The organism is Devosia sp. Root105, assembly GCF_001424865.1.
Classification (GTDB): Bacteria; Pseudomonadota; Alphaproteobacteria; order Rhizobiales; family Devosiaceae; genus Devosia_A.
Genome location: NZ_LMCR01000016.1, coordinates 386,574 through 429,378, shown reverse-complemented (window position 1 = coordinate 429,378; position 42,805 = coordinate 386,574). Strand labels below are relative to the sequence as shown.

The window sequence follows — 42,805 nt, the reverse complement described above, 5'->3', positions numbered from 1 at the left end:
AACCCGAGCTGCGATCAGCCGGGTGAAGAATCGGAGCGGCACGCCCGTGACGCTTGGCAGGTCAGCCGGCACGGCGACGTCGGCGGGCACAAACCTGGTCTGGATGCGCATTTCCAGCGGCGGCGCCGGCGGAACGATGCGGTCGCGATAGACCGGGGTCCAGTGCAGCACGGACGGGAGCCGCGCCAGCATGGCCGAGTTGCAGCAGCTGGCGACCATGCGGCTGGTGGTCGAGTCCGATTTCGACCTGTAGCCCTCGAGCAGTTCGGTGCCCTTGGTGCAGTGCACCCGATCATTGCGATAGAGCAGGTAAGGCGTGCCGGCGCCGGCATCCAGAATTGCTGGTGCGCCGGGCAGGGCTTCGATCAGGCGGGAGCCGGCCTGGCAGTCATCGCAATGGCAGACGAGGCTGATTACCGGCGCGCCAGTCAGCTCGAGTTCGACATTGCCGCAGGCACAGCGTGCCACATACCGCGCCGTCATCGCTTCGTTCTGCCATAGGCGGCGAGGAAGACTCGTACACCGGCCTCGGCGTTGCGACGCAGTTCGGCCTGCGAGGGAATGGCATCGTCGCCGAGCAGCATGGCCTGGTTCAGCGGAGCCGACATGATCAGCCAGTTGAAGTGTTCCGCCGCGGTTGCCGGGTCGTCGACAGCAAGCAGGCCGCGTTTGGCGAGGCCCTCGAACACAGCGGCCAGCATCTTCATGGCGCGTGCCGGGCCGCGCTCGTAAAGCACACGGGCCAGTTCGGGGAAGCGTGTCACCTCGCCGATCACCAGACGCCGCAACTGCATGATGCGGGGCGTCAGAACGACGGTCAGCTGCCGTAACGCATATTCGACGAGGTAGTCAGCGAGGTCCTCGTCCGGCCCGAGCTGCGCCACGTCGTTATGCACGGTGTCGCCGGCGCCAGTGGTCATGCCGCCGACGATCTCGACGAACAGCGCCTCCTTCGAAGAGAAGTGCTTGTAGACGGTCTGCTTTGACACGGCAGAGAGGGCGGCGATCTCATCCATGTTGGTGCCGAGATAGCCGCTTTTCAGGAACACCTCGGTGGCGGCGTCGAGAATGGCCCGGCGTTTGCGGGCAGAGCGGCCATCGCCTTCCGCATCCGCGTGTTCGTTCACTTCCGAGCCCATCGACCTGCCACTTTCCAAAAACCTTCACAGCCCTGATTGACATCACAGTACTGGACAGTCTAGTTTCTGACAACGGCACAGAACTGGACGGTCCAGTTCTGAATGAGTCGACGGCAGCAGCCGTCATACGAGAAGCAGGGAGAGCTTGAATGTCGAACCGAAGCTTCGTGCTGGTTGCCACTTTGGTGGGAGCGCTTGCCCTGCCGATCCCTGGCGCGCTGGCAGAGACCGCAATGCAATCGCCTGAAAATCACACCGCAGGAGACGTTTCGATGACCAACGACACCAGATCGGCCACCCTCAAGGTCCCGGGCGCGACGCTTTACTACGAGGTGCAGGGCAGTGGCCCGACGCTGCTGATCATCCCCGGCGGTCCACAGGATGCGGGCGTGTTCGCCGAGCTGTCGCAGCGCCTCGCCGACCGCTACACCGTGATCGCCTACGATCCGCGCGGCAATTCGCGCTCGACGTTTGACGGCGAGATCAAGCCGCTGCTGATGGACCAGCAGGCGGATGACGCCGCGGCGTTGATCGAGGCGCTGGGCAAGGGCCCGGCCTATGTGTTCGGCACCAGCGGTGGTGCACAGATCGGGCTCAACCTCGCGGCACGGCACCCCAAGCTGGTGCAGGCGCTGGTAGCGCATGAGCCACCGTCGATGATGCTGATGGACGATCCGAGCGAGGCCGTGGCGGCCGACAAGGCGCTCTACGACACCTACGTCAAAGACGGCGTCGATGCGGCGATGGGGATGTTCTTCTCGATGAACGGTCTCGCGGAGGAGGGCGGCGACGCAGCAGAAGCGTCGCCGGAATTCGAGATGCCGCCGGAAGAGGCGGAAACCTTCGCCCGGGTCAGCGGCAATTTCGAGTACTGGCTGGCGCACGGCATGCTGCCGCTGTCGCTCTATACGCCGGACGTGGCGACGCTGAAGGCAGGCAGCCCGAATATCGTCGTCGCCATCGGCGAGGCGTCGGCCGGCCAGCCGATCGAGGAAATGAGCCTGGCGCTGACCAACACGCTCGGCATCGCGCCGACGAAATTCCCCGGCGATCACATGGGCTTTGGACCCCAGGCTGCCGCGTTTGCGGACGCGCTGCACAGCTCGTTCGCCAACTGACGGAGGCAAGCATGCACATCCAGTTCGCCGAACTGCCGGTGTTCGACCAGGACCGGGCCATCGCCTTCTATGCCGACAAGCTCGGCTGCGAGGTGGTTGCCGATGCGCCGATGGGCGCCGATGGCTGGCGGTGGATCGAAGTGAAGTTCCCCGGCGCCCGCACGGCGCTGCACTTCCTCCGCCGCCCCGACGACAAGCCATCGGCCGAGCCGGTGCTGGTGCTGGTCGAGGCCGACGTGGCGGGAACGATCGAGCGGCTCCGCGCCAAGGGCGTCGAGATCATCACCGAGCCGGGCGAGGCGCCGTGGCAGCCGGGCCGGGTGGTGGCGGAGTTCCGCGACAGCGAGGGCAACCGGATGGTGATCGGCAGCTACTGAATCTGGAGGTTCCGGCCTGAGTCGGGACCTCCGGTTTTCAGTCAGCGGAAAGTGCGGAACGACGAGATGTTGCCGTCCAGCCACCAGGGCAGGGTGGCGACATCGCGGTTGAAGTCCTCGCAGCGGCGGAAGTTGCGATCCTCGCAGACCTCAACCGTCATTGAGCCGCTGATGCTGATCGAGGCGATGCGATTGTTCCAGGAACCGAGGTCCCGGTTGCTGTCGCCGACGCCGACGCAGAAGCTGCGGCCACGGAAACGGATGTCGTCGTAAAAGCAGGCCCGCCGCCGGACGTTCGAGTCGCCGCCGCCACCGCCGGTCCGTGACAGGAAGTTCTGCGACACCCAACCGCTAGGGCCGCCGTGGTTGACCCAGCACCAGCCGCCGTTGCAATTGCTGATGCGCACGCTCTGGCCGGCGCGCAGCACGTCGACAACGGCATAACTGGTGCCCGGACCACGACGGACGTTGACGTTGGAGGTCGCCACGGCGTTGCCCACGCCACTGCCGCCCCCGGGGTTGTCGGGAACGATGACAAACGTCTCTTGCGCCAGCACCTGGGGCACCGCTCCCAGGCCAGCAGCCAGCATCGCCGCAATGAATAGTGCTCTTATCATAACGATCTCCTCAACCCGGCTGGAAACAGACGCGCGCACTGTGCGGTTTCGTACAGAACGCGAGAAGTGTTGGCCGTCCGTTGCGCAAGTACTACCATTCAAAGCGGCGAATTGATGCGCATGGCGCGCTGTTCAGTTCAAAATCGTTGAACCGGTCGCGTAAATAGTTGCATCTTATTTGATGTCACATGGCCATCCGGCGCAAGCGGAAGCTTAGGCAATAGCTGCGATGGCTGCTGGTGTTCGTTGGACGCGGAGAGCCGACATGGCCCGCAACAAGCCGCTTGGCCGGCCAAAGGCGAGGAGGCGACGTTGAGCACCGCTCCGCGGCATATCCGCGAACCGTCCTATTTCGACGCGGTGGCGCCACTGGTGGTGCTTGCCGTGCTGATCGCCGGTGCGGTGACGCTGTTCGGGCTCAAGGCGACGGATGGACCGCTGCAGGTGGCGATTATTCTCGCGGCAATGTTCACCTCGTTCATTGTGCTGAAGAATGGGCACAGCTGGGAGGAAGTGGCCGAGGCCGGGCGTAAGGGCGTCTCCTCGGTGGTCGGCGCCATCTTCATCCTGTTCGCGGTAGGGGCGCTGATCGGCACCTGGAATATGGCCGGGACCATCCCGACGCTGGTCTACTATGGCATCCAGGTGATCAATCCGGACTGGTTCTACCTCGCCTCTCTGCTGGTCTGCGCCGCCATCGCCATGGGCATCGGCAGCTCGTGGACCACGGCGGGCACAATCGGGGTCGGGCTGGTGGGGCTGTCGTTCCTCGCCGGCGTCTCGCCCGCGATCACCGCAGGAGCCGTGATTTCCGGCGCCTATGTCGGCGAGAAGCTGTCACCCCTATCCGAGACGGCCATCCTTGCCGCGCAGCTCACCGGCACCACCATCTACGCGCATTTGCGGGCGCAGGTCTGGAGCTCGGTGCCGGCGCTGCTCGTCGCCGCCATCGGCTTCGGCATCTTCGGCTGGGCCGACAGTTCGAGCGGCGCGAGCGACAGCGTGATCGCCTCGGAGCTTTCGGCGCTGTCGACGCTGTTCAACATCACACCGCTGACCCTGCTGCCGCTGGTGCTGCTGATCGTCTTGTCGATCTTCAAGGTGCCGCCATCGCTGGCGATCATCGGCTCGGCGCTCGCTGCGGCGGTGCTGGCGCCGTTGCTGCAATCCGAGGCGGTGCTGCGCTTCGTCAACGACCCCGAGCTGGCGCCGGCCGCCGCCTACCTCAAGGCCGGGTGGCAGGCGATGGGCACCGGGTTCGAAGCCAACTCGGGCATCGAGGTGGTCGACAGTCTGCTGTCGCGTGGCGGCATGGCGAGCATGCTGCTCACCATCTGGCTGATCCTCGGCGCCCTGGTCTACGGCACGCTGCTCGATGAGTTCGGGCTGCTGCTGAAGCTGGTGACGCCGGTGCTGATGCGGGCCCGCAGCACCGGCTCGCTGATCGCCACCGTGGTTGGCACGGCGTTCGGACTCAATATCGTCGCCGGCGACCAATATGTGGCGGTGGTGCTGCCGGCGCGGATTTTCCGCGCCGAGTTCAACAAACGCGGTCTCGCCGCCACCAACCTGTCGCGGGCAGTGGCGGATGGCGGCAGCGTCACCTCGCCGCTGATCCCGTGGAATTCCTGCGGCGCCTATATGGCGGCGGTGCTCGGCGTGCCGACACTGGTCTACCTGCCGTTCTGCCTGTTCAACATCGCGAGCCCATTGGTCACGTTGCTGCTGGGGTTCAGCGGGTTTCGGATCGAGCCGGTGGAGCCGAAGGTGGAAGAGGCGGATTCAGTTTCGCCTTAGGGTGTTCCACCGATGGACGCCCCACCTCCGATGTCATCCCAGCGAAAGCTGGGATCCATTTCTCAGCCCGCGCAGGTGGTGAGTTGGGTCCCAGCTTTCGCCGGGATGACAGCCGGTGGGTGAGGCGACCATCGAGCCTAACCGCGGCGCGGCTGCAGCCAAATGGCGCAATATCCTATGCCACCGCCTCGCGACTATCGTCCAACGCGCCCACCATGTACTGCACCAGTTCGGACGCGTTGGTCTCGCCGGTGCGTTTCTCGGTGACCTTGCGGCCGCGATGCATCACCACGATGCGGTCGGCGACGGCGAAGACGTCGGGCATGGTGTGGGTAATGAGGATCACCGGCACGCCCTGGTCGCGGAGGCGGCGGATCAGCTCCAGTACCTTCTGCTGCTCGGGCACGCCGAGATTATTGGTCGGCTCGTCCATGATCATCAGCCGCGCCTTCCAGTAGATGGCGCGGGCGATGGCGACGGCCTGCCGCTGGCCGCCCGAGAGACTCTCGATCGGCTGGGTGAGGCTGGGGAACTGGATATCGAGGGTTGCGAGGCTCTGCTCGGCCTCGGCCAGCATCAGCTTGTCGTTGAGCGTGTTGATCAGCCCGCCGAGATAGCGGTGTTTCACCTCGCGGCCGAGGAAGATGTTGGCGGGCACGTCGAGATTGTTGGCCAGCGCCAGGTCCTGGTAGATCGTCTCGATGCCGGCGCTGCGCGCGTCGATGGGCTTGGGGAAGCTGACCGGCTTGCCCTCGAAGCGGATCTCGCCCTCATCGGGCAGGTGAACGCCGGAAACGCACTTGATCAGCGTCGACTTGCCGGCGCCGTTGTCGCCGAGCAGCGCCACCACCTCGCCGGGGTTGATGTCGAGGCTGACATCGTTGACCGCGGTGAGGCCGCCGAAGCGCTTCACCAGGTTGCGGATCGACAGAACCGGTTCGCTCATGACCCTCTCCCGCGGCGGCCGAGGATCAGGTCGCGCGACTGGTCGATCAGCACGGCGATGATCACCACCGCGCCGACTACAATGAATTGCCAGAAGGCCTGGACGTTCATCATCACCAGCCCGGTGGTCAGCACCGCGATGATGAGCGCGCCGATCACCGTGCCGATGATCGAGCCGGCGCCGCCGAACAGGCTGACGCCGCCGATGATCACCGCGGCGATGGAGCTCAAAAGCAGCGGATCGCCGATCACCGCCGAGCCAGCAGTGAAGCGCAGCGTCGAGAGGAACCCGGCAATGCCGGCGGTGACCGAACTCAGCATGTAGAGCTTGACGATGTGGCGATCGACCGGGATGCCGGTGCGCAGCGCCGCCTGCATGTTGCCGCCGATGGCATAGGTATGCCGGCCGAACTGGGTGCGGTTGAGGATGAACATGCAGATGATCACGACGATGGCCGTGATCACCACGGGCCAGGTGAAGATGCGATCCATCTGGCGCAGCATGGCGCCGGTGACGTCGGGGCGGAAGAACGCATAGAAGCCGCCACCTTCGCCGTTGACGACGTAGAACAGCGATTCATTGCCATAGTCGCGGATATCGGCAGGCAGGCCGATGACGGTGGTGTTCTCGGAGAACAGCAGCGCCATGCCGCGCACGATGAAGGATGAGCCGAGCGTCACGATGAAGGCCGGGACCTTGAGCTTGGCGATGATCAGGCCATTGACGAGGCCGACGCCGGCCGAGGCGCCGACCGCGGCGAGGAAGCCCAATGTTGCGGCGAGAAACAGCGGTGCGCCGGCATTGAACGAGGCGCGGATGGCGTGGGCCGAGACCACCGAGGCGAGGCTCATTACCCAGCCGACGCTGAGGTCGATCCCCGCCGAGATGATGACGAAGGTCTGCCCCAGTCCGAGCAGCAGCACCGGAGTGATGGCGACGAGGATGTTCATCGCGTTGCGCAGCGTCAGGAAGGTGGCGCCGCCGGAGAGCGGCACGACGATGATGAAAAAGGCGATCATCAGGCCGAGGAACGCCCAGGCCCAGAGCCGGCTGGCGAGGAGGATGAAACGCTTGTCGGGCGAGAGCCGGGGCTCCGCTGGAATTGTCTTGCTGTCGGTCACGGCTGCCCCGGCTTGGTGAGAGACGGCGGTGGCCGGAGACCTGAGGCCTCCGGCTGCTCGTGCGGGATGGTCAGTTCACCTTGTAGATGAAGCGTGCGTATTCGGGATCGGCGACATTGTCTTTGTCGATGATGGCAAAGCCGGTCTCGACGCGGCGCGGCAGGCTGGTGACGCCGGCGGCATCGGCGACGGCGAATTGCACCGCCATATAGCCCATGTCGAAGGGCTTCTGCGCCAGGACCAGCGACACCACGCCCTTGCCCATCAGCTCGATGGCTTCGGCCGTCGCGTCATAGGCCACGACCTGCACATGCCCGCCGAGGCCGGCATTGACCACCGCGTTACCGGCGCCGCCGGCGCTGAACACGTTGGTGCCGAACACGCCGGCGAGGTCGGGGTTCTGCTCGATCACCGCGGCGGTCTGCTGCGCGGCCTTGTTCTGGTCATCGAGGTTGTAGTCGGGGCCGAGCACCTTGATGTCGGGGAACTCGTTCTTCATCACCTCGGCAAAGCCTTGCTCGCGGCCTTCGACCGACGAGACGTTGGGGTTGGTGGAGTTGATGTAGACCGTGCCCTTGCCGCCGATCGCCTTGGCGAGGCCGCGGGCCGAGATACGGCCACCTTCGACGTTGTCGGAGCCGATATAGCTGATCGGGAACTTCACCGGACCGTTGGCATAGTCGCCATCGCCGAGGAAGGTGTCGACGGTGATCACCTTGATGCCGGCATCGAGTGCTGCCTGCAGCGGCGCCACCATCTGATCCTTATCGGTGGGGGCGGTGATGATGTAGTTGAGGTCGCCTCGCGCCACCAGCGCATCGAGGATCGGGGTCTGCGCTTCGACACCCCAGGTCGGCGGGACCTGGGTCACCACTTCGACGCCGAGGTCCTTGGCCGCGGCTTCGACGCCCAGTTGCATGACCTGGTAGAACGGATCGACCACGCCCGGCAGGAAGCCGATCTTGATGTCGGCGGCGGAAACGGTGGCCGTAGAGAGTAATAGCGTGCCCAGCAGGGCAGCAGTCATCGTCGACGCGTTACGCATCGAAACCTCCCCTTATTGTTGTGATCCGGCGGCTCCTTTGAACTCCTCCGCCAGATCACCAACGATAGGCCCGCGCGCTCACATTTGTAAACTGGCCGGATATATTCAAACCGCGCTAGGGCAACACGATTTCGCGCTCGATGCCGATTGCCTCGAGGAAGTCGCGGTCGTGGCTGACCACCAGCAGCGCGCCGTCATAGGCGGCGAGGCCAGCCTCCACCGCCTCGATGGCGTGGATGTCGAGGTGGTTGGTCGGCTCGTCGAGGATCAGCAGTTCGGGCGGCCGGCCGCTGCCGATGGTGCAGGCAAGGCCGGCGCGCAGCATTTCGCCACCGCTGAGCTGACCGACCGGTTTCAGCGCGGCGTCGGCACGGAACATGAAGCGGGCGAGGGCGGAGCGCGCCGTGGTCTCGCCATCCTCGGGGTTGAGCCGCAGGTAGTTCTCGCGAATGGTCTCAAGCGGATCGAGGAGGCTGACTTCCTGGTCGAGCAACGCATGCCGCCGCGCGATGCGAACCGCACCGGTCACTGGGGCAAGGGTGCCGGTGATCAGCCGGAGCAGGGTGGTCTTGCCAGAGCCGTTGGGGCCGGTGATCGCCACCCGCTCAGGCCCCGTGATGGCAAAGCTCAGGTTGCTGATCACCGGCTGCTGTGGCAGCGGACCGCCGGTGAGCCGATCGAGCTGCAGCACCGTGGTGCCATTGGCGAGGCCACTCGGCTCGAGCTTCACTGCCATCGGCTGCAGCACCTCGATCTCGGCCTTGGCGGCGGCGAGCGCCGTGCTGGCCGAGGCGCGGCGCCGTTCACTGAGCTTCATCTGCTCGCCGCTGGTGTTCTCCGCGTTCATCTTCATGCCGCCCAGCATGATGCGCGGGATATCGCCCTTGGCGGCTTTCCGCGCCCCGGCGCCATCCTTCTTGGCTTTGCGCTCGCGCATCAGCTGCGTCTTGCGGTTGAGCTCGCCGAGGGTGCGCTCGGCAGAAGCGAGGCCCTGTTCGGCGGCGGCCAGCTCGATTGCCTTGCGTTCCTGGTAGAGATCCCAGTTGCCGCCATAGGTGCGGGCGCCGATCGTGGTGAGCTCGACAATGGCGTCCATCTCACGCAGCAGCGCGCGGTCGTGGCTGACCACGATGGCGGCGCCGCGCCAGCGTTTCAGCAGTTCCGTGACAGCCGCCCGGCCATCGCGGTCGAGGTTGTTGGTGGGCTCGTCGAGCAGCAGCATATCCGGCTGTTCGATCAAGAGCGCTGCCAGCGACAGGCGGGTGCGCTGGCCACCGCTCAGCGTGGCGGTGGGTCGATCGAGGGCGAGCGACGGCAGGCCGACATCGGCGAGGGCCGTCTCGATCTTTGCTGGCAACAGCCAGTCGGCCCCTTCGGCATCCTCGAGCGAGCCGGTGCCAGCCTCGAGCCGGTCGAGCCGGGCCAGCTGCTCGGCGCAGCCCAGCGCGTCGGCGACGCTCGCATCGGAGCGTTGCACCGTCTGCCGCAACACGCCGAGCGTGCCGGAGACGACGATCTCGCCGCTGGAGGGCGCGAGTTCGCCGAGGAGCAGTTTCAGCAGCGTGGTCTTGCCAGTGCCGTTGCGGCCGATCAGGCCGGTGCGAACCGGGCCGAAGGAAAGATCGAGATCTGAGAAGAGGGTGACGCCATCAGGCGTCTTGTAGCTCACCGCTTTGAGCGAAATAGAACCGGGCATGGTTGGACTCCGGGTGACGGATCAGGGTGGTTTGATCGGTCATGCGGATATCCATGGGGACCTGCCGGTTAGTGCTGCGGATGGGCGGAAAATAGGGAGGTTCGCCGAGATGTCAACCTTGGTGCCGGCTTACCCCGACTGATAGAGACGGCCCCCTCCCGGCCTCCCCCGCAAGCGCAGGGCTATCGCATATGGAGCACTGACAGTAGTTGGATGGCCTTCCCCCCTTGTGGGAGAAGGTGGCCGAAGGCCGGATGAGGGGTTCTCTTCGTTGCGCGGACCCCTCATCCGCCCTTCGGGCACCTTCTCCCACAAGGGGAGAAGGCTAGAGGTGCCCATCGCCGCCATATGCGATAGCCCTGCCTCAAGGGGGAGGTGCCGCATCCAGTCCCAGGCACGATCGAAGACAGAACCTCGACTCTTCAGCTCCCCCATTATGGGGGAGGATGGGAGGGGGCCGTCTGCTGCAGTCAGTCGCTCTTCCTTGCGCCCTCTCCAGAGACGCGGTGGCGCTCTCGAGCATCACGGCGGATCGATCGTCCGGTTGGCGGCAATCGCTGCGAACCAGTTGGGCGGACGCTCGATCATCCGGCGCACCACCGGGCGTTCCGGGCCCTGGTGCAGGTTGCGCAGTTTTTCGCCGATCACCTCGTCGGCATGGGTGAGACGCTGGTTGTGCCGGGCGTATTCGGTCCAGGTTGGGCTCTTGTAGCTTTCGACCCAGACGTCGGTCTCCGAGAGGTCGCGGCGCAGCACCCATTCGCGCGCTCCGTCGCGCATCCGCACCCGTTTGCGATCGGCCATGACGCGCAGGAACTCGCGCACATCCTGCGGGCGGATCTTGTACTCGATGCTGATGACGATCGGCCCGGAGCGCGGCTCGATCGGCAGCGCGATCTGCGGCTCCTGCCAGCGGTTGGCGGGGTCGAGGTCGAGCATCACCCGCGGCGGGATCGACAGCAGCAGCCCGACTCCGGCGCCGACGACAAGGGCGATGGCCGAGGCGACCAGCGCATTGCTGACGCCGAACTCTTCGCCGGCAACGCCCCAGAGCCAGCTGCCGGCGGCGAGGCCGGCAAAGGTGGCAGTCTGGTAGAGTGACAGCGAGCGGCCGACCACCCAGCGCGGGGTCGAGAGCTGCACGGTGACGTTGAACAGGGTCAGCGCCAGCACCCAGCAGGCGCCGCCGAGCATGAGGGCGACTCCGGTCAGCCAGGGCGAGGGGCTGAGCCCGGTGACCGCGGCGCAGATGGCGAAGCCGACAAAGGCCAGGCGGACGATGGCTTCGCTGGAGAACTGCTCGGCCAGCCGGGCGCTGATCAGCGCCCCGCCGACCGCGCCGAGGCCGAAGGCGCCGAGCAAGAGGCCATAGACCAGCGGTCCGCCGCCGGGGATCTGGCTCGCCACCACCGGCAGCAGCGCCAGCACCGAGCTGGCGGTGAGGCCGAAGATGAAGCTCCGCACCAGCACCTTGCCCAGTTGCGGCGACAACGCCATGTAGCGGACGCCGGCGAACATCGCCGCGCCCACCGCCTCGCGCGGCAGGCCGGCGGGGGCAGGGGCGGGCTTCCAGCGCAGCAGCACGAACAGCAGCCCGAGATAGCTGACAAGGTTGACTGCGAACGCCGCCGCGGCGCCGGCGACGGCGACGATGATGCCGCCCACCGCCGGGCCAAGGCTACGCGACAGGTTAAAGCCGATGGAGTTGAGCGCCACGGCCGAGCCGACGCTGGAGCGCGGCACCAAGTCGCCGACCGAGGCCTGCCAGGACGGGTTATTGAGCGCCGTGCCGCAGCCGATCAGGAAGGTGAAGGTCAGCAGCAGCCAGGGGGTGATCAGCCCAAGCAGCGCGCTGAGGGTCAAGAGCGCCGAGACTGCCAGCATGAAGAACTGCGCCACCAGCATCACCCGGCGGCGCGGGAAATTGTCGGCAATGGCGCCGCCGAGCAGCGAGAACAGCATGATCGGCAGCGAGGTGGAGGCCTGGACCAGCGCCACCAGATCGACGGAGTTGGTCAGCGCCGTCATCATCCAGGCGGCGCCGACGCCCTGGATCAGGGCGCCGAAGCTCGAGACGAGGTTCGCCACCCAGATGTTGCGAAAAGTTCCGTGCTGCAGCGGCTGCAGGACCGATGGTCGATCCTTGGCCATGGCTTACCCCCGATCAGCCCAGGTAGCGGCGCGTCAGGTGCTCCTGGAAGTGTTTGGAGTTCAGCTTCTCGCCGGTGGCGCGCTGCAGCAGCTCGGGCGTCGAGTACTTGCTCGCCTGGCTCCAGATCTTCTCACGCCGCCAGTCGTTGATGCCGACGAAGCGGCCATTGCGCATGTCCTCGCGCGCCTTGGGCTGGTCGCGCTCGATGGCGCTCCAGAGCTGCGCCGCGATGATGGCGCCCAGCGTGTAGCTGGGGAAGTAGCCGATGGCGCCCGACGGCCAATGCACGTCCTGCATCGGGCCATCCTTCATGTTGTCGATGGTCGAGAGCCCCAGATACTCGCGCATCTTGGCGTCCCAGGCCTCCGGCACATCTTTGGGCGCCAGCTTGCCGCTGATCAGGTCTTGCTCCAGCTCGAAGCGGAGGATGACATGCAGCGGGTAGGTGGCCTCGTCGGCATCGACGCGGATCAGGCCGCGCTCGATGAGATGGACATGCGCCAGCACGTCCTCGAGGTCCCAGCCGGCAATGGCGTCTTCGCCAAGTTTTTCACGCACATGCGGCATGGCCCATTCCCAGAACTCGGGCGAGCGGGCGATCTGCTTTTCGACGAACAGGCTCTGGCTCTCGTGCATGGCCATGCCACGGGCGCGACCGACCGGCCAGTGCGTCCATTCCTTGGGTAGGCCCTGCTCGTAGAGGCCGTGCCCGGTCTCATGCAGGATGCCCATCAGCGAGGTGAGGAACTCGCCCTCGGTGTAGCGGGTGGTCATCCGGATATCGGTGGGCACGCCACCACAGAACGGGTGGTGTGAGACGTCGAGACGGCCGTGCGCGAAATCGAAGCCGACAGCCTCCATCATGACGAGGCCCAGCGCCTTCTGCTTGTCGATGGCGAACGGGGCGTTGAGCGGCTTCAGCGGGCGCCTGGCCAGCTTTTCTTCCTGGTGCGCGAGGGCCGCCGGGACGAAATCCTTGAGGAAGGTCTTGAGGTCGTTGAGCACCGGCGCCACCTCGGCGACCCGGTTGCCGGGGTCGTACTGCTCCATCAGCGCGTCATAGGGCGAAAGGCCGAGCACGTCGGCGCGCAGTTGCGCTTCTTCGCGAGCGGTGGCGACGAGACCTTCGAAGGCCGGCAGGAAGCCGGCCCAGTCGCCGCTGGGCCTGAGTTCGCGCCACAGCTGTTCGGCCCGGATGCGGGCGTTCACCTGCTTCCGAACGAAATCGGCCGAGAGGCAGGTCATATTGGTATGGACGCGGCGGAACTCGCGGATGGCGAGGCCCTGCATCTCGTCGAGCGGCTCGGCCTCGGCATCGCCGAGCCAGTCGCCGACTTCCGGCGCGGTGGCCATCTCGTGGTACATGCCGGCCAGCATCGACATGGTCTCGGCGCGCTTTTCGCCACCGCCGACCGGCATCATCACCGCCTCGTCGACACCCAGCATCGACTGCGCATGCTCGATGGCTTCGAGCTTGCGGCTCAGCGCGTCGAGTTTGGAGAAGGCGGAATTGGGAGAGGGCATCAGGAACTCCAACAAGCGAGTGGCGAATAGTGAGTAGCGAATAGGGAAGGACGGCGAAACCCCATTCGCTACTCGCTATTCCCCATTGGCTAACGAATGGGGAAAGGGCGCAACCGGGGAGACTGCGCCCTCTGGGGCGGGTTCTGTTCTGGAACCGGCCGAGGCTGACGGCACCAATGGGGGATTGTGCCGTCAGCGATGGGGAAGCTGATCAGGAGGGGGCGCCAGGCGCCTCCCTTGGGGGATCAGAAGGGGAGGATCGCGTCGGCGATCTGCTGGCCGTAGCGGGGTTGCTGAACCTGGGTGATCTGGCCGCGGCCGCCGTAGGAGATGCGGGCTTCGGCGATCTTGGACGAAGGGATGGTGTTGTCGGCGTGAATGTCCTCAGGGCGGACGATGCCGGCGACGATCAGTTCGCGCACTTCGAAGTTGACGCGCACTTCCTGTCGGCCCTCGATCACCAGGTTGCCGTTGGGCAGTACCTGCACCACGACGGCGGCGACCTGGGTGGCGAGGCTTTCCTTGCGGTTCACCGAGCCCGAGCCGCCATCGGCCATGTCGCCCGAGGTGGTGATCTTGCCCGAGGCCTGCACGTCGGCCAGCGGCACCTTGCCGCCGAAGATCGAACCGAGCACGCCGCCGACGCTGCCTTCCGACGACGAGGTGCGCTCGCGATCGGTGGAATTCGAGATCTTGGCGCTGTCGTCGATGGTGACCATCACCGTCAGGATGTCGCCGATCTTGTGGGCGCGCTGATCCTTGAAGAAGCCGCGGGCCTCGTTGGAGAACAGTGAGTTGGGCTGATACGAGGCCACCACCGGTTCCGGCATCGGCATCTGCACCGGGCGATAGCCGGCCTGTGCGGTCGGGTCGGAGATGGCCGTCAGGCGCGGCTGCTGGCCGACAGAAGCCAACTGGTCCATGGTCGAGCACCCGGCGAGGAGGGCGGTGAGCGCGAGGGCGGCGAAGAGTTTAATCGGGTGCATTTTCATTGTCCTTTCGCCCATCACAGCCCGGCGACCTGAAGCTTGGTGGCGGCGGTGGTGATTTCCACCGCGCCGCCGGCGGTCGCGACGCCGTTGAGGATTTTGCGCGTTACGCTGTTCATCACCTGCACCGGCTGGCCGGTGACGGCGTCGCCGAGCGACTGGCCGACCACCGTCAGGGTCATCGGGCCGGTGCGCAGCAGCACGGTGACCTCGGTATTGCGGCGCACGGCCAGCGGCTCGGTAACGTCGGTGGCCTTCAGCATGACCCCGGCGCGCGAGTTGCGGCGCAATTGCTTGCCGACGAGATCGTCGAAGTTCTCGACGCCGGACTGGTCGGCGAAGGCCAGCGAGACGCGTTTCATCTCGATATCGGCGGGGGTCAGCACGGCGCCGGCCTTCAGCGAGGCGGCGAGGTGCGGGACTTCGACCAAGAGGTCGATGCTGCCGGCGACATCGACCGGCAGTTCCATGCCGGCGACCTGGAAGCGGGCAGAAAAGCTCGCCGCACCCGGCTGGTAGCGCAGCGCCAGCAGCGTGACCGGGGTCTCGACCGCCTCGGCATTGTAGCTGAGCGCCGGGTCGTCGAAGCGGGTATGAAGCTCGGCGCCAGCCGGGAGCAGGCCGCGGACGGCGAGATCGGCAGAGATGAGGCCGGAGAGGACGGTCGTGTCCACGACAGTCGCACGGCGTTCGACGCGGACGCTGAGCAGGCCATCCTGGGTGTAGTCGGTAAGCCCGGCTTTGGCGGCGGCGGAGCGCACGGCGTCGAGGCCGACGATGCCGGTGGTGCCGGGCTCGGGGGCGCGGAACAGGGCGCGCTCGGCGAGGAGGCCGGCATCCTCGAACATGTCGCCGACAGTGATGACAGGGTGGTTGACCGAGACTTCCGCCTTGAGCACCGGCGCCGCGAAGGCGGTGGAGCCGGTGAAGGCCAGGAACAGGGCAGGGAGGATGAACTTCTGCATCTAGCTTCTCCCGATCAGCGCAGCTGGCTGGCCGACTGCATCATCTCGTCGGCACCGGAGATGACGCGGGCGTTCATCTCGTAGGCGCGCTGAGCGGCAATCAGGTCGGCGATTTCGGTGACGGAGTTGACGTTACTGGCTTCGAGATATTCCTGCAGCAGGTCGCCCATGCCGTCCTGGTTCGGCGTGCCGATCTGCGCCGGGCCGCTCGAGGCGGTCTCGACGAACAGGTTGTTACCGGCTGAGGAGAGGCCCGCCTTGTTGACGAAGCGCGCCAGTTGCAGCTGCCCGACCGTGGTCGGGGTGGTGTCGTTGTCGAGGAACACCTCGACCGTACCATCGGGGCTGATCGACACCGAGTTGGCATTGCCGGGAATGGTGATGCCGGGCTGGATCTCGTAGCCGTCGACATTGACCAGTTGCCCCTCGGGGCTGCGCTCGAAAGAGCCGTCGCGGGTGTAGCCGGTACGGCCGTCGGGCATCTGCACGACGAAGAAGCCTTCGCCGCGAATGGCGACGTCGAGTTCCTTCTCGGTCGGGGCGACGCTGCCCTGGCTCATGACGCGCGGCGTCGCCGCGGTGCGTACGCCGGAGCCGACCTCGATGCCGACCGGCGCCATGGTGCCCGCCTCGGAGGTGGTGCTGCCGGCCTGGCGCTGGACCTGGTAGAGCAGATCCTGGAACTCGGCACGCGCCCGCTTGTAGCCGGTGGTGCGCATGTTCGCGATGTTGTTGGAAATGACTTCGACGTTGCGTTCCTGGGCGGCCATGCCGGTCGAAGCGATGTAGAGGGCTTTCATCTTATCTGCTCCGATCAGCCGTTGAGGTTGCCGAGTTTCTGGATCGCCGTGCGGCGCTGGTCGTCCTGCTTGGAGATCAGCGAGGCGGCGCTCTCGTAGGCGCGCTGCACGCGGATCATCTCGGTCATCTCACCGACGCCGTTGACGTTGGATTTCTCGATCGAGCCCTGCAGCACCTGGGTCGCTGTCGCTTCGATCGGGTCGGTACCGGCCCACAGGTTGCTGCCTTCGCGGGTGGTCGACTGCGGGTCGGCGAACTCGACGATGCGCAGGCGCCCCTTCTGGCCGGCACTCGATGAGACCGAACCGTCCTCGCCGATCATGATGTCGGTCTCGCCGGCGGTGAACTGGATCGGGCCGCCAATGCCGAGCACCGGGTTGCCGTTGAGATCGACCAGCGTGCCGGTGGTATCGATGGCGAGTGAGCCGGATCGGGTGTAGCGCTCGCCGGCGGTGGTCTCGACGGCGAGGAAGCCGTCGCCCCGCAGGGCCACATCCAGCGGGTTGCCGGTCTCTACCAGCGCGCCGCCGGACATATCGTGGATGGTGGTCCAGTCGTCGGTGTAGCTGAGGGACTGATCGAGCGTCGGGAAGTCGCGATCCCGGGCAACCGGCATCAGGTACTCCTCGAACAGCAGCTGTTCGGATTTGAATCCGGTCGTGTTGATGTTGGCGATGTTATTCGCCACCACATCCATCTGCCGCTGCAAGGCGATCTGCCGCGACAATCCGATGAGCTGCGCATTTTCCATGGCGCCGAAGTCCCCGTTACGTCCCCGAACCGTCCGACCTCCCCAGGCCGTCAGGCTCGCCATTAACACTGCAGCAACCATGCCAAGTCGCGATATCAAGCAAAATCAATCAGTTAGATCAGGGTGTGGCCCGGCAGGACGTGCCATCCGGCAGGGCGCGTGGCAAAAACTGCCCGGCAATTTGTGCCGGGTTGATGCAGTTCGTAACCAATCGTTAACCCTCGGGCGATTAGCTCGATCCTGACTGGAATCGTCCGGTGGGGCAGGGGTTTGGGGCATGGCGGCTGAAGCCGATATCGAGGGTGGCGAAGGCGCCGCACCCGCGAAGAAGAAGCTGCCCATCATGCTGATCGCCATGGTCGCTGCAGTCGTGGTGCTGCTCGGCGGCGGCGCCGCGGTATATTTCCTGTTCTTTTCGGGGCCCAAGCCGGACGAGACGCATCTCGCGGCGGTGCCCGAGACCTTCATCTTCAACCTGCCGACCATGACGGTGAACCTGCGCGGTGATGGCGAACGCGAGCAGTTCATGAAGCTCACCGTGGCGCTGGAAGTCGCCAATGAAGAGGTGATGACCGAGATCCAGCCGCGCATGGCCAAGGTGGTCGACGCGTTCCAGGTCTACCTGCGCGAGCTGCGCAAGACCGACCTCGAAGGCTCGGCCGGTATCTACCGCCTCAAGGAAGAGCTGCGCCGGCGCGTCAACATCGCGATCTTCCCGGCGCAGGTGGATTCGATCCTGTTCAAGGAAATCCTGGTGCAGTGATGGCTGGTCCCGGCGAACAGGACAAACTGAGCGACGAATGGGGGCTGGATCCGGCCAGCAGTGGCGCATCCGCGCCCGCCAAGGCGGCCGAGGACGACATGGGCGCCGAGTGGGCCGCCATGCTCGAGGCCGACAGCGTTGAGGCCGGGGCCGCCGACCGGGTGCTGAACCAGGATGAGATCGACAGCCTGCTCGGCTTCGATCCCAATGCCGGCGGCGGCGCCGAGCTCACCGGAGTGCAGGCGCTGATCAACTCGGCGCTGGTCTCCTACGAGCGCCTGCCGATGCTCGAAATCGTCTTCGACCGGCTGGTCCGGCTGGCGACGACCTCGCTGCGCAATTTTACCTCCGACAATGTCGAAGTGGCGCTCGACTCGATCTCCTCGGTGCGCTTCGGCGACTACCTCAATTCCATTCCGCTGCCGGCCATCCTCTCGGTGATCAAGGCCGAGGAATGGGAGAACTACGGTCTCCTCACCGTCGACTCCTCGCTGATTTACTCGATGATCGACGTGCTGCTCGGCGGTCGCCGCGTCGGCGGGCAGATCCGGGTCGAGGGCCGGCCCTACACCACCATCGAGATGGCGCTGGCGCGGCGGATGATCGAGGTGATCCTCGAGGACACGCATCGCGCCTTCGAGCCGGTGACCGAGGTCAACTTCCGCGTCGAGCGGCTGGAAACCAACCCGCGCTTTGCCGCCATCTCGCGCCCGGCCAATGCGGCGATCCTGATCGAACTCAGGATCGAGATGGACGATCGCGGCGGCAAGATAGAAATCCTGCTGCCCTACGCGACGATCGAGCCGATCCGCGAGCAGTTGTTGCAGATGTATATGGGCGAGAAGTTCGGCCGCGACCCGATCTGGGAAGGCCATCTCGCCACCGAAATATTTGCCGCCGATGTCGAAGTCGACGCGATCCTGCATGAGATGGATCTGCCGCTCAGCCGGGTGCTGTCGATGCAGCCGGGCGACACGGTGATGTTCGACCGCACCCCGAGCGACCCGATTGGGCTGAGGTGCGGCAATGTCGATCTCACCGAAGCGATCATGGGGCATATCGGCAACCATGTGTCGGTGCGCGTGTCGCGCCCGCTGAACGCGCCGAAGGTAACGATGGCGGCCTTCGAAGCCATCGATGAAAACAAGCAGGAGGGCCGCTGATGTTCGGTTTGCCGTTGGGAATCGTGATCGAAACGCTGGTTACGATTTTGCTCGCCACGACAATCGGCTATTGCGTGATCCTCAACCAGCGCCTGAAGCGGCTGCACGCCGATCGTGGTGAGCTGAAGCAGATGGTGGCCGACCTGGTGCAGGCCACGGGCCTCGCCAATGCGGCGATCCAGGAGCTCAAGCACACGGCGCAGGAAGCCGAGACGGTGCTCGAGACGCGGTTGGGCGAGGCCGAGCGTTTCGGCGTCGAGCTCGCCAATCACGTTAATGCCGGCCAGCAGATCATGGATCGGCTGGCGCGGATCACCAGCGCGGCGCGCGGCACGCAACCGTTCGATGATCGGCTGGATGAGCCCAACAAGGTGCAGTCGGCGCTGCAGCAGCTCTCCATGCGTCCGCGCATCAGGGGTAACGCCGCCTGATGAAAACGCCGCGCCTGCTCCCGGTCGTCATAGCTGCCGCTACCGCGCTCCTGCTCTTCAAGGGCATCGGGCTGGTGACGACTGGCGGCTATGTGCTGACCGGCGCGGGCAGCGCGGTGGCGGCAGGCGGTAGCGGCGGCGAGCACGCGGGGGCGGCCGCGGCTGGTGGGGCCGGGGTCGACCCGACCATGGCGCTGCCGCCCGATACCACGATGGCCGATACCAGCCCGACGCTGAGTGATGGCGCTCCGGTGCTGCCGCTGGAACCCGAGGGGGTGGCTGAGGCCGGTGGGCATGGGGCCGAGCCGGCGGCGGAAGCGCCCGCCGAAGCAGCGCCGGCGGAAGAGCAGGCGCCTGCACCGATCGAAGTGGCGTGCGCCGCCGATGCGGCTGCTGAGCCAGCGGCCGGGCATGGCGCGGCTTCGGCTGATGCAGCCGCGGCGCCGCCGCTGGTCGATTGTCCGCCTTCGGTCAACGAGCATGGCGATGCCCTGCCGATGGAGCTGAACAGCGCGGGCGTCTTGGCGCCGATGGAGGGCGAGGGTGGCAGCGAGAGCGAGCTGATCGGGCGCCTTGGCGAGCGCCGCGATTCGCTCGATGCGCGCGAGAAGGAACTCGAGATGCGCATGGCGCTGGTCGAGGCGGCGGAGAAGCGGCTCGACGAACGCACCGCGACGCTGAAGGCCATCGAGGCCAAGATCAACGCGCTGGTCGACGAGAAGAAGGCGGCCGAGAACGAGCAGTTTGCCTCGATCGTCGCCATGTACGAGACGATGAAACCCAAGGAAGCCGCCACCATCTTCAACCAGCTCGATATGGGCGTGCTGATGCGGGTGGCGAAGGCGATGAACCCGCGCAAGATGGCGCCGGTGCTGGCCCGGATGGACCCGATGAAGGCCAAGTCGCTGACCGCGGGGCTGGCCACCGAGCAACCCGAACCGTCCCTCGATACGCCGGTCGAGGACCTCGCCAGCCTGCCGCAGATCGTCGGCCAGTAGCCTGCCAAAGCCTCCATTTCCGCGGCGTTTGTCACGCCTCCGGTTAGGCCCCCGTTAAGCCCGTCTGCCTATGCTCGTCGCACCAGAAGAGTGTAGGGCGGGCAGAAGCCGGCATGACATCGTGGGTCGCATATCGGCGAGGGGCGTTCGCGTTCCCGTGGCGCTTGGTTGCTTTGGCGTTGCTCTTCGCCTGCAGCCTGTGGCCCAGTTTCGCTTCGGCACAAGAGAAAGCGCAGATCTTTGCCACGCCCGAGAACGGGTTCGGACGGCTGATCATTGCCTTTCCGGAGCGGATGGATCTCCCCAAATACAAGGTGAAGTACGAGAACGGCGTGCTCGCCATCGAGTTCGAGCAGCCGATTTCGATCCTGTTGCCCGATATCTCGCTCGCCATGCCGGACTACGCCACCATTGCGCGCGTCGATCCGGACCAGCGCGGCATCCGCATCGGGCTGAGGACCACCTTCAACATCAACCGCATGGATGCGGGCGAAAAACTCTATATCGACCTGCTGCCGACCAGTTGGGTCGGCCTGCCGCCGGCACTTCCCGCCGAGGTGGTGAAGGCGCTGGCTGACCGCTCTGAGAAGCTGGCCAAGATCGCCGAACAGAAGCGCAAGGAAGCAGAGGCCAAGCTCCTGCAGCCGGTGGCCACGGTGCGGGTCGGTCGCAACCCAACATTCCTGCGCATCCAGTTTGACTGGAATGTCGACGCCAAGGCGAAGTTTGCGCTGAAGGGGACCAAGGGGACGCTGGCCTTCGATTGGCCGGTGCCGATCGATCTCTATGCGCTGAAGGCCGACATGCCGCCGGAGTTCAAGGGCGCCAGCAACGCCGTCAGTCCGGCCGGCTCGTCCGTTGATCTCACCGTGGCCGAAGGGGTGGTGCCGCGCTTTTACGAGCTGTCGCCACGGCAATTCGTGGTCGATGTCGATATCGCGCCGGAGGAGGGGCTGAAGGCCGCGCTGGCGGCCGAGGAAAAGGCCAAGCAGGCCCGGCTCGACCTCGAGGTCGCCACAGCCGAGCAGGAGCAGCGCCGCGCCGCCCGCCTCGGGCTCGAAACCGGGCACGACGACACCGCCGAGCTCTACCCGACCAGCCGTGGTGTGGTGACGCCGACAGTGACCACGGTCGGCAAGACCGTGCGCATCGCCTTTCCGTTCGATGCCGATACCCCGGCGGCGGTGTTCCGGCGTGGCGATACCGTCTGGATGGTGTTCGACACGCCGCAATCGGTGGTGGCGCCGCCACCGTCCGATGCGCTGGCCAGTATCGCCAGCAATTTCGAAATGGTGGCAGCCGGCGAAACCAAAGTCGCGCGCATGGACCTGTCATCCGACCGGCTGGCGACACTGGGCTCGGAGGGCAGGGCCTGGGTGCTGTCGCTCGGCGATGCGCTGCTCAGCGCCACCGAGCCGATGACGCTCGACCGCGAACGCGACGAGGACGGCCGGTTCGAGATGACCGCCGATATCGAGCGGCCCGGCAAGGTGCATGTGCTGCGCGACCCGGTGGTCGGCGACAGTCTCAGAGTGGTGACGGTGATGCCGCCGGCACGCGGGTTGACGCGCAACCTGCAGTTCGTCGATTTCGATGCGCTCCGCTCGGCCCATGGCCTCGTCATCAAGCCGCGCAATGACAGCCTCGATGTCGAGGTGGAAGACAAGGTCGCCGTCATTTCCGCGGCGAACGGCCTGACGCTGTCGACGCTCGAGACGTCGCGAAAACTCGATGCCGGCAACTCGCCTGAGTTCCGCCAGAGCTATCTCGATCTGGGCGTATGGCGCGAGGACAACCCCGCAGCGTTCACGACGCGCAAGGAAGAGACGATGGCGCGGGCAGCAGCGGCGGAAGGGCAGTTGCGCGATGTGGCGCGGCTCGACCTGGCGCAGCTCTATGTCGCCAACGACCTCTCGTATGAAGCGATCGGCGTACTTGGCATTCTCGACGAGGAGCTGAAGAGCGAGGACCTGCGCAAGAAGACCCGACTGGTCCGCGCCATCGCCGATACGCTGGCCGGGCGCTGGCGCGATGCGCTGATGACGCTCAACGCCGGCACCTTCCCCGAGGAGAGCGACGCGCTGATGTGGCGCACCATCGCCCGCACCGATAGCGGCGATTTCCGCGGCGCGCGGCTCGATGCGATCGCCGCCGAGGGGATCGTCGCGACCTATCCGATCTGGATCCAGACCAAGTTCCTGTTCGCGGCCTTGCGCGCGGCGGTCGAGACCAATGATGCGCAGATGGCGCTGCGGCTGCTCGGTGAGGTGGATTTCCCCAAGCTCGACCCGGAACAGACCAGCTTCTTCCAGCTGATGCAGGGGCGGGTCGCCGAGCTCGAAGGGCACGACCAGGACGCAGTCGACACCTATGGCCAGGTGATCGCCTATGACTTCCGCCCGACCCGGGCCGAGGCGGTGTACCGCACGCTGGTCCTGCTGCGCAAAGCGGGCAAGGTCGATCTCGCCAAGGCCACCGAAACGCTCTCGGCCGAGTCGCTGATGTGGCGCGGCACGGCGCTCGAGGCCGATATGCAGAAGCTCTTGGCTGAGCTCTATTTCGCCAATCACGACTATCGCGACGGGTTCGATGCGGTGAAGCAGGCTGCCGCCAGCTTCCCCGAGAGCGAATCCACCGACACGCTGCTGGGCGAGGCGCAGCAGACCTTTGAGGATCTCTACCTCAACGGCGCGGCCGACAACCTGAGCGACCTCGATGCGCTGGCGCTCTACTACGATTTCCGCCAGCTCACCCCGCCCGGAACGCGCGGCGACGAGATGATCCGCAACCTGGCGCGCCGGCTGGTGAAGGTGGACCTCTTGACCCAGGCGGCGGACCTGCTCGAGTACCAGATCGACAGCCGGCTCACCGGCGTGGCGCAGTCGCAGGTGGCGGCCGACCTGGCGCTGATCCGCATTGCCGACCGCAATCCCGAGGGCGCGCTGCGCGTGCTCAATCGCACCCGTCTCGCCGACCTGCCGCCGCAGCTCGAGCGGCAGCGGCGCATCCTCGAGTCGCGGGCGCTGATCGATGCCGGCCGGCAGGAGCTGGCGCTCGACCTGATCTCAAAACTCACCGGCAAGGATGCCGACATCCTCAGGGTCGACGGCTACTGGAAGTCGAAGAACTACGCCATGGCGTCGGAGCTGCTCGAAATCCTCAACGCGCCGATCGATGGCAAGCTGTCGCAGCCGGCCCGGATGAGCGTGGTCAAGGCGGCAGTCGGGTTCGTGCTGGCCGGGGATGAGCTCGGGCTGTCGCGCATCCGCTCGAAATTCTCAGAGCAGATGGCGAACTCGGCCGAATGGCCGCTGTTCGAGTACGTGACGCGCGACATCGCCCCGCAATCGGTGGAGTTCCGCAAGGTGGCGCGCGAAGTGGCCAGCGCCGACTCGCTCGATGCGTTCCTCGCGTCGTACCGCGAACTCTATGGCAGCGCTGAGATGGTGCCGGACAAATCGGTGCCGGGAGCGGCGTAACGGCGGGTCGTCTCTCACGCTGGATGTCATCCCTGCGAAAGCGGGGATCTCCGTTTGCTATCGTGGAGGTGCGCGAAAACGGAGGTTCCCGCTTTCACTGGAATGGACCACCGGGCCACAGCAGCCTATGCAAGCAGCCGGACGCGGCCCTTACCAGCAGGCCGCCAACGGCGAGATGCCATAGTAGAAGTTTCCGCTCTCGGGCAGCACGCACCGTTCGCTCGCGCTGATAGTGACCGTCTCGACAAGCTCCGGCTCGATCTTGTCATCTAGCCAGAGGATGAGCCGAACAGACGGGGTAAGACCCATCGGTGGCGGCTCCACGCTCTCTCGAAACACCTTCGCCGCCCCGAACTGGTGCTTGGTCCCATCGGGAGAGGTCAGTTCGATGTCGGCGAGATACTCTACACCTTCCGAAAGCTGCGTGGTCTCGTCGAGATCGAACCAATAGACGTCGGGGTGATCCGGTTCTCCCCAACCATGCGTCGGAAGCACGAGTTTGCCGTTGCGTACGTCAACGGTGAACTGCGGAATGCTCTGAGCGGGACTTTGTGCGGTTAGCGCTACCCACAAGAGGGCTGCTGCAAACAAATGGTTCACCGGGACGAGCTCCGCTTCCTCGGACCAACCTGCGCTTCAAATCCCGGCGGGATCGTGACCGGTTCTGATCAGCGCATTGCCAGAGGGACGTCCACACAGCTTTGCTAAGTACTCACAAAGCTTCTGATCAGCGAGCCGGCGACCAGGTGCCAGCCGTCGACCAGCACGAAGAAGATCAGCTTGAACGGCAGTGAGATCACCACCGGTGGCAGCATCATCATGCCCATCGACATCAGCACCGACGCCACCACCATGTCGATGATGACGAAGGGCAGGAACAAGAGGAACCCGATCTCGAAGGCGCGCCTGAGCTCCGAGATCATGAAGGCCGGGATCAGCACCTGCAGCGGGATCGCCGTGCGATCGGCGGGGGCCGGGGTTGACGACATGTCGAAGAACAGCTGCAGGTCGGCGGGCCGGACATTGGCCGCCATGAAGTCATGCACTGGCGCCGAGGCCCGGGTGAAGGCTTCCTCGACCTGAATCTGGCCGGCAACCAGCGGCGCAATGCCGTTGTCGTAGCTCTGCTGTAGCGTCGGGCCCATGACGAAGAGGGTGAGGAACAGCGCGAGGCTGACCATCACCGAGTTGGGCGGCGCGGTCTGAAGACCAATGGCGGTGCGCAGCAGCGAGAGCACCACGACGATGCGGGTGAAGCTCGTCACCATGACGAGGATTGACGGCGCCAGCGAGAGCAGGGTGATCAGCCCGACGAGCTGGACCGCCCGTTCGGTGATGGTCGCGTCGTTGCCGAAATCGATCGAGATGTCCTGGCCGAAGGCGAGGCCCGGCAGGATCAGCGCACAGAGAAAGGCGAGTAGCGTAAGGACCCGGCGAAGTGCGGGGCGACTAGCGGCTATCCGCTTTGGGTTCGTCCCCGAGATTGCGTTGAGCGCCAAGCGCAGTCCGCCCGTTGTCCTTGCCTGCGGGCGTTGTAGCTGAGTCGGCTTTGCCGCGGCCGGAGTTATCCCCAGTCATCGCCGGCATCGGGATAATGGCGGGCTCCATGGTGCTGACCGGGCGCAACAAACCGGTATGGCGGAGCGAGGTGGATTTGCGTGCGCCCGGGCGAACGAACTCGCGCAGCCGGTCGATCTCGGACGTGCTGAGCGTCGGGGTGGCCGGCGGCGGCACTTCGTGTTCGACGCTGCGGCGGGTCGGCATCGGCGGGCGCTCCACCGGAATGCCGGTCTCGACGATGACGTCCTGCGGGCCACCGGTGAGGATCAGGTGCTCGACATTGTCGCGCCGGATGATCAGCAGCTGGCGCTTGGCGTCGACCTGCATGTGGTCGATGACGCTGAGCCGCCGGTTGCGGCCCCGGCCGACGACGGTGGTGCCACGTGTGAGCAGTTTCAGCGCCCAGAGGCCGAGGACGATCAGCACCAGGACGATGCCCAAAGCGAGCACCGAGGTGACGATGGTTCCGGCCGACTCGCCCAGCAAACTCGTCATAAATTGCATCGCCGCGCACTCCCTCGACGCTCGGGGTGGCCATCCGAACGCAAATCAGTGGAACTTATTGCCGAGTAATGCGCCCAGATTATGCAAAATGCGAGACAACTCGGCGTGCGGAGGCTCGTGGTTAATGTCTCGTTAACGCTTGCTAGGCAGGATTTGCCCAGTTCCTCAGGGGATTCTGGACCCGGCTCACCATGAAATTAGGACTGCTCGACGCCATCGGCGAGAAGATGCGCTGGCACCAGACGCGCCAGACCTTGCTCGCCGAAAATGTCGCCAATGCCGATACTCCCGGCTACCGCGGTCGTGACCTCAAGGCTTACGGCTTCGAGGAGCACATGAAGAACCTGTCGACGGCAAAGATCGCGACGGTGACGACGCAGCCGGGGCACATCGCGATTTCCGGCACCGATGCCGACGGGTTCGGCGCCCGCACCATGAACAGCTTTGAGATCACCCCAGAGGGCAACGGTGTGACGCTCGAGGACGAGATGATGAAGGTTGCCGGCAACCAGATGGATTACCAGGCGATCACGACGCTCTACACGCGCTCGGTCAAGCTGATCAAAACCGCCCTCGGCAAGCAGGCATAGCGATGAACGACTTTCTTTCGTCCCTGAAGATCGCGGCGACGGGCCTGCATGCCCAGTCGGCTCGCATGCGGGTGATTGCCGAAAACCTCGCCAATGCCGACTCGGCCGGCAAGACGCCGGGGGAGGACCCGTATCGGCGCAAGATCCCGACCTTCAAGGCGGTGATGGACAACGAGCTCGGCGCCACCAAGGTGGAAATCGGCCGCATCGCCTACGACCAGTCCGACTTCACCTCGCGCTTCGAGCCCGGCCACCCGGCCGCCGACGCCACCGGCTATGTGCGCTACCCCAACGTCAACTCGTTGATCGAGACGATGGATATGCGCGAGGCGCAGCGCAGCTACGAGGCCAACCTCAACGTCGTCACCGTCACCCGGCAGATGCTGGGGTCCACCCTCGATATCCTGCGCGGCTGACGCGTTTTTTCCAGGAACTGATCATGGCTCTTCCAATCAACGCCGCCACGGCGGCCTATTCGAATGCCGCCAAGCTCCTGGGGCAGGCGCAGAAGCCGCAACTCAACCAGGTCGCCGATCTCGGCGGCGGGCAGGATTTTGCCAAGATGCTCGGCCAGGCCGTGCAGGGCGTGGTCGACAGTGGCAAGGTCGCCGACACCAAGGCGATGGAGATGGTCAGCGGCCGCGGCGACATGGTCGACGTGGTGACGGCCATCAGCCAGACGGAGCTCGCCATGGATACCATGGTGACGGTCCGCGACCGGGTGATCTCGGCCTATGAGGAAATCATGCGGATGCCGATCTGACGGTTCGCGACTCGCGATATCGTGCAGCAGGCAGGGCCGCTCATGAACCACTCTCACCCACTCACCGATGTCATCCCAGCGAAAGCTGGGACCCAGGTCTCCGCCCGCGCAAGCGGCGGAATGGATCCCCGCTTTCGCGGGGATGACGCCGAGTGGGAGGCGGGTACCGGCGGACCAGCAGCCTTCGGGAGCGCCACAGCATGACCGGCGCCGCGGTTCTCGATCTTGCCCGTGAGGGCATCTGGGTGATGATCCTCGTTGCCGCGCCGATGATGATCGTCGGGCTGGTGGTCGGCGTGGTCATCGCGCTGTTCCAGGCGCTGACCCAGATCCAGGAAATGACGCTGGTGTTCGTGCCGAAAATCCTCGCGATCTTCGTCACCATGCTGCTGTCGCTGCCGTTCATGGGCGCCATCCTCGGTGGCTATATGACGAAGCTCGCCGACATGATCATGTCCGGCGGCTGACGATGATCTCGCTCAACTGGCTGCCCGAGACCGCCTATTTCTATGTGCTGATCTTTGCCCGCGTCGGCGCCATGCTGATGCTGATCCCGGCGCTGGGCGAAACCGCCATCCCGGCCCGCATGCGGCTGAGTTTCGCGCTGGTCTTCGCCGCCGTGCTCTATCCGATCGTTTCGCCGCAGCTGCCGGCGCTGCCGACCAACCTGCCCGAGATGGTGGTGGTGGTGCTGCACGAGGTGATTGTCGGGCTGATCCTTGGCGCCATCGCCCGGCTGGCGGTTTCCGGCACCCAGGCCGCCGGCGCCATTATCGCCTCGTCATCCGGCCTCTCGGTGGCGCAGGCGGCCGACCCGACCAATGGCGGCGTGCAGGGCGCGCTGATCGGTGCGTTCCTCAGCTTTCTCGGCATCACGCTGATCTTTGCCACCGACCTTCACCACGTAGCGCTGTCGGCGATCCATGACAGCTACATGATCTTCACGCCCAAAGAGCCGCTGATGTTCGGCGATGCGGCAGAGACGGTGGTGGATACCGTCGCCGGCGCCTTCGTCATCGGGGTGCAGATGTCGGCGCCGTTCATCGTGTTCGGGCTGGTGTTCAACCTGGGGATGGGCATCCTCAGCCGGCTGATGCCGCAATTGCAGGTGTTCTTCATCGCCATGCCGGCGACGGTTGGGGTCGGCTTGATCCTGATGGCGCTGCTGCTGGCCATGATGATGGGCCTCTACCTGATGCATTTCGAGGGCGTGCTCGCCATGCTGCGCGGCGTTCGCTAATGCGCGTCGCGATCTCCAGGAGTCGCTTCGTGCGCCTTAGCTCTTTGTTTTTGCGCATGTCTTTGTCCCGAAACCGGTACGCACTTTCGGGAGACATGCGGTAGATGAGCGACGAGGCCCCGGAACAGTCATCAAAAACCGAAGACCCTTCGGAAAAAAAGCTTCGTGACGCCCATGAGAAGGGCGACGTGGTCAAGAGCCAGGAGGTCAATACCTGGTTCATCCTGTCGGGCTCGGCGCTGGTGTTTGCCATGATGGCCGGACCGACCAGCGCCAGCCTCGTCGAACAGCTCAAGGTGCTGCTCGGCAATGCGGAAAAGTTCGAGGTCGGCAGTCAGGCGCTGGCGGCGTTCTGGAGCAGCCTCGCGGGCTCGATCCTGATGGTGGCGATCCTGCCATCGATCGTCCTCGCCGCATTCGGCATTGCCGCCAACCTGGTGCAGCACCGGCCGCTGCTGTCGCTCGATCCGATCAAGCCGAAATTCTCCAAGATCAACCCGATCGAAGGGGCGAAGCGCCTGTTCTCGACCGAGGCGCTGGTCAACTTCGTCAAGGGGCTGATCAAGCTCGCCGTGGTTTCGGCGGTGCTGTGGTTCGTGCTGGCGCCCAAGATCGACAGCCTCGAAATGATGATCCAGCTCGAGCCGGCGATGATCGCCGCCGAGTTCATGGATTTGAGCCTCAACATTTTCGGGGCGGTGCTGGCGGTGGTCACCGTCGTCGCCATCGCCGACTACGTCTACCAGCGCACCCGTTGGTGGAACCGGTTGAAGATGACGGTCCAGGAAACCCGCGACGAATACAAGCAGCAGGAAGGCGACCCCAAGGTCAAAGGCCGCATCCGGCAGGTACGCATGGAGCGCAGCCGCAAGCGCATGATGGCGGCGGTGCCCGAGGCGACGGTGGTGATCACCAACCCGACCCACTTCGCCGTGGCGCTGAAATACGATCGCGACATGGCGGCGCCGCAATGCGTCGCCAAAGGCGCCGACGCCATCGCCTTCCGTATCCGCGAGTTGGCCAAAGCGAACAACGTGCCGATCGTCGAGAACCCGCCGCTGGCCCGGGCGCTCTATGCCAGCGTCGACATCGATCAGACCATCCCGACCGAGCACTTCAAGGCGGTGGCCGAAGTCATCGGCTTCGTGATGCGGCTGAAGCAGAGCCGCGGGTGGAAGGCGGGTTAGGGAGAGGCAACTCGATGCCCATCTCCCCCGTGCGGGGGAGAGTGGGATTTCTTGGGCTTAGCTTCTTGGCTAAGCCTTCGAAATTCCAAGAGAGAGGGGATGCGGAGCCTCCGTGCCTCTCCACGTCCCCCTCTCTTGCGAAAACTAAGGACTTAGCTGCGCTAAGCCCAAGTTTTCGCTTTCTCCCCCGCCGAGGGGGAGATGGCTGATAGGCTGGTGCTGTATCCCTTCCATCCCCCTCACAAATCTGCCCGACCTGACGGGGATAACGCCATTGCGGCTACCCAACCGACTTGTGGCTTTGCTAGACCTTGAGAAGGCCGATTCGGCGTGACTTTTCCCCGGGGCACCACCAGCGCATGGCACCTCTGCCGCTCGACGAGGATAACTATCCCAACCCGCTGCTGAACCGCGGGCGCAGCAGCGCGGGGCTCTGGCGCGTGGTGGCGCTGGCGGCCTTCTTCATTACGGGCGCCGTGCTGCTGGCGACGCTGGGCGACCGCATTCCGGCCGACCTGATCCTGGTGTTTCTCGGGCTGCTCGCCGTGGTCGGCGTGTTCTGCCTGTTCGCGGTGGCCGCAGGGCTGTTCCGCTTCTCGGCCAGCGAGGATACCCAGACGCTCAGCCGCGCCGTGGTCGACAGCCTGCCGTTCGGCGCGCTGGTCACCGACCGCGAAGGCAAGATCAGCTATGTCAACGCGCATTACGGCGAGTTTCCCGGCGGGGTGACCGACGGCGTGCCGGTTTCGGTGCCGCGGCTGTTCGCCGGCGAGCCCGAGGCCTCCGAAGCGGTGTATCGGCTGGCGCGCGCGGCCCGTGATGGCCGGCCGGCGATCGAGGATATCCGCATCATCGGCGGGCTCGGCGGTTCGGTGGGCGGCTCGACCAAGCCGTTCTGGTACCGGGTCGGGGTGCGGGCCCTGCCCACCATCGACGAGGGCGGCAAGCCCCTGGTGCTGTGGACCGTCGAGGACATTACCCGCGACCGCGAGCGGCAGGACAACGCCTTCCTCGAACTGCAGCGCGCCATCGACTATCTCGACCATGCGCCGGCCGGTTTCTTCTCTGCCGACGCGCAGGGCAGGGTGCAGTACCTCAACTCGACCCTCGCGGACTGGCTCGGCTACGATCTCGCCGAGTTCGAATCCACCGCCATCCGGCTCAGCGACATCGTGCGCGGCGACGGCGCGAGCCTGTTGATGCGCGGCCGCTCGGACGGCGAGATCCGCACCGAGATCATCGATATCGACCTCGTCCGCCGCAACGGCACCAGCTTCCCGGTGCGGCTGATGCATCGCGCCGCGCGCCTCGCCGATGGCGAGCTCGGCGAGACCCGCACGCTGGTGCTCGATCGCCGGCAGGGCGCCGACAAGGAAGAGGCGCTGCGCGCGTCGGAAGTCCGCTTCTCGCGTTTTTTCAACGACACGCCGTTCGCCATCGCGACGCTCGACAAAGCCGGCCGCATCATTCGCACCAATGCGCCGTTCAGCCGGATCTTCGATTGGGCCGGTGGCGAGCAGTCGATCGACATGCAGCCGATGGCAGACCTGCTGGCCGAGGGCAACCGCGAGGCCTTCGCCAAGGCGATCGACGCGGCGCTGGCCAGCCGCTCCGAGATCGAGCCGGTGGATGCGACGCTGACCCGTGGCAGCGACCACGCGGTGCGCCTCTATGTCTCGAGCTCCGAGGAAGCCGAGGGCGCGGCGGAGCGGATCAACGTCTACGCACTCGACATGAGCGAGCAGCGCAAGCTCGAGGCGCAGTTCGCCCAGGGCCAGAAGATGCAGGCTGTGGGCCAGCTGGCCGGCGGCGTGGCGCACGATTTCAACAACGTGCTGACCGCCATTATCGGCTTCGCCGACCTGCTGCTGTTGAAGCACAAGCCGGGTGACCCGAGCTTTGCCGACCTGATGTCGATCAAGAACAGCGCCAACCGCGCAGCCGGCCTCACCCGGCAGCTGCTGGCGTTCTCGCGCCGGCAGACGCTCAGGCCGCAGGTACTGGAGGTGCCGGGGCATCTCGACGACCTCACGGTGCTGCTGAAGCGGCTGATCGGCGAGCAGATCACCCTCAGTGTCGAGCACTCCAACCCAGTGTGGCCGGTGAAGGCCGACCTGGTGCAGCTCGAGCAGGTGGTGGTCAACCTCGTGGTCAACGCGCGCGATGCGATGCCCAATGGCGGCGACATCACGCTCAGGACGCGCAATGTCACCGAGGGCGAGGCCAGCGGCTTCACCTATACCGGGATGCCGCCGGCCGATTACGTGCTGATCGAAGTCGAGGACACCGGCACCGGCATGCCGCCGGAAATCCTCGAAAAGATCTTTGAGCCGTTCTTCTCCACCAAGGAACTCGGCAAGGGCACCGGCCTCGGGCTCTCGACGGTCTATGGCATCGTCAAGCAGTCGTCGGGCTTCATCTACACCGACTCCATCGTCGGCAAGGGCACCACGTTCCGCATCTTCCTGCCGCGCTACGTGCCGACCGAAAGCGATGTGCCGGTCAAACAGGCAGTGGTGCAGGTCAAGGACCTCACCGGCCATGAGCGCATCCTGATCGTCGAGGACGAGGACAGCGTGCGGGCGTTTTCGGCGCGGGCGCTGCGCACCACCGGCTATGAGGTATTCGAGGCCGATAGCGGCGACGAGGCGCTCGATGTGCTGGAGGAGCTCGACTACAAGATCGACCTGATGATCTCGGACGTGGTGATGCCGGAAATGGACGGCCCGACGCTGCTCACCAAGGTGCGCGAGCACATGCCGGATCTCAAGGTGATCTTCGTTTCCGGCTATGCCGAAGAGAACGTCCGGCAGGACATTGCCGATAACCAGAGCGTCGAGTTCCTGCCCAAGCCGTATTCGCTCGACCAGATCAACACCAAGGTGAAGGACGTGCTGGGTAAGGTCGAACAGGGCGCCGAGTAGCGGGCAGTAGCCTTTCGGCTCCAGCAGGCCTATATGCCGGACATGGATACCAGCCTTCCCAAGATCGACCAGTTCCTTGCCGCTCTCGACAGCGCCGTCGCCGATGGCAGCTTTGTGCGCCTGGCGCTGCGCCTGCCGTTCGGCGCCGACGAGACGCTGAAGAGCGTCGATGTCAAACCCGCGACCATCCGCGAGCAGCTGAAGCTCAGCTTCACCTTCCACCACCAGACCCGCGACCTCACGCAGAACCATCCGCCCGCTGGCGCGATCGGCCAGCTCAGGCGGTTGATGGAGAAGGACTTTCGCCAGGCCTTCCTGTTCACCACGGCGTTCGATCTGCAGTTCGACAGCCAGGGCAAGGCGCCGCGGCTGAAGCAGAGCGAGCGGACCAGCAAGGCGCCGGCCACCCTGTCACACGATCGCGCCAAGGCCCGCCCGATCCCGGCGGCCGGCAAAGCCTGGCTCACCGAGCTCGGCGTCACCGGCGCTGATGGGCAGGTGCTGAAGGCGGCCGGCGACAAGTTCCGGCAGATCAACCGCTATGTCGAAATTTTGGGACCGCTGCTGAAGGCGATCCCGGAGGGCAAGCTGAACCGGGTGGTCGATATGGGCGCCGGCAAGGGCTATCTGACCTTCGCCGTGGCCGACTATCTGAAGCAGAACCTGGGACGTTCCGCCGAGGTGGTCGGTGTCGAATTCCGCGACGATCTCGTGAGCTTCTGCAACGAGACGGCCCGCGCCACCGGCATCGGTAACCTGAGCTTCGAGCAGGGGACGATCGAGAATTTCGACTCCGCCGGTGCCGACGTGCTGATCGCGCTCCACGCCTGCGACACCGCTACCGACGACGCCATCGCCAAGGGGATCGCTGCCGGTTCCGAACTGATCGTCGTGGCGCCCTGCTGCCACAAGCAGATCCGCCGCGAGATCGAAACCTCGAACCACGGCAACGCGCTGGATTTCCTGATGAAGCACGGCATCTTCGTCGAGCGGCAGGCCGAGATGGTCACCGACGCGATGCGCGCCATGATCCTCGAGCATTTCGGCTACTCGACCAAAGTGTTCGAGTTCATCTCGGACGTGCACACGCCCAAGAACGTGCTGATCGTTGCGACCAAGAGCAAGCGGGGCAAGGATGCCGCGCAGCTGAGGAAGCTGGCGGAAGCCAAAGAGTTCTTCGGCATCCGCCGGCACTATCTCGAGGATGCGGTGGGGCTTTGAGCTGAGGTGGTAGCACCACCGCTGCTGCCCCAAACTCGATGACACCGGCGGGTGGTGTTGGAAAAGTGCCCTGTCAGCCTAGGTACCGTGCCAACTCGTCGTCCAGCGTGCTGTCGCCTGTCCAGTGCACGGCGCTCCAACCGCTTTGCCGCGCCGCTTCGACATTGGCCAGCGTATCGTCGACCAGCACGATGTCCTTGGGCGGAGCATCGGCAATGGCCGCGGCGCGCTCGAAGAACTCGGCATGTGGCTTCCGGTGGCCGAGCGCCGCCGAATAGATGATGCCGTCGACATATGCGCCGAGGCCGACCTGCTGCATCAGGTAGTCGGCCCGCATGTGCTCCTGGTTGGTGGCGAGGAACACCGGCACGCCACGCTCTCGATAACGTTTCACTGCTGAAAGCACGGCCTGGTCGACCCGCGAGTCGTTCTCGAACCAGTAGGCGATCAGCCGCTCGCACGAAACTTTTGGCGCAATCTCGGCCAGCACCGGCGCCAGCCGTTCGGTCAGCGCTTCGCGACCGGTGACGATGTCTTCCCAGAACGGCGTGAAGAACGTCTCCCGCAGCCGATCGGGCGACAGGCCGAGATCGGCTTCCAGTTCGGCGAACAGATGCCGGCCGTCGGTCGGCCGGCCGCTGACGAGGACGCCGTCGACGTCCATCATCAGCACCCTGTGTGGCATCACGCGGTGCGGCCGTTCGGCAGTGGCGTGCCGGCTTCGACGAGCTTCCGATCGGCGAGGGCATCCCACAGCGCGTCCGGAATCGTGACGTTCCACCAGTCGAGGATGCCGTTGAGTTCGGCCGGCGACTTGGGGCCGGGGAGAATGTTGCAGATCGCCTTGTGGGCGAGCGGGAACTGCAGCGCGGCGGCGCCGAGCGGCACGCCGAATTCCTTGCACAGCGCTTCTAGGTCGGAGACGCGCTTGATGATGTGCTCGGGCGCCTTGGCGTAGTTCCAGGTGCCGGTGCCCATCAGGGCGCCGCCATTGAACGGGCCGCCGCAGACCACCGAGGCGCCGCGTTCGAGGCAGGTGGTGAGGAACGGGCTGAGCGAGGTCTGCTCAAGCAGCGTGTAGCGGCCGGCGAGCAGGAACACGTCCCAATCGCCGAGCGCGAAGGCATCCATCAGCACTTGCCACTCGTTGACGCCGAGGCCGATGGCCGAAACCTTGCCGGTCGCCTTCAGCTCGTTGAGCGCCTTGTAGCCGCCATCCTCGGCAAGCTGCTTCCAGTAGATCGGGTTCTGCTCGGCGCTGTGGGTGGCGAGGCCGATATCGTGGACATAGAGGATGTCGACCTTGCTCAGCCCGAGGCGGGCGAGGCTGGCCTCGTAGGAGCGCATCACGCCCCAATAGCTGTAATCGTAGACCTGCTCGAACGGCAGCGGCTTGATCCAGTTATGCGGATAGTCGCGCTCGGCCTCCGACTGTACCGGCCGCAGCAGGCGGCCGACCTTGGTGGAGATGGCGACGCCCTCGGTGCGGAAGCGCAGGCCATCGCCCATCAGGTGTTCGGAGCGGCCATAGCCATATTGCGGGGCGGTGTCGAAGTAGCGGATGCCGGCATCGAGGGCAGCGCCGACGGTGGCGCGGGCCTGCTCGTCGGGGACCTCGGTGAAGATGCCGGCGAGCGTCGCGCCGCCGAGCCCGAGCTCGGTCAATTCGAGGCTGGTCCGACCAACCTGGCGCTGCTTGAAACTGGTGGCGCTCATCTATGTACAAACTCCCTTGGCCCGACGGCGGCGGACACTGACATGTCAGTTGCACGGGGTAAACCAGCCAAAGGGTTTAGGGCAAGGGGGAAGCGCCGGTCCAACAGTCGGAAACGGGGCTGCCCCACTGTGGCTCCCAAAACCCCCCTCTCTGGCGAAAACTAAGGACTTAGCTACGCTAAGCCCAAGTTTTCGCTTTCTCCCCCGCCAAGGGGGAGAGGCCCGACTGATGTTCCGATGCGAATGGTAGCCACCGATCATCTCCCCCCTTGTGGGGGAGAAAGCGATTTCTTGGGCTTAGCTTCTTGGCTAAGCCTTAGAAATCGCAAGAGAGGGGACTTGGAGGGCACAATGGTCCCACCCTCTCTTGGACCTAATCCTCCCGAAACGCGTGGCTGAGCTGCGCCGCCAGCGGGCCCAGCAGATAGGACAGCACCGTTCGGTCCGCCGTGCGCAGAAAGGCCTCGGCCGGCATGCCGGCGGTGACGTGCTGGCCGTGAGGCAGGCGGGCGAGCTCGGTTTCGCTCAGTTTCATGCGGATCGAGAAATAGGCGACGCCGGTCGCCGGATCACGCGACAGATCGGGCGAGATGGAATCGACCGCGGCCACCAGTTCGGGCGTCGTTCGGGCATCGAGCCCGGTGAGCCGCACCGCGGCGGCTTGGCCGACGGTCAGCTTGTCGACATCGAGCGGCGAGACGCGCGCCTCGAGCGCCAGCCGGTCGGTATGGGGCACGACCTGCATCAGCGTCTCGCCGGCCGCGACCACGCCACCGACGGTGCGAACGATCGACTCGTGCACTATGCCGGCCTGTGGCGCGCGGATCTCGAGTTTTGCCAGCCGGTCCTCGGCGGCGATCTTCTGCTGCAGCAGTTCGGCGATCTGCAGCCCGACATCACGCAGGTCCTCCAGCACCCCGGCGCGGAAGGTGGCGGTGTTCTCGGCGATCTTGGCCCGGCTGCCGGCGATGGCGGTACGAGCGGAGGCGATCTCGGCCGTGAGGTTGCCGGCCTCGCCCTCGAGCCGCGCCAGCTCGCGCTTGGAAGCATTGAGCCGGCTGGCTTCCATCAGGCCATCGCGGAACAGCGCCTCGGCATCGACGACCTCGTCGGCGAGGATTTCGCTCTGCCGGCGCACCGCTGCCTGCTGGGACTGAAGCCCGGCGATCTGTTCGCCGAGCTGACCGATCTGCTCTTCCAATTGCGTCGTGAGACCGGCCTGCGCCGCGGCACGGCTCTGGCGCAGCCGCTCCTGCGCGGCGAGCAACCCGTCGAGCGTCGCGCGGTCCGGCCAGGCCTCAAGACTGGCTGGAAGCGTCAGCTCGTCGTTACCGATGCTCTCGGCGGTGAGCCGCGCCTCGAGGGCGAATGCGGCGCTCAGCTGCGAGACGATGACCGCGAGATTGGCGGAAACCGTGGTGCTGTCGAGGTGAACCAGCAATTGGCCCGCCTCGACGGCATCGCCGTCCTTGACCAGGATGGCGCTCACCACGCCGCCTTCCGGGTGCTGCACGCGCTTGCTGCCCTCGAGCGGCACGACAGTGCCCTGCGCCACCACTGCGCCTGCGATCTCGGTGGTGCCGGCCCAGCCACCGAGCAGGCCGATGAACAGCGCAATGGCGCCGAGTCCGGCCAAGGCATGCCGCCTGAGGCTTCTGAGGGGATCAGCCATTGATCCGCACCCCTTCGATGCGTGGGGCAGGGGCGGTGACCTGCCGCAGCACGTCCTCCTTGGCGCCGAAGGCGCTCTGGCGTCCGTTCACCAGGTAGATCAGCTTGTCGCACACGGCGATGGCGCTGGGCCGGTGGGCGATGACGATCACCACGGCGCCGCGCGCCTTGGCGGCGGTCAGCGCCGTGGTCAGCGCGTTGTCGCCGGCGAAATCGAGATTGGCGTTCGGCTCGTCGAGCACGAGGAGGAACGGGTCGCCATAAAGCGCCCGCGCCAGTCCGATGCGCTGTCGTTGCCCGGCCGACAGCGCCGCGCCGCGGGAGCCGATCCGGGTGTCATAGCCATCGGCAAGGCCGGTGATCAGCTCATGCACGCCGGCCAGCCGGGCGGCCTTCAGCACGCTTTCGCTGTCGGCGTCGGGGCGGAACCGGGCGATGTTCTCGGCGACGGTGCCGTCGAACAGCCCGACGCTTTGCGGCAGGTAGCCGATGCGGCGGCCGAGCTGGATCGGATCGAAATGCGTGAGCTCCGAGCCATCGAGGCGTACCTCGCCCTGCTGCACCGGCCAGATGCCGCAGAGGCCGCGCGCCAGCGAGGTCTTGCCCGAGCCGGAAAGGCCGAGCACGCCCATGGCTTCGCCCGCCGCGAGGGTGAAGCTGACACCGGCCACCAGCGGCGGTTTTTCCAGGTCCGGCCCAGTGGCAAACTGCCGGACTTCCAGAGTGAATTGCGGGTCGGGCAGGCTCAGCCGGTTGCCCGCCGGCGGTTGCATTGCCAGCAGCATCTCGGTGCGGCGCAGCGCCTGGCGGGCCGCTGTCAGTCCGCGCCACTGCGCCACCACCTGCTCGACCGGCGCCAGGGCCCGCGAGGTAACGATCGAGGCGGCAATCATCAGCCCGGCCGAGAGTTCACCGCGGATCACCAGATAGGCGCCCAGCGCCAGCACTGCCGACTGCAGCAGGAAGCGGAACGATTTGGTTACCGACGAGTAGAGCGCGCCGACGTCGGAGGCACGGTTCTGCACCTCGGCCAGTGCCTCGGAGCGCGCCTGCCAGCGGCCGGTGACATCGTCGAGCATGCCCATGGCGAAGACCGGCTCGGCATTGGCGCGGGCATCCTCGCCGAGCGCCTGGCGATGCGCCATGGCAGCGGCCGCTTCGGCGGTAGGCCGTCCGGACAGGCGCTCGTTGATCACCAGCAAAGTCGTTGCTACCAGCGCCCCGCCGGTTGCCAGCCAGCCGAGCGCCGGATGGAACAGGAAAACCACGCCCAGATAGACCGGCAGCCAGGGCAGGTCGAACAGCGCCAGCGGTCCCGGCCCGCCGACATAGTTTCGGATGGAATCGAGATCGCGCACCGCGTCGGGTCGCACGAGGCCGAGCGGCAGCAACCCGGCGCGGAGCGAGGCGCGGAACACGTCGGGCGCGACCGAGGCCTCCAGCGCGCCGGCAAAGCGGAAGGCCATGCGCGAGCGCAAGAGGTCAAGCAAAGCGAGAAAGGCATAGGTGCCAGCGACCAGCGCGAACAGCGCCACCAGTGTCGGCACCGAGCGGCTGGCCAGCACTCGGTCGTAGACCTGCAACATGAATAGCGGGCCGGTGAGCACCAGGAGGTTGGTGGCAAGGCTTAAGAGGCCAAGCGCCAGCAGCGGGAAGCCGGTGCGCCTCATCAGGGCGCGGACGACGCTTTCGCGCCTGGCGCCGTTCGACATTTCACACCCCGTCGCTGCCCGATTGGGCCAGTGCGGCGGAGTCTCGTTTCGGCCGCGCCATGCATGAACCGGCGCCGTCGGATAGTAGCCATGCCTGGATGGCATGGCCGATGCGATGCCGAGCAAGAAAAAACCCCGGAACACTGGGGTTCCGGGGTTCAGGTCATGCGGGGTTGGTGCCGCATTTTTCAGCAACAGGTATTTGGGTGCCCCCGTGCCGAAATTCAGGGCAGGTCAGACGATCCAGTCCGACGATGCCAACAGGGATTCGAGCGTCGCGCCGTTGAGCCCCATGACGAGCGGGTCGCCATGCGTATCGGCGACGCGGATTTCGACGTGGTAGCCGCTGCCATCGACATCGATGCCGAGCGTATCGAAGCTGTCGCCGCCGCTGGCCGCCGCCTCTCGGAACGCCGCGAGGAACGCTTCCGGTGAGGCAAAGCTGGTGAGCCCGGTGTCGAGCCGGTCGCCGGAGCGAAGCGAAAAGTCCTCGACAGTGTCGCGGCCGGCCGAGAACACGAAGGTGTCGCTGCCCGAGCCGCCATTCAGCAGGTCATCGCCGCTGCCGCCGAACAGCCGGTCGTTGCCGGCCTGGCCGTAGAGATCGTCGCTGCCGTCGCCGCCGGACAGATAGTCATTGCCGCCACGGGCGAAGAAGCGGTCGTCGCCGCCGAAGCCGAACAGCTCGTTGTCGGCATCGTTGCCGGTGAAGCTGTTGTTGGAAGCGTTGCCGAAGCCGTTGACGGCGCGATCGCCGACGAGCTCCAGCGCCTCGTTCTCGTCGCCCAGCACGTAGCTGGTCGAGGCCACGATACGGTCGTAGCCGCCGCCCGACAGCACCACGTCATGCACCGAACTGACGACGATGCGATCGGCGTCGTCGGAGCCGAAATAGGTGGTCGGCAGGTCGGTGAGGGTCGAGGTAGCCACCGTGCCATCGGCGAAGCGGAAGGCTTCGACGCCGCCGACGATGTCGTAACTGCCGCCGGCCTTGTGCACGACGAAGCGGCCGGAGAGGTCGCGGGTCAGCGTGTAGTCATCACGGTCGCCGGCATAGGCCAGCACATCGGTGCCGAGCCCGCCATCGATGACGTCGTTGCCCTTCGAGGCGAACACCAGGTCGTCGCCCTTTTCGGCGTAGAGCCGATCACTGCCATTGCCGCCGACGAGAATGTCGGCGCCGGCGCGGGCATGGAACTCGACGCCGCTGTCATTGGCCACCAGCAGTTCGCTCTTGTTGGTGCCTTTGACGACGTCGAAGGTGACGGTGTTGGCATGGGGGTTAGTGGGGGCGCCATAGCTGGTGCCCTCGTCGTTCACGAACAGGGTCGGCGACAGGTAGGTGGCTTCGAGATCGGTGCGTTCCGAGCTTAGCACCATGACGATGTTGTCGTGGTCGTCGCCGCCGTGGAAGTTGATGTCGCGGTTGGTCTCGCGCACCTGGATGGTGTTGTTGGCTTCGCTGGTCCAGCTGGCGAACAGCACGGCGTGGCGGGTGTCGAAGGCTTCGAGCCCGACCAGCTGGCTGTCGTAGAGCGCCTTGAGCTGGAAGGCGTAGCCGTTGCCGCCATCGCCCTTGTTCACCGCGCCATCGACCGAGAGGTTCGAGGCCTCGAGGAAGATCGACTGGGCAAAGGTGAAGCCGTTGGACGGGGCGTTGTCGATGGCGATGTCGAACAGTTTTGTGTGGCTGGTGCCCGACAGCGAAATGACGTTGGAGCGGTCGAACGCCTCCGAGACATTGGTGAAGCTGCCTGGATCCTGTTCGGCGAGGCCGGATTCGATGGTGAAGCCGCCGAGCTTGACGTTCTCGGCCACCTCGATCTTCTGCACCGAGGCAATGGTGGAGAAATCGAAGGCCAGGCCGTTGGTCAGCCGCACGGTGTTGCCGTTGACCGAGGCGACCTCGACCATCGAGGTGCGCAAAGGCTTATCCTCGCGCCACTCGGTATCGCCGATGGAGTCGAGATATTCGGGCGTGTTCTCGAGCTCGATCCACAGGTGATCGCCTGCTGCGAGTCCCGACGCGTCAGCCAGGTGCAGGTACATCGAGCCTTCCGCCGCCGGCTCGTCCAGCGCGAACTCGCCCGAGTAGCTTGGTACGTCGATGACGCCGCCGACCTGGAAGGCGCCGCCGGCGCGGGCATTGCCGGTGAGTTCGATGGTCGTGGCGCCCGAACCGGTGCCCATCACCGTGATGTCGTCGCGGTTGATGACGACGGTCTCATTGAACTCGAACGTGCCGGCGCCCATCAGGATGGTTTCGCCAGCCGGAGCGGAGTCAATAATGGTCTGCAGCTCGGCCGCGGAGGTCGAGGCGGATACGGTGATCATTGGGAGTACCTTTCGCTATAGGTGGAGGTGGACGCGAATGCCTCCCTTTGCACCGCGGCTATAGTGTTCCTGACGAGCGCTAATCCCGGCTGAGGCCGATCGATCGGATTTGCACCAAATTGCCAAGAGAACGCCCGCAACATCGCCCATCAATCTGGGCGGGGAGGGGGCCGAAATGTGCACGCTGTGGAAAAGGCCGAAAAGCAAGGAGCCGGGCACATGGCCCGGCTCCTCAAAAACTCAACGATGGCCAGCCCTTAGAGCTGGCGGATGGTCACGGGCCGGTCGTCGTTCCAGGCGACGGCATTGCGCAGCGGCAGGCCGAACTGGCTTTCCTCGATCTCGAACACATCGCCGGGCTCGGTCTTGATGCCGTCGGCAAAGCTCAGCGTCGCGGTGCCGAACATGTGGACGTGGATGTCGCCCGGCTGGCGGAACAGGTCGTACTTGAAGTGGTGGTGCTCGAGGTTGGCGATGGTGTGGCTCATGTTGTCCTCACCCGAGAGGAACGGCTTCTCCCACAGCACCTTGCCGGCGCGCAGGATCCGCGACATGCCCGAGACGTTGCGCGGCAGCTCGCCAACCCGCAGCTCCGGCCCGAACGAGCAGAAGCGGAGCTTGGAATGGGCGAGGAACAGGTAGTTCACCCGCTCGGTCACGTGGTCGGAGAACTCGTTGCCGAGCGCGAAGCCAAGGCGGAAAGGCGTGCCGTCCTTGCCGATATAGTAGATGCCGGCGATCTCGGGCTCCTCGCCGGCGTCCTTGGCGAAGGCAGGCGAGGGGATCGGCTGGCCCGGCGCGGTGACGGTGTAGCCGTTGCCCTTGTAGAACCATTCGGGCTGCACGCCGATCTCGCCCGGCGCGGGCTTGCCGCCTTCGAGACCCATGCGGAACATCTTCATCGAATCGGTCAGCGGCGCTTCAGCCTGCTGCTGGTTCGACTTGTGCATGGCGTCGCGGGTCGAAGCCGAACCCAGGTGGGTAAGGCCAGTGCCGGTGACGTAGAGGTGCGACGGATCGACATGGTCGATCGGGGCAAGCAGGCGGCCCTCACGGGCGAGCGCCTCGCGATCGAGCTTGGCGCCGAGGCCCTTCTCGATGACCACGGCGCGCAGCGACAGCCCGCGCTCGGCGGCTTCGGCAGCGAGCGCATAGACGCTCTGGGCTCCGGTGACCACGCTGGTGACGCCGCCTTCGGTGGCGCCGACGGCGCGCGCGCCCTTGTCGTCCTGGAACTGGATGAGATGCATGAAGCCCATTCCCTTGATTTTCGTTGCCGCCCTATAGCGCGGCGCAGCCGCGATTGCATTTGGATTTTGGATGTAGATCACCAACGCGGGTGCCAAGGGTGCGCAGCGGTCGAATCGCAAGGCGCCGGTGCGTAAGGAACAGCGAATTTACCCCCTTGACGATTTGGAAACGAAATGAGAACAGAATGAGTACATTAGATGGACATCTTATCGGTTTGCGCGGCGCAGACCGAAGTGGAATAAGGGAGACCGGTGATGGCT

Annotated in this window: 39 protein-coding genes (1 of these 39 running past the window's edge); 17 read left to right on the top strand and 22 right to left on the bottom strand. The window is 65.5% G+C overall.

Annotation, left to right across the window (positions count from 1 at the left end; genetic code table 11):
- Both ASC68_RS18235 and ASC68_RS18230 read right to left on the bottom strand, forming a co-directional pair.
- On the bottom strand, window positions 1–483 hold a 483-nt coding region (locus ASC68_RS18235), incomplete at its 3' end, for a hypothetical protein (RefSeq protein WP_156387378.1).
- Window positions 480–1,139 (bottom strand): TetR/AcrR family transcriptional regulator, encoded by a 660-nt coding sequence (locus ASC68_RS18230; RefSeq protein WP_055882362.1) that lies wholly within the window; start codon window positions 1,137–1,139, stop codon window positions 480–482. The genes ASC68_RS18230 and ASC68_RS18235, both read right to left, overlap by 4 nt.
- A 272-nt stretch (window positions 1,140–1,411) precedes the next feature.
- On the opposite strand from ASC68_RS18230, the gene ASC68_RS18225 reads away from it, so the two are divergent.
- Both ASC68_RS18225 and ASC68_RS18220 read left to right on the top strand, forming a co-directional pair.
- Window positions 1,412–2,257, top strand: coding sequence for an alpha/beta hydrolase (locus ASC68_RS18225; RefSeq protein ID WP_055882359.1), 846 nt, complete (start codon window positions 1,412–1,414; stop codon window positions 2,255–2,257).
- An 11-nt stretch (window positions 2,258–2,268) separates the two neighbouring features.
- On the top strand, window positions 2,269–2,634 hold the full coding sequence (locus ASC68_RS18220) for a VOC family protein (protein WP_055882358.1): 366 nt from the start codon (window positions 2,269–2,271) through the stop codon (window positions 2,632–2,634).
- 41 nt (window positions 2,635–2,675) lie between these two features.
- Here the strand turns inward: ASC68_RS18220 and ASC68_RS18215 are convergent, their stop codons facing one another.
- The gene (locus tag ASC68_RS18215; protein ID WP_082528257.1) at window positions 2,676–3,251 is read right to left on the bottom strand and encodes an SH3 domain-containing protein; all 576 of its coding nucleotides are present in this window, start codon (window positions 3,249–3,251) and stop codon (window positions 2,676–2,678) included.
- A 312-nt stretch (window positions 3,252–3,563) separates the two neighbouring features.
- On the opposite strand from ASC68_RS18215, the gene ASC68_RS18210 reads away from it, so the two are divergent.
- Window positions 3,564–5,048, top strand: a complete 1,485-nt coding sequence (locus ASC68_RS18210; protein WP_248310560.1) for a Na+/H+ antiporter NhaC family protein — start codon at window positions 3,564–3,566, stop codon at window positions 5,046–5,048.
- A gap of 175 nt (window positions 5,049–5,223) precedes the next feature.
- Here ASC68_RS18210 and ASC68_RS18205 read toward each other — a convergent pair whose 3' ends face one another.
- The 10 genes from ASC68_RS18205 to flgF all read right to left on the bottom strand — a co-directional run bounded on the left by ASC68_RS18205 (window position 5,224) and on the right by flgF (window position 17,038).
- Entirely contained in the window at window positions 5,224–5,994 is a 771-nt protein-coding gene (locus tag ASC68_RS18205; RefSeq protein ID WP_055882354.1) for an ATP-binding cassette domain-containing protein, read from the bottom strand.
- Window positions 5,991–7,115, bottom strand: a complete 1,125-nt coding sequence (locus ASC68_RS18200) for an ABC transporter permease (RefSeq protein WP_055882351.1) — start codon at window positions 7,113–7,115, stop codon at window positions 5,991–5,993. Before ASC68_RS18200 ends, ASC68_RS18205 begins: the two co-directional genes overlap by 4 nt.
- Window positions 7,116–7,185: 70 nt before the next feature.
- A complete protein-coding gene (locus ASC68_RS18195; protein ID WP_055882348.1) occupies window positions 7,186–8,160 on the bottom strand; it encodes an ABC transporter substrate-binding protein in 975 nt (324 codons plus the stop codon).
- 115 nt (window positions 8,161–8,275) lie between these two features.
- Window positions 8,276–9,856 carry an ABC-F family ATP-binding cassette domain-containing protein gene (locus ASC68_RS18190; RefSeq protein ID WP_055882345.1) on the bottom strand — a complete coding sequence of 527 codons (1,581 nt, stop codon included), beginning with the start codon at window positions 9,854–9,856 and terminating at the stop codon, window positions 8,276–8,278.
- 522 nt (window positions 9,857–10,378) lie between these two features.
- A complete protein-coding gene (locus tag ASC68_RS18185) occupies window positions 10,379–12,007 on the bottom strand; it encodes an MFS transporter (RefSeq protein ID WP_055882342.1) in 1,629 nt (542 codons plus the stop codon).
- Window positions 12,008–12,020: 13 nt separating this feature from the next.
- Window positions 12,021–13,532 (bottom strand): carboxypeptidase M32, encoded by a 1,512-nt coding sequence (locus tag ASC68_RS18180; RefSeq protein WP_055882340.1) that lies wholly within the window; start codon window positions 13,530–13,532, stop codon window positions 12,021–12,023.
- Window positions 13,533–13,777: 245 nt separating this feature from the next.
- Window positions 13,778–14,518, bottom strand: coding sequence for a flagellar basal body L-ring protein FlgH (gene flgH, locus ASC68_RS18175; protein WP_082528275.1), 741 nt, complete (start codon window positions 14,516–14,518; stop codon window positions 13,778–13,780).
- A 20-nt stretch (window positions 14,519–14,538) separates the two neighbouring features.
- The gene (gene flgA, locus ASC68_RS18170; protein WP_055882332.1) at window positions 14,539–15,486 is read right to left on the bottom strand and encodes a flagellar basal body P-ring formation chaperone FlgA; all 948 of its coding nucleotides are present in this window, start codon (window positions 15,484–15,486) and stop codon (window positions 14,539–14,541) included.
- Between the two features lie 14 nt (window positions 15,487–15,500).
- Window positions 15,501–16,286 carry a flagellar basal-body rod protein FlgG gene (gene flgG, locus ASC68_RS18165; RefSeq protein WP_055882327.1) on the bottom strand — a complete coding sequence of 262 codons (786 nt, stop codon included), beginning with the start codon at window positions 16,284–16,286 and terminating at the stop codon, window positions 15,501–15,503.
- Window positions 16,287–16,300: 14 nt separating this feature from the next.
- The gene (gene flgF / locus ASC68_RS18160) at window positions 16,301–17,038 is read right to left on the bottom strand and encodes a flagellar basal-body rod protein FlgF (RefSeq protein WP_055882324.1); all 738 of its coding nucleotides are present in this window, start codon (window positions 17,036–17,038) and stop codon (window positions 16,301–16,303) included.
- A 277-nt stretch (window positions 17,039–17,315) separates the two neighbouring features.
- Between flgF and ASC68_RS18155 the strand changes: the two genes are divergently transcribed.
- The 5 genes from ASC68_RS18155 (at window position 17,316) to ASC68_RS18135 (ending at window position 23,872) form a co-directional block, all read left to right on the top strand.
- Window positions 17,316–17,801 (top strand): flagellar basal body-associated FliL family protein, encoded by a 486-nt coding sequence (locus ASC68_RS18155; RefSeq protein WP_055882321.1) that lies wholly within the window; start codon window positions 17,316–17,318, stop codon window positions 17,799–17,801.
- Window positions 17,801–18,964 (top strand): flagellar motor switch protein FliM, encoded by a 1,164-nt coding sequence (fliM, locus tag ASC68_RS18150; protein ID WP_055882318.1) that lies wholly within the window; start codon window positions 17,801–17,803, stop codon window positions 18,962–18,964. The genes ASC68_RS18155 and fliM overlap by 1 nt, the downstream gene beginning before the upstream one ends.
- On the top strand, window positions 18,964–19,395 hold the full coding sequence (locus ASC68_RS18145; protein ID WP_055882316.1) for a DUF6468 domain-containing protein: 432 nt from the start codon (window positions 18,964–18,966) through the stop codon (window positions 19,393–19,395). The genes fliM and ASC68_RS18145 overlap by 1 nt, the downstream gene beginning before the upstream one ends.
- Entirely contained in the window at window positions 19,395–20,393 is a 999-nt protein-coding gene (locus ASC68_RS18140) for a hypothetical protein (RefSeq protein ID WP_055882314.1), read from the top strand. The genes ASC68_RS18145 and ASC68_RS18140 overlap by 1 nt, the downstream gene beginning before the upstream one ends.
- A 173-nt stretch (window positions 20,394–20,566) precedes the next feature.
- The gene (locus ASC68_RS18135) at window positions 20,567–23,872 is read left to right on the top strand and encodes a hypothetical protein (RefSeq protein WP_055882311.1); all 3,306 of its coding nucleotides are present in this window, start codon (window positions 20,567–20,569) and stop codon (window positions 23,870–23,872) included.
- 150 nt (window positions 23,873–24,022) lie between these two features.
- On the opposite strand, the gene ASC68_RS18130 is transcribed toward ASC68_RS18135, so the two are convergent.
- From ASC68_RS18130 to ASC68_RS18120, 3 genes are all read right to left on the bottom strand, one after another.
- Window positions 24,023–24,472 (bottom strand): hypothetical protein, encoded by a 450-nt coding sequence (locus tag ASC68_RS18130; protein WP_055882309.1) that lies wholly within the window; start codon window positions 24,470–24,472, stop codon window positions 24,023–24,025.
- A 104-nt stretch (window positions 24,473–24,576) separates the two neighbouring features.
- Window positions 24,577–25,269 (bottom strand): flagellar type III secretion system pore protein FliP, encoded by a 693-nt coding sequence (gene fliP / locus ASC68_RS18125; RefSeq protein WP_244488514.1) that lies wholly within the window; start codon window positions 25,267–25,269, stop codon window positions 24,577–24,579.
- Between the two features lie 52 nt (window positions 25,270–25,321).
- The gene (locus ASC68_RS18120) at window positions 25,322–25,936 is read right to left on the bottom strand and encodes a flagellar biosynthetic protein FliO (protein ID WP_055882307.1); all 615 of its coding nucleotides are present in this window, start codon (window positions 25,934–25,936) and stop codon (window positions 25,322–25,324) included.
- Window positions 25,937–26,127: 191 nt separating this feature from the next.
- Between ASC68_RS18120 and flgB the strand changes: the two genes are divergently transcribed.
- The 8 genes from flgB (at window position 26,128) to ASC68_RS18080 (ending at window position 33,861) form a co-directional block, all read left to right on the top strand.
- Complete coding sequence (gene flgB, locus ASC68_RS18115; RefSeq protein ID WP_055882304.1) at window positions 26,128–26,526, top strand: flagellar basal body rod protein FlgB; 399 nt, start codon at window positions 26,128–26,130, stop codon at window positions 26,524–26,526.
- A 2-nt stretch (window positions 26,527–26,528) separates the two neighbouring features.
- The gene (gene flgC / locus ASC68_RS18110) at window positions 26,529–26,942 is read left to right on the top strand and encodes a flagellar basal body rod protein FlgC (protein ID WP_055882301.1); all 414 of its coding nucleotides are present in this window, start codon (window positions 26,529–26,531) and stop codon (window positions 26,940–26,942) included.
- Window positions 26,943–26,965: 23 nt separating this feature from the next.
- A complete protein-coding gene (fliE, locus tag ASC68_RS18105) occupies window positions 26,966–27,289 on the top strand; it encodes a flagellar hook-basal body complex protein FliE (RefSeq protein WP_055882295.1) in 324 nt (107 codons plus the stop codon).
- Between the two features lie 200 nt (window positions 27,290–27,489).
- Entirely contained in the window at window positions 27,490–27,756 is a 267-nt protein-coding gene (fliQ, locus tag ASC68_RS18100; RefSeq protein WP_055882293.1) for a flagellar biosynthesis protein FliQ, read from the top strand.
- A 2-nt stretch (window positions 27,757–27,758) separates the two neighbouring features.
- Window positions 27,759–28,529 (top strand): flagellar biosynthetic protein FliR, encoded by a 771-nt coding sequence (gene fliR / locus ASC68_RS18095; protein WP_244488495.1) that lies wholly within the window; start codon window positions 27,759–27,761, stop codon window positions 28,527–28,529.
- 104 nt (window positions 28,530–28,633) lie between these two features.
- Window positions 28,634–29,716, top strand: coding sequence for a flagellar biosynthesis protein FlhB (gene flhB / locus ASC68_RS18090; RefSeq protein WP_055882290.1), 1,083 nt, complete (start codon window positions 28,634–28,636; stop codon window positions 29,714–29,716).
- Between the two features lie 359 nt (window positions 29,717–30,075).
- The gene (locus ASC68_RS18085) at window positions 30,076–32,640 is read left to right on the top strand and encodes a cell cycle histidine kinase CckA (RefSeq protein ID WP_055882287.1); all 2,565 of its coding nucleotides are present in this window, start codon (window positions 30,076–30,078) and stop codon (window positions 32,638–32,640) included.
- A gap of 33 nt (window positions 32,641–32,673) precedes the next feature.
- Complete coding sequence (locus ASC68_RS18080; protein WP_197421285.1) at window positions 32,674–33,861, top strand: SAM-dependent methyltransferase; 1,188 nt, start codon at window positions 32,674–32,676, stop codon at window positions 33,859–33,861.
- Window positions 33,862–33,934: 73 nt separating this feature from the next.
- Here the strand turns inward: ASC68_RS18080 and ASC68_RS18075 are convergent, their stop codons facing one another.
- The 6 genes from ASC68_RS18075 to araD1 all read right to left on the bottom strand — a co-directional run bounded on the left by ASC68_RS18075 (window position 33,935) and on the right by araD1 (window position 42,544).
- The gene (locus tag ASC68_RS18075) at window positions 33,935–34,528 is read right to left on the bottom strand and encodes an HAD-IA family hydrolase (RefSeq protein ID WP_248310559.1); all 594 of its coding nucleotides are present in this window, start codon (window positions 34,526–34,528) and stop codon (window positions 33,935–33,937) included.
- A 17-nt stretch (window positions 34,529–34,545) separates the two neighbouring features.
- On the bottom strand, window positions 34,546–35,577 hold the full coding sequence (locus tag ASC68_RS18070; protein WP_055882282.1) for an aldo/keto reductase: 1,032 nt from the start codon (window positions 35,575–35,577) through the stop codon (window positions 34,546–34,548).
- Window positions 35,578–35,950: 373 nt separating this feature from the next.
- Window positions 35,951–37,249: an HlyD family type I secretion periplasmic adaptor subunit gene (locus ASC68_RS18065; RefSeq protein ID WP_082528256.1), complete on the bottom strand. Its 1,299-nt coding sequence runs from the start codon at window positions 37,247–37,249 to the stop codon at window positions 35,951–35,953.
- A complete protein-coding gene (locus ASC68_RS18060; protein WP_248310558.1) occupies window positions 37,242–38,960 on the bottom strand; it encodes a type I secretion system permease/ATPase in 1,719 nt (572 codons plus the stop codon). Before ASC68_RS18060 ends, ASC68_RS18065 begins: the two co-directional genes overlap by 8 nt.
- A gap of 234 nt (window positions 38,961–39,194) precedes the next feature.
- On the bottom strand, window positions 39,195–41,294 hold the full coding sequence (locus ASC68_RS18055) for a calcium-binding protein (RefSeq protein WP_055882276.1): 2,100 nt from the start codon (window positions 41,292–41,294) through the stop codon (window positions 39,195–39,197).
- A 257-nt stretch (window positions 41,295–41,551) separates the two neighbouring features.
- Window positions 41,552–42,544, bottom strand: coding sequence for an AraD1 family protein (gene araD1, locus ASC68_RS18050; RefSeq protein WP_055882580.1), 993 nt, complete (start codon window positions 42,542–42,544; stop codon window positions 41,552–41,554).
- 255 nt (window positions 42,545–42,799) lie between these two features.
- Between araD1 and recA the strand changes: the two genes are divergently transcribed.
- Window positions 42,800–42,805, top strand: partial view of a recombinase RecA gene (gene recA / locus ASC68_RS18045; RefSeq protein WP_082528255.1) — the 5' end (the start) only. It continues 1,071 nt past the right edge of the window; 6 of the gene's 1,077 nt are visible here — the first part of the coding sequence; its start codon is at window positions 42,800–42,802; its stop codon lies beyond the right edge, outside the window.

Bases quoted from the DNA above. Each gene is read 5' to 3' on its own strand.
- ASC68_RS18075 (WP_248310559.1), bottom strand. From the start codon at position 34,528: ATGATGGACGTCGACGGCGTCCTCGTCAGCGGCCGGCCGACCGACGGC.
- ASC68_RS18230 (WP_055882362.1), bottom strand. From the start codon at position 1,139: ATGGGCTCGGAAGTGAACGAACACGCGGATGCGGAAGGCGATGGCCGC.
- ASC68_RS18145 (WP_055882316.1), top strand. From the start codon at position 18,964: ATGTTCGGTTTGCCGTTGGGAATCGTGATCGAAACGCTGGTTACGATT.
- ASC68_RS18085 (WP_055882287.1), top strand. From the start codon at position 30,076: ATGGCACCTCTGCCGCTCGACGAGGATAACTATCCCAACCCGCTGCTG.
- ASC68_RS18080 (WP_197421285.1), top strand. From the start codon at position 32,674: ATGCCGGACATGGATACCAGCCTTCCCAAGATCGACCAGTTCCTTGCC.
- flgF (WP_055882324.1), bottom strand. From the start codon at position 17,038: ATGGAAAATGCGCAGCTCATCGGATTGTCGCGGCAGATCGCCTTGCAG.
- araD1 (WP_055882580.1), bottom strand. From the start codon at position 42,544: ATGCATCTCATCCAGTTCCAGGACGACAAGGGCGCGCGCGCCGTCGGC.
- flgH (WP_082528275.1), bottom strand. From the start codon at position 14,518: ATGCACCCGATTAAACTCTTCGCCGCCCTCGCGCTCACCGCCCTCCTC.
- flgC (WP_055882301.1), top strand. From the start codon at position 26,529: ATGAACGACTTTCTTTCGTCCCTGAAGATCGCGGCGACGGGCCTGCAT.
- ASC68_RS18155 (WP_055882321.1), top strand. From the start codon at position 17,316: ATGGCGGCTGAAGCCGATATCGAGGGTGGCGAAGGCGCCGCACCCGCG.
- ASC68_RS18220 (WP_055882358.1), top strand. From the start codon at position 2,269: ATGCACATCCAGTTCGCCGAACTGCCGGTGTTCGACCAGGACCGGGCC.
- fliR (WP_244488495.1), top strand. From the start codon at position 27,759: ATGATCTCGCTCAACTGGCTGCCCGAGACCGCCTATTTCTATGTGCTG.
- ASC68_RS18205 (WP_055882354.1), bottom strand. From the start codon at position 5,994: ATGAGCGAACCGGTTCTGTCGATCCGCAACCTGGTGAAGCGCTTCGGC.
- ASC68_RS18225 (WP_055882359.1), top strand. From the start codon at position 1,412: ATGACCAACGACACCAGATCGGCCACCCTCAAGGTCCCGGGCGCGACG.
- flgB (WP_055882304.1), top strand. From the start codon at position 26,128: ATGAAATTAGGACTGCTCGACGCCATCGGCGAGAAGATGCGCTGGCAC.
- ASC68_RS18215 (WP_082528257.1), bottom strand. From the start codon at position 3,251: ATGATAAGAGCACTATTCATTGCGGCGATGCTGGCTGCTGGCCTGGGA.
- ASC68_RS18190 (WP_055882345.1), bottom strand. From the start codon at position 9,856: ATGCCCGGTTCTATTTCGCTCAAAGCGGTGAGCTACAAGACGCCTGAT.
- ASC68_RS18140 (WP_055882314.1), top strand. From the start codon at position 19,395: ATGAAAACGCCGCGCCTGCTCCCGGTCGTCATAGCTGCCGCTACCGCG.
- fliM (WP_055882318.1), top strand. From the start codon at position 17,801: ATGGCTGGTCCCGGCGAACAGGACAAACTGAGCGACGAATGGGGGCTG.
- ASC68_RS18180 (WP_055882340.1), bottom strand. From the start codon at position 13,532: ATGCCCTCTCCCAATTCCGCCTTCTCCAAACTCGACGCGCTGAGCCGC.
- ASC68_RS18120 (WP_055882307.1), bottom strand. From the start codon at position 25,936: ATGCAATTTATGACGAGTTTGCTGGGCGAGTCGGCCGGAACCATCGTC.
- ASC68_RS18185 (WP_055882342.1), bottom strand. From the start codon at position 12,007: ATGGCCAAGGATCGACCATCGGTCCTGCAGCCGCTGCAGCACGGAACT.
- ASC68_RS18065 (WP_082528256.1), bottom strand. From the start codon at position 37,249: ATGGCTGATCCCCTCAGAAGCCTCAGGCGGCATGCCTTGGCCGGACTC.
- ASC68_RS18060 (WP_248310558.1), bottom strand. From the start codon at position 38,960: ATGTCGAACGGCGCCAGGCGCGAAAGCGTCGTCCGCGCCCTGATGAGG.
- fliQ (WP_055882293.1), top strand. From the start codon at position 27,490: ATGACCGGCGCCGCGGTTCTCGATCTTGCCCGTGAGGGCATCTGGGTG.
- ASC68_RS18195 (WP_055882348.1), bottom strand. From the start codon at position 8,160: ATGCGTAACGCGTCGACGATGACTGCTGCCCTGCTGGGCACGCTATTA.
- flgA (WP_055882332.1), bottom strand. From the start codon at position 15,486: ATGCAGAAGTTCATCCTCCCTGCCCTGTTCCTGGCCTTCACCGGCTCC.
- flgG (WP_055882327.1), bottom strand. From the start codon at position 16,286: ATGAAAGCCCTCTACATCGCTTCGACCGGCATGGCCGCCCAGGAACGC.
- flhB (WP_055882290.1), top strand. From the start codon at position 28,634: ATGAGCGACGAGGCCCCGGAACAGTCATCAAAAACCGAAGACCCTTCG.
- ASC68_RS18055 (WP_055882276.1), bottom strand. From the start codon at position 41,294: ATGATCACCGTATCCGCCTCGACCTCCGCGGCCGAGCTGCAGACCATT.
- ASC68_RS18070 (WP_055882282.1), bottom strand. From the start codon at position 35,577: ATGAGCGCCACCAGTTTCAAGCAGCGCCAGGTTGGTCGGACCAGCCTC.
- fliE (WP_055882295.1), top strand. From the start codon at position 26,966: ATGGCTCTTCCAATCAACGCCGCCACGGCGGCCTATTCGAATGCCGCC.